This is a genomic window from Halomonas sp. KM-1 (assembly GCF_000246875.1).
Taxonomy (GTDB): domain Bacteria; phylum Pseudomonadota; class Gammaproteobacteria; order Pseudomonadales; family Halomonadaceae; genus Halomonas; species Halomonas aerodenitrificans.
The window spans coordinates 1-40,430 of the sequence record NZ_BAEU01000084.1; the positions used below are offsets into that span (position 1 = coordinate 1).

The 40,430-nt window shown below is 65.5% G+C and carries 43 protein-coding genes; 26 read left to right on the top strand and 17 right to left on the bottom strand.

Annotation, left to right across the window (positions count from 1 at the left end):
- Positions 1-121: 121 nt before the first annotated feature.
- Entirely contained in the window at positions 122-547 is a 426-nt protein-coding gene (locus B8115_RS09030) for an HIT domain-containing protein (RefSeq protein ID WP_010627461.1), read from the bottom strand.
- Positions 548-680: 133 nt separating this feature from the next.
- Here B8115_RS09030 and B8115_RS09035 point away from each other — a divergent pair, with 133 nt between their 5' ends.
- The 3 genes from B8115_RS09035 to B8115_RS09045 all read left to right on the top strand — a co-directional run bounded on the left by B8115_RS09035 (position 681) and on the right by B8115_RS09045 (position 1,486).
- On the top strand, positions 681-818 hold the full coding sequence (locus B8115_RS09035; protein WP_010627462.1) for an entericidin A/B family lipoprotein: 138 nt from the start codon (positions 681-683) through the stop codon (positions 816-818).
- Positions 819-915: 97 nt separating this feature from the next.
- Positions 916-1,047: an entericidin A/B family lipoprotein gene (locus tag B8115_RS09040; protein ID WP_010627463.1), complete on the top strand. Its 132-nt coding sequence runs from the start codon at positions 916-918 to the stop codon at positions 1,045-1,047.
- Between the two features lie 166 nt (positions 1,048-1,213).
- Positions 1,214-1,486: an I78 family peptidase inhibitor gene (locus B8115_RS09045; protein WP_010627464.1), complete on the top strand. Its 273-nt coding sequence runs from the start codon at positions 1,214-1,216 to the stop codon at positions 1,484-1,486.
- Between the two features lie 15 nt (positions 1,487-1,501).
- On the opposite strand, the gene B8115_RS09050 is transcribed toward B8115_RS09045, so the two are convergent.
- The 3 genes from B8115_RS09050 to B8115_RS09060 form a co-directional block, all read right to left on the bottom strand.
- Positions 1,502-2,020: an acyl-CoA thioesterase gene (locus B8115_RS09050; protein WP_010627465.1), complete on the bottom strand. Its 519-nt coding sequence runs from the start codon at positions 2,018-2,020 to the stop codon at positions 1,502-1,504.
- A 103-nt stretch (positions 2,021-2,123) separates the two neighbouring features.
- The gene (locus tag B8115_RS09055) at positions 2,124-3,434 is read right to left on the bottom strand and encodes a short-chain fatty acid transporter (protein ID WP_010627466.1); all 1,311 of its coding nucleotides are present in this window, start codon (positions 3,432-3,434) and stop codon (positions 2,124-2,126) included.
- A gap of 88 nt (positions 3,435-3,522) precedes the next feature.
- Entirely contained in the window at positions 3,523-4,914 is a 1,392-nt protein-coding gene (locus B8115_RS09060) for an MATE family efflux transporter (RefSeq protein ID WP_010627467.1), read from the bottom strand.
- A gap of 180 nt (positions 4,915-5,094) precedes the next feature.
- Between B8115_RS09060 and B8115_RS09065 the strand changes: the two genes are divergently transcribed.
- A complete protein-coding gene (locus tag B8115_RS09065) occupies positions 5,095-5,415 on the top strand; it encodes a hypothetical protein (RefSeq protein WP_010627468.1) in 321 nt (106 codons plus the stop codon).
- 15 nt (positions 5,416-5,430) lie between these two features.
- On the opposite strand, the gene B8115_RS09070 is transcribed toward B8115_RS09065, so the two are convergent.
- The 3 genes from B8115_RS09070 to B8115_RS09080 form a co-directional block, all read right to left on the bottom strand.
- Entirely contained in the window at positions 5,431-5,679 is a 249-nt protein-coding gene (locus tag B8115_RS09070; RefSeq protein ID WP_010627469.1) for a YfhL family 4Fe-4S dicluster ferredoxin, read from the bottom strand.
- A gap of 79 nt (positions 5,680-5,758) precedes the next feature.
- Positions 5,759-6,238, bottom strand: coding sequence for a pantetheine-phosphate adenylyltransferase (gene coaD, locus B8115_RS09075; protein WP_010627470.1), 480 nt, complete (start codon positions 6,236-6,238; stop codon positions 5,759-5,761).
- An 84-nt stretch (positions 6,239-6,322) separates the two neighbouring features.
- Entirely contained in the window at positions 6,323-8,200 is a 1,878-nt protein-coding gene (locus tag B8115_RS09080) for a beta-ketoacyl synthase (RefSeq protein ID WP_035590623.1), read from the bottom strand.
- Positions 8,201-8,552: 352 nt separating this feature from the next.
- Between B8115_RS09080 and B8115_RS09085 the strand changes: the two genes are divergently transcribed.
- From B8115_RS09085 to B8115_RS09140, 12 genes are all read left to right on the top strand, one after another.
- The gene (locus B8115_RS09085) at positions 8,553-9,263 is read left to right on the top strand and encodes a tRNA (guanosine(46)-N(7))-methyltransferase TrmB (protein WP_010627472.1); all 711 of its coding nucleotides are present in this window, start codon (positions 8,553-8,555) and stop codon (positions 9,261-9,263) included.
- Positions 9,260-9,592, top strand: coding sequence for a multidrug efflux SMR transporter (locus tag B8115_RS09090; RefSeq protein WP_193365778.1), 333 nt, complete (start codon positions 9,260-9,262; stop codon positions 9,590-9,592). Before B8115_RS09085 ends, B8115_RS09090 begins: the two co-directional genes overlap by 4 nt.
- A 33-nt stretch (positions 9,593-9,625) precedes the next feature.
- Entirely contained in the window at positions 9,626-11,089 is a 1,464-nt protein-coding gene (dacB, locus tag B8115_RS09095; RefSeq protein WP_026038006.1) for a D-alanyl-D-alanine carboxypeptidase/D-alanyl-D-alanine-endopeptidase, read from the top strand.
- A gap of 34 nt (positions 11,090-11,123) precedes the next feature.
- Positions 11,124-11,495, top strand: a complete 372-nt coding sequence (locus tag B8115_RS09100) for a diacylglycerol kinase (protein WP_010627475.1) — start codon at positions 11,124-11,126, stop codon at positions 11,493-11,495.
- 79 nt (positions 11,496-11,574) lie between these two features.
- Complete coding sequence (gene glnE / locus B8115_RS09105) at positions 11,575-14,559, top strand: bifunctional [glutamate--ammonia ligase]-adenylyl-L-tyrosine phosphorylase/[glutamate--ammonia-ligase] adenylyltransferase (protein WP_010627476.1); 2,985 nt, start codon at positions 11,575-11,577, stop codon at positions 14,557-14,559.
- A 57-nt stretch (positions 14,560-14,616) separates the two neighbouring features.
- Entirely contained in the window at positions 14,617-15,060 is a 444-nt protein-coding gene (aroQ, locus tag B8115_RS09110) for a type II 3-dehydroquinate dehydratase (protein WP_010627477.1), read from the top strand.
- A 213-nt stretch (positions 15,061-15,273) separates the two neighbouring features.
- Entirely contained in the window at positions 15,274-15,447 is a 174-nt protein-coding gene (locus B8115_RS09115) for a periplasmic nitrate reductase, NapE protein (protein ID WP_010627478.1), read from the top strand.
- Positions 15,448-15,454: 7 nt separating this feature from the next.
- On the top strand, positions 15,455-15,955 hold the full coding sequence (napF, locus tag B8115_RS09120) for a ferredoxin-type protein NapF (RefSeq protein ID WP_010627479.1): 501 nt from the start codon (positions 15,455-15,457) through the stop codon (positions 15,953-15,955).
- Complete coding sequence (locus B8115_RS09125; protein WP_010627480.1) at positions 15,945-16,256, top strand: chaperone NapD; 312 nt, start codon at positions 15,945-15,947, stop codon at positions 16,254-16,256. Before napF ends, B8115_RS09125 begins: the two co-directional genes overlap by 11 nt.
- Entirely contained in the window at positions 16,253-18,757 is a 2,505-nt protein-coding gene (gene napA / locus B8115_RS09130; RefSeq protein ID WP_010627481.1) for a nitrate reductase catalytic subunit NapA, read from the top strand. Before B8115_RS09125 ends, napA begins: the two co-directional genes overlap by 4 nt.
- A gap of 24 nt (positions 18,758-18,781) precedes the next feature.
- Entirely contained in the window at positions 18,782-19,273 is a 492-nt protein-coding gene (locus tag B8115_RS09135) for a nitrate reductase cytochrome c-type subunit (RefSeq protein ID WP_010627482.1), read from the top strand.
- The gene (locus B8115_RS09140; protein ID WP_010627483.1) at positions 19,270-19,938 is read left to right on the top strand and encodes a NapC/NirT family cytochrome c; all 669 of its coding nucleotides are present in this window, start codon (positions 19,270-19,272) and stop codon (positions 19,936-19,938) included. The genes B8115_RS09135 and B8115_RS09140 overlap by 4 nt, the downstream gene beginning before the upstream one ends.
- Before the next feature lie 47 nt (positions 19,939-19,985).
- Here the strand turns inward: B8115_RS09140 and B8115_RS09145 are convergent, their stop codons facing one another.
- From B8115_RS09145 to B8115_RS09160, 4 genes are all read right to left on the bottom strand, one after another.
- Positions 19,986-20,642 (bottom strand): HAD family hydrolase, encoded by a 657-nt coding sequence (locus B8115_RS09145; RefSeq protein WP_010627484.1) that lies wholly within the window; start codon positions 20,640-20,642, stop codon positions 19,986-19,988.
- Positions 20,643-20,705: 63 nt separating this feature from the next.
- Entirely contained in the window at positions 20,706-22,208 is a 1,503-nt protein-coding gene (locus B8115_RS09150; RefSeq protein WP_010627485.1) for a tripartite tricarboxylate transporter permease, read from the bottom strand.
- Between the two features lie 15 nt (positions 22,209-22,223).
- Complete coding sequence (locus B8115_RS09155; RefSeq protein WP_010627486.1) at positions 22,224-22,700, bottom strand: tripartite tricarboxylate transporter TctB family protein; 477 nt, start codon at positions 22,698-22,700, stop codon at positions 22,224-22,226.
- A gap of 51 nt (positions 22,701-22,751) precedes the next feature.
- On the bottom strand, positions 22,752-23,759 hold the full coding sequence (locus B8115_RS09160) for a tripartite tricarboxylate transporter substrate binding protein (RefSeq protein ID WP_010627487.1): 1,008 nt from the start codon (positions 23,757-23,759) through the stop codon (positions 22,752-22,754).
- A 400-nt stretch (positions 23,760-24,159) separates the two neighbouring features.
- On the opposite strand from B8115_RS09160, the gene B8115_RS09165 reads away from it, so the two are divergent.
- Positions 24,160-26,001: a bifunctional sugar phosphate isomerase/epimerase/4-hydroxyphenylpyruvate dioxygenase family protein gene (locus tag B8115_RS09165; RefSeq protein ID WP_010627488.1), complete on the top strand. Its 1,842-nt coding sequence runs from the start codon at positions 24,160-24,162 to the stop codon at positions 25,999-26,001.
- 84 nt (positions 26,002-26,085) lie between these two features.
- Positions 26,086-26,946, top strand: coding sequence for a shikimate dehydrogenase (locus B8115_RS09170; RefSeq protein WP_010627489.1), 861 nt, complete (start codon positions 26,086-26,088; stop codon positions 26,944-26,946).
- Between the two features lie 24 nt (positions 26,947-26,970).
- Here the strand turns inward: B8115_RS09170 and B8115_RS09175 are convergent, their stop codons facing one another.
- The 6 genes from B8115_RS09175 to B8115_RS09200 form a co-directional block, all read right to left on the bottom strand.
- On the bottom strand, positions 26,971-27,864 hold the full coding sequence (locus tag B8115_RS09175; protein WP_010627490.1) for a DMT family transporter: 894 nt from the start codon (positions 27,862-27,864) through the stop codon (positions 26,971-26,973).
- Positions 27,865-27,942: 78 nt separating this feature from the next.
- Entirely contained in the window at positions 27,943-28,770 is an 828-nt protein-coding gene (locus tag B8115_RS09180; protein ID WP_010627491.1) for a sugar phosphate isomerase/epimerase, read from the bottom strand.
- Complete coding sequence (locus B8115_RS09185) at positions 28,763-30,502, bottom strand: FAD-dependent oxidoreductase (RefSeq protein WP_010627492.1); 1,740 nt, start codon at positions 30,500-30,502, stop codon at positions 28,763-28,765. The genes B8115_RS09180 and B8115_RS09185 overlap by 8 nt, the downstream gene beginning before the upstream one ends.
- Positions 30,503-30,601: 99 nt before the next feature.
- Positions 30,602-31,558 (bottom strand): AEC family transporter, encoded by a 957-nt coding sequence (locus B8115_RS09190; protein ID WP_010627493.1) that lies wholly within the window; start codon positions 31,556-31,558, stop codon positions 30,602-30,604.
- Between the two features lie 78 nt (positions 31,559-31,636).
- Positions 31,637-32,416: an IclR family transcriptional regulator gene (locus B8115_RS09195; protein ID WP_010627494.1), complete on the bottom strand. Its 780-nt coding sequence runs from the start codon at positions 32,414-32,416 to the stop codon at positions 31,637-31,639.
- A 66-nt stretch (positions 32,417-32,482) separates the two neighbouring features.
- Positions 32,483-33,271 carry an IclR family transcriptional regulator C-terminal domain-containing protein gene (locus B8115_RS09200; RefSeq protein WP_010627495.1) on the bottom strand — a complete coding sequence of 263 codons (789 nt, stop codon included), beginning with the start codon at positions 33,269-33,271 and terminating at the stop codon, positions 32,483-32,485.
- A 152-nt stretch (positions 33,272-33,423) separates the two neighbouring features.
- On the opposite strand from B8115_RS09200, the gene B8115_RS09205 reads away from it, so the two are divergent.
- The 8 genes from B8115_RS09205 to B8115_RS09240 all read left to right on the top strand — a co-directional run.
- Entirely contained in the window at positions 33,424-34,782 is a 1,359-nt protein-coding gene (locus B8115_RS09205) for an adenylosuccinate lyase family protein (protein ID WP_010627496.1), read from the top strand.
- A gap of 171 nt (positions 34,783-34,953) precedes the next feature.
- On the top strand, positions 34,954-35,784 hold the full coding sequence (locus B8115_RS09210; protein WP_010627497.1) for a CoA transferase subunit A: 831 nt from the start codon (positions 34,954-34,956) through the stop codon (positions 35,782-35,784).
- A 20-nt stretch (positions 35,785-35,804) separates the two neighbouring features.
- Positions 35,805-36,572 carry a CoA-transferase subunit beta gene (locus B8115_RS09215; protein WP_202949070.1) on the top strand — a complete coding sequence of 256 codons (768 nt, stop codon included), beginning with the start codon at positions 35,805-35,807 and terminating at the stop codon, positions 36,570-36,572.
- An 18-nt stretch (positions 36,573-36,590) separates the two neighbouring features.
- Positions 36,591-37,793, top strand: coding sequence for a 3-oxoadipyl-CoA thiolase (gene pcaF / locus B8115_RS09220; RefSeq protein ID WP_010627499.1), 1,203 nt, complete (start codon positions 36,591-36,593; stop codon positions 37,791-37,793).
- A gap of 76 nt (positions 37,794-37,869) precedes the next feature.
- A complete protein-coding gene (locus B8115_RS09225) occupies positions 37,870-39,069 on the top strand; it encodes an alpha/beta fold hydrolase (protein WP_010627500.1) in 1,200 nt (399 codons plus the stop codon).
- A gap of 92 nt (positions 39,070-39,161) precedes the next feature.
- Positions 39,162-39,464, top strand: a complete 303-nt coding sequence (locus B8115_RS09230; protein ID WP_010627501.1) for a type II toxin-antitoxin system HigB family toxin — start codon at positions 39,162-39,164, stop codon at positions 39,462-39,464.
- Positions 39,465-39,467: 3 nt separating this feature from the next.
- The gene (locus B8115_RS09235; RefSeq protein WP_010627502.1) at positions 39,468-39,839 is read left to right on the top strand and encodes a type II toxin-antitoxin system HigA family antitoxin; all 372 of its coding nucleotides are present in this window, start codon (positions 39,468-39,470) and stop codon (positions 39,837-39,839) included.
- A 153-nt stretch (positions 39,840-39,992) separates the two neighbouring features.
- Positions 39,993-40,430, top strand: a 438-nt coding sequence (locus B8115_RS09240; protein WP_010627503.1) for an MFS transporter, incomplete at its 3' end; no start/stop codon positions are given.

Sequence of the window (40,430 nt, forward strand, 5' to 3'; positions counted from 1 at the left end):
CTCGCTCTCGGTGACCGGAATCACCCAGCCGACTTCTGCCCCCATGCTGGGCGAGCCCCCGGCCCGTAGTGCGCCGGCGCAGCCGCCGGCCGGAGGGCATCCTTTCGGCGGCTGAGCCGTCTTACAGGCGCGCTTTCAGCCCATCCAACTGGGCCAGCAGGTGATCGCGCATGCTGGCCAGTTCGTCCAGGTCGTAGGGCTGTGCCTCGCCCTGCCCCCACACCGGCCCCGGCCAGGCCGCGTCGGCCTGCCGGCGGGCCACCACGTGCACGTGCAGTTGGGCGACCACGTTGCCCAGGTTGGCCACGTTGATCTTGTCGGCCCCGGTCATCGCCTTGAGCATGCGGCCCATCTCGCTGGCCTCATGCCACAGCTGGCGCTGGTCCTCCTCGTCCAGGTCGAATACCTCGCTCACCCCCTCGCGCCGCGGGATCAGAATCAGCCAGGGAAAGCGGGTATCGTCCATCAGTCTGAGCTGACATAGCGGCAGCTCGGCGACCGGGTAGCTGTCCCTGACCAGGCGTTCATCCAGCTCCACTGACGACATATCGACTCTCCCTCACGATGGCGATAGCCCATCATGGCACAAGCGCGGGGGAGCGTCTGCCAGCCTCGGTGGGCGCTTCGCTGCGTTAGCGACTAAAGTGAAGGGGTCAGGCCAGACGAACAGGAGAACGACGATGAAACGGACGGTGGCGACTATGCTGGCATTGCTGCTCGGGCTGTCACTGCTCAGCGGGTGCAACACCATGCGCGGCATGGGCGAGGACATCGAGGCCGGCGGCGAGGCGATTCAGCGGCAGTCGAATTCATATTAGCGTTTTTCAAAATGGCAACCGGCTGTTACGCTGACAAAGGCCATTGCTTCACGGCAAGGAATGGAATTCCCGAAAGTTATTTCAAGGAGATACGACCATGAAGAGAGCGATTGCCTTGGGCTTTGCCCTGCTGATGACAGCCGGTGCCCTGGCGGGGTGCAACACCATGGAAGGCGCGGGCCAGGACGTCGAGCGTGGCGGACAGCACGTGCAAGACGCCGCCCAGTAAACCCTAGCGGTCCGGCTTGGCAGCATGCGGGCGACCTGGCAGTCTCCCCGTGCTGCCTGAATCAATAGACCCTTCCCCTCCCCTTTAGTGAGATCTTCGCATGGTTAGCCCATTGCGTTTTTGCCTGGCTTCTTTCAGTGCGTTGTTGTTGGCAGGATGTGCGCCTATGTCCAATTCGAATCCATCTCAAGCCCATGACCCTGCGCCCAAGCCGCCCGAGGTCAGTGAGGGAGAGGATGCCTGTGGCGCCCGTCACGTGCAGGATCGCGTCGGCCGGCGCTATGACGAAGCGCTGGGCGAGTCGATCCAGCGCGAGAGCGGTGCCGCCACGCTGCGGGTGATCCGCCCGGGCCACGCTTATACCATGGAGTACCGCGGCGACCGCATCAACGTCCATATCGACGACGGCGATACCATCACCGACATCGGCTGCGGCTGATACGGGCGCGGTCGGTCATACCTGGCCGTGCTCCGCCTGTGCGCGGCGCTCGGCCTCCTCGGCCTGCTTGCGCAATTTCTTGCGCAGGGCGGCTTTCTCGAAGCGTAGCTTCTGCAACGGCGTTGCCAGCTTCAGCGGTGGTACCGGCGCCGGTTTGCCGTCGGCGTCTACTGCCACCATGGTCAGGTAGCAGCTGTTGGTGTGGCGGATCACCTTGTCACGAATGTTCTCGGCCACCACCTTGATGCCGATCTCCATCGATGAGCGGCCCACGTGATTGACGCAGGCCAGGAAGGTGACCAGTTCACCAACGTGGATCGGCTGCTTGAACAGCACCTGGTCGACCGAGAGCGTCACCACATAGTGGCCGGAGTAGCGGCTGGCGCAGGCGTAGGCCACCTCGTCGAGCTTCTTGAGGATGGCGCCGCCGTGCACCTTGCCGCTGAAGTTGGCCATGTCGGGCGTCATCAGCACGGTCATGCTCAACTCGTGCTGGCCGGGAAGTTCCAGGGGAAGACTGTCGGCGCCTGCCATGTGCATACCTCTCTCGGTCATCTTTTCGCGATTGCCATGTTACATGAGAACAGCAGCGCCGCCGGCGAGCCGGGGCGCTGCTGCGATTGGCGCCGAACCTGGACTAGAACCAGGTCAGGCCCACCGAGATGATCACCCCGGTGATCACCAGCTGAATCAGACAATAGCCCATGATGTCCTTGGCTTTCAGCCCGGCGATGGCAAGTACCGGCAGGGCCCAGAACGGTTGCAGCAGGTTGGTCCAGGCATCGCCCCAGGCCACGGCCATGGAGACGCGCGCGACATCGACGCCGAGCGCTTCGGCAGCCGGCAGCATGACCGGTGCCTGCACGGCCCACTGGCCGCCGCCGGAGGGCACGAACAGGTTGACGATACCGGCACTGATGAAGGACCAGAACGGCAGCGAAGTTTCGGTGGCGAACGAGATCAACCCCTGAGACATGGACTCCGCCAGTCCCGACTGCACCATGATCGCCATGATGCCGGCATAGAAGGGGAACTGAATGACGATGCCGGCCCCGCCCTTGATCGCCTCGTTGAGGCTCTCCAGCAGGCTGCGTGGCGTGCGGTGCAGCACGATGGCCAGCGACAGGAACAGGAAGTTGACGATGTTCAGGTTCAAGCCGCCGCCGCGGAACACGAAATGGTCGAGCAGGAAGATCACCCCGGGTATGCCGACCAGCCAGGCCAGGGTGACGCTGTTCTCGAGACGTTCGGCAGGGCGGGTGATGCGCACCCGGGCGGCCGGGGCATCGTCGAGCAGTTTGGGGTCGACGTAGACGCTCTCTTTTTCATCGGGGAGCATGGCCCGGTTGACCAGGGGAATGGCGACGAACAGGCACACCACGATGGCCAGGTTGAAGAAGGCGAAGATGGTCGAGCCGGTGCCGATCACGCCGATCTGCTCGGCGGTGAAGTGGCCCTCGGTGGCGATGGTCAGCGGAATGGAGCCGGCCAGGCCGCCGTGCCACACCACGAAGCCGGAGTAGGCGCTGGCCACCAGCAGGCGATAGTCGACCCGTATCAGGCGCGCCAGCTCCTTGGCGAACAGCGCACCTACCACCAGGCCGAAACCCCAGTTGATCCAGCTGGCCACCAGCGACACATAGGTCACCAGCAGAATGGCGCCGCCCGGCCCGTTGGCCAGCGCGGCGAGACGCTGCAGCAGCTTCTTGACCGGCGGCGAGCTGGCCAGCATGAAGCCGGTCACCAGGATCAGCAGCATCTGCATGGAGAAGGTCAGCAGGTTCCAGAAACCGTCGCCCCACATCCGCATCACGGCAAGCGGCGTCTGGCGTTCCACGCCGATGGCGGCGGCCGCGGCCACCACCGTCAGCAGCAGCACGAAGATGAAAGGGTCCGGCAGATAGCGGTCGACCAGCCTGACGGCGGGTCTCGAGAGGAATCTGAGCATGGCAGCGTCGCTTCTTCTGGTTGTCGGGTGTGCGTCTGAGAAAAATAGCGCAAACTCATCAGCTTGCCCTAATTAAATGGCGCTCGGCTCAACGGGAGCGGTTGGCCGTTGCCGGTGGCGCTGGCTCATTGGGCTGGTGGCACCACCGGGTACGTCGATGGTGCCAATAGTAGCCGACCAGCACTGCCGATCGCACCACGGAGAAGGTGAGGAACGCCAGCCACAGAGCGTGGTTGACGTATTCGAGCGGTGCGATCGTGCTGGCTACCCACCATACCGGCAGATAGCTCGCTAGAGCGATAAAGATACTGTTGCGCATCTCGCGAATCGCCGTAGCGCCGATGAAGACGCCGTCGAACAGATAGCTCCATACCGCGATCAGCGGCATGGCCACCATCCAGGGCAGGTAGATGCCAGCCGTTTCCCGCACTTCGGGCAGGCCGGTCAGCAGAGTGATGAGATACTGGCCGCCAAGGGCGAAGGCGAGTGCCGCGGCACCTGCCGTTACCAGCGAGAACCAGGCCGCGGCGCGTACGGCATGACCGAACTCGTCCCAGCGCCGGCGGCCGACGCTGCGCCCGATGGTGGCCTCGGCGGCGTGGGCGAAGCCATCCAGCGCATAGCTGGTGAGAATGATGAACTGCAGCAGCACGGCGTTGGCGGCCAGCACGGTGTCGCCCTGCACTGCGCCGCGGGAGGTGAAGAAGGCCATGACGAACAGCAGGCCCAGGGTGCGCAAGAAGAGATTGGCATTGACCTGGAACAGCTCGCCATAGGCGACAAGCCGCAGCAGACGCTCGCGCATGAAACGACCTTCCAGCCGCTTCAGCTGGCGAAGCACCAGCCAGATGCCGAAAACGAATGCAGTGTAGTCAGCGATCACCGTGGCCCAGGCCACGCCGTCGCTGGTCATGCCCAGCCCCACCACGAACAGCAGGTCCAGGGCGATGTTGACGCTGTTGGTCAGCATCAGGATCGCCAACGTCACCCGCGAGTTCTGCTGGCCCAGGAACCAGCCTAGTATGGCGTAATTAGCCAGCACCGCCGGGGCCGAGAGGATACGGATCTGGGCATATTCGGCGGCGATTTCGGTAGCTATCTCGCTGCCGTCGAGCAGCCACAGCCCCAGTGATATCAGCGGCTGAGAGAACAGGATCAGCAGTGTTCCGATCCCCATGGCCAGCAGCAGTGCCTGCCCCAGCAGGTTGCGCACTTCACTGTCGCTTTCGCGGCCCACTGCCTGGGAGGTCAGCCCGGTGGTGCCCATGCGCAGGAAGCCGAAGCCCCAGAACAGGAAGCTGAACAGGGTGGCCCCCAGCGTGACGCCGGCCAGATAGCGCGAGTCCGGCAGGTGGCCGACCACGGCGGTATCCACCAGGCCCAGCAGCGGCACGGTGATGTTGGATAGTATGATTGGCCACGCCAGCGTCCAGATGCGCCGTCTTGCCGCCGCGGGTGTTTCGCTATGCAGGGTCGTCATCGTACGTTTTCAAGAGAAACGAACCGAGCAGCATGGCGACAGAGGCGGCAGAACGCAACCGCGGTTGGCTACACTGGGAGCGGGCGTCGCCTGTAGCGGCGAGACGTGAGGATTAGTCCGTTCGCGGCAGCGAGGACGTACAGGCAAGTGGCACGGCGCAAAGGGGGAAAGATGATACGCATGACGAGAATCGTGACGGCGCTGGCGGTGGCATTGGCTCTGCTGCTTGGCAGCCTGCAGGTGCAAGCCCAGCAGCAGCGTATGGAGGCGCGGCCCAGCGGCGGGGCGATGATCGCCGACGCGCTGATTGCACGACCCTTGCTGCTGGTGGCGACCCTCGGCGGTACGGCGCTGTTCGTCGTTTCGCTGCCGTTCTCGGCGATGGGGGGCAACGTCGACCAGGCGGCCGAAACCCTGGTGAAAACCCCGGCCGAGGCGACCTTCCGCCGCTGCCTGGGCTGTACCTCGATCAACCCGCGACCTGCGCCGGCGGAGCGCTGAGCGAGCCGCGGCGAGTCAAGCCGCGGTGATCAGGCGGTACTTGGCCATCAGCTCGTCGCGGCTCTCGCGCCGCTCCGGGTCGAGGGGAATGCAGTCCACCGGACAGACCTGCTGGCACTGCGGCTCGTTATAGTGACCGACGCACTCGGTGCACAGGTTGGGGTCGATGACGTAGATCTCTTCCCCCGCCGAAATGGCATCGTTGGGGCATTCGGGTTCGCAGACGTCGCAGTTGATGCACTCGTCGGTGATCATCAGAGCCATTGGGGCTACCTCGCGATCGGGCGGGCCGTTTCGGCCGCGCGCCCAGGTAAGGTGGCTCGGGAAAAGCCGAGTATTACGGTCAGGTATTGTAATGCTTGCGCAGCGCTTCGGCGACCTTGGGATGCACCAATCGCGAGACGTCACCGCCAAGCTTGGCGATCTCGCGCACGATGGTGGAGGAGATGTAGGAGTTCTCCACCGCTGGAGTAAGGAACACGCTCTCCAGCTCCGGCGCCTGGGCCCGGTACATGTTGGCCAGCTGCAGCTCGTACTCGAAATCGGAGACCGCACGCAGGCCGCGCAGGATTATGTGTGCCTGCTGCTCGGCCATCATGTCGGTGAGCAGGCCCGAGAAGCCGATCACTTCGACGTTGTCGAGGTTGGCCGAAACCTCGCGGGCCAGGGCGATACGCGCATCGAGGTCGAGCGCCGGGTTCTTGCCGGGGCTGGCCGAGATGGCGACCACCACCTTGTCGAACAGCAGCGAGGCGCGCTCGATCAGGTCGTAGTGGCCGTGGGTGATGGGGTCGAAGGTGCCGGGATAGACCGCGATTTTCATGGCGCTCCGCTCACTTGCACAGCTAAGGGGGGCTCAGGGTAACCGCCAGCGGCCGAGCCGACAACGTCGGCGGGCCGCCTCGAATCACTCTTCCAGCTTGCCGAAGGGGTTGTCCACTGCAAGCGATACCGGGCGTGCGTAGCCGGGGATGACGATATGGGTATCGTTGACCTCGAGCTCGGGCCCTTCCAGCACACCCTCGCCGAAGCGATAGCGCACCTCGTACTCGCCGCGATCGGCTGCGGCCAGATAGGCCTGGCTGGCCTCGCGCACCGCTTCGCGCCGTTGGCGCCAGGCCGCGACGGCGGCCTCGCCATGGCGCTGCGCCAGCAGCCGCTCGGTCACCATAGGGGAGAGAACGACGCCGGTGGCGTTGTTGCCGCCGAACCCCTTGGCGTTGATGAAGGCGGCATCGGCCGTGAACCGCTGCGGCTCGCGGGAGAAGTGCAGCCGCTCGGCGTAGACGTCGTCGGCCACCGCATCGAGAGTGGGAATGCCCGGCAGCAGGCCGTGGGCGAAGCTGCCGAGTGCGCTGGCCAACTGGTCGCCGGCGGCGCTGCCCTGGGAGTGGCCGACGAAGGCCTTCACCGCCACCACCGGCCAGTTTTCGATACCGTTCGCCTGGGCGACCAGATCGAAGACGTGGGACTCGGTCACGCGGTTCTTGGGTGTGCTGGTGCCGTGGGCATGCAGAAAGGTGCGCTCGCGCAGGGCAGTGTCGCCCAGCATGTCGCGGACCAGCGCGGCCGCCTTGCCCAGAGTGATGTAGTTGCCGATGCCGGGTGCGGAGATGGAGCGCTTCCAGCCGTCGGCATTGACGTACACGCCCGGCACGCTGCCGAGGATCTCGGCGCCCAGCTCCAGCGCCAGGGCATCGTCGAGCAGCAGAATGAACTGGCTGGCTTCGGCGATGGTGAAGCCGCAGTTGCGGGCGAAGGGGCGGCAGGCGCGCTGATAGTCGGCATCGGTGAGCAGCTCCAGGGCGTCCAGCGCCTTGAGGCTTTCGTCGTCGGCCAGCGCGCCCATGGCGCGGAAGCCCTCGATGATCTCGGGCGTCACTGGGGCGTCGGAGGTGCCCACCATCACGGCACGACGATGGCCGTTGCGAATGTCCTCCACGCCCAGGCGCAGGTTGTAGAGGAAGCTGGCGCAGGCGCCCAGGGCCGCCCCGGTGCCGCCCACGCTGCCGAGCACGTAGGCGTTGAGGAAGTCAGCCGGCATCTGCCCGTAGCCCAGCGGCATCTGCTTGGAGGTGGCCCGGTTGCCCGACACGAAGCTCTTGAGCAGCCCGCCCCAGCCTTCATCGTCGAGCTGGCCGATGGAGTTGCCGGCATACACGGCGATGTCGTCGGGGTCGAGACGGTCGCGCAGCTCATCCCACGCCAGACCGCTGCTCGCCAGGCAGTCGCTGGCGGCAAAGATCGACATCGAAAGACCGCGCGGATGGTGCACGCTGCGGTAGTAGCGGCTGGGATCGAAGCCGCTGGGCAGCTGACCGGCGGCACGCACCAGAGCCGGCCGGGTTTCCGGCAGCAGCACGTCGAGTTCGCCGGCTGGCACCGTGACTTCCAGAGTGTGGCGGTCCAGCTCGCGCACCTGCCAGGTCGGCGGCAGCCGCTCGGGCAACTGACGGCGGCGGATACTGAAGGTCAGCTCCGAGCCCAGGCCCAGGCTGGCGCGGCGATTGGCCGGTAGCCCGTCGTCATTGAAGAGGGGATTCTCGATACGTCGGATCAGCGTATGGTCGAGCACCTGCGCGCGGCAGTTCTCGGCCAGGCGAGCGGCCTCGATAGGGTTTCCGGCGGTATCGTACCAGGTGCCTTCCCGGCAGGTGCCCAGCCCCATCATGGCGGCCAGGCCGAGCAGCAACGCCTGCTGCTCAACTTCGGGAAGGGCATCGATCACGGTGCGACGAAACGCTTGATGGCCAGAGGTACGACCGGCGGCGTTGACGCCACCCATGCCGACGATCACCGGTAAGTGAGACAAGCCGCTTTCCTCGTTGTGCTGTTCGTGCGAGTCGGTAATGTAAATATAGGACTGGCGATCATAGCACCCGCTTCGGGATGTCGTCATGGGCGTAGCGTGCAAGTTACGGCCAGCAAAGATAAAACAAACGTTTGAAATGTGACGGGAAACACGCTATCCTGATTCCGCTGTTTGAGTCATACGAGTGGGTATGTGGGCGCTTCCTTGTCGAAGCGCCTTTTTTTCGCCTTATCTCGTCCTTCTCTACCACCCTCTCTCGCCCCCCTCGCGCGCGCCGACATGGCTGCTAGAATGGCCGTTCGTCCGCTACCGATCGATCTGCCTAATGCATGCCACCTCCCGCCCCATCGCGACCAACCAGAGCGGCCCCCATCGGGATGTCGAGAAGCGCGTCGACCGCGCCCTGCGCCATCCGCTGCGCAAGCCCGTGGCCGAGCACACGCGGGAGGCGTTCGAGCAGGCCCGTGCGTGGTACGAGCGTGAAGCCGGGGATGAACAGCGTCCGCTGATACTCGACGCCGGCTGTGGCGTGGGGGTTTCCACCCGCGAGCTGGCCCGGCAGTTCGACGACCATCTGGTGATCGGCGTGGATCGCAGCGCCGAGCGGCTTTCCCGCGAGCACGGCGAGGTGGGCGACAATGCGCTGCTGGTACGTGCCGACCTGGTCGACTTCTGGCGCCTGGCACTGGCCGCCGGCTGGCAGCCGACGCGGCACTATCTGCTCTACCCCAACCCCTACCCCAAGTCGGTGCATCTCAAGCAGCGCTGGCATGGGCACCCTGTGCTGCCGACGATCCTGGCGCTCGGTGGCCGGCTGGAGCTGCGCTCCAACTGGCGGCTCTACGTCGAGGAGTTCGCCCTGGCGCTGGCGCAGGCGACCGGCACGGCCGCTGCGGTGGAGTCGTTCGACCCCGGCTCCCGGTACCTCACTCCTTTTGAACGAAAATACCACGCCAGCGGTCAGTCACTCTGGCGTCTGGTTGCCGAGCTGCCCCATGCCCCCGAGCTGGTACCCGGCGATACGGAGAGACGCTGATGGCATTCGTCTATCTGGCCCTGGCCATCGTCGCCGAGGTCGTGGCGACCAGTGCGCTCAAGGCGACCCACGGCTTCACACGGCTCGGCCCCAGCCTGGTGGTGGTGGTCGGCTACGCGATTGCCTTCTACATGCTGTCGCTGGTGCTGCGCACCATTCCGGTGGGCATCGCCTATGCGATCTGGGCCGGTCTGGGTATCGTGCTGGTGGCCCTGGTCGGTATCGTGGTGTATGGGCAGCGTCCCGATCTGCCGGCGGTGCTCGGTATCGGTCTGATCGTTGCCGGTGTGGTGGTGATTCAGCTGTTTTCCCGTATGTCCGCCCACTGAGAAATGTCACATGGGCTTTAGATGGATGGTTCGATGATGTCGAGAACTGTTGCCAGGCTTGGCTGCCTGCTTCTGTTGTGCGGTTCGATGTTGCCGGTGGCGGCGCTCGGCTCGGGCTTTGCCGAGCTCGGCAAGATGACCGAGAGCGGCTTTCGTATCAGCGCCGAAGCGCGGTTGCTGGGTGACGGTGGGCGTGACGGCGTGCTGCTCGGCGCCATCGAGCCGCAGCGCCAGCTGTCGCCGGCCTCGGTGTCCAAGGCCTACCTGGCGGCCGCCGCGCTCGACCGCTGGGGGCCGCAGCACCGCTTTGCCACCCGGCTGGTCAGCACCGCTGAACTCAATGCCGACGGCGTGCTGCGCGGCGACCTGATACTTGACGGCGGCGGCGACCCGGGGCTCTCCAGCGAGGACCTGTGGCGGCTGACTCAACGGCTGCATCAGGCCGGCGTGCGCGAGATCGAAGGGCGCCTGGTGGTCAGCCAGTGGCGCTTCGGCCCGGTGGAGTGCATCACCACCGACCGCTGCGAGGGGCAATCGCGCACCGCCAACAGCTACAGCGCGCTGCTCTCCTCGGCCGGGGTCAACCACGGCAACTGGTGCGTCAACGTCGCGCCGGGAGCGGCGGCGGGCGAGCCCGCCCACATCACCAGCTGCGACAGTCAGGGGCTGATCCTGGAAGTCGACAACCGGATCGAGACGCGCCCGCCCGACAGCGGCACCGAGTTCAGCGCCGAGCGCGTGACCCGCGAAGAGGGCGACGTGATGCTGCTGCGCGGCCAGATTTCGCTCAACGCCTCGCCCCGGGACGTCTACCGCGCCAGCGGCGACCCCGCCCGGCAGACCGCCCGCACGCTGATGGCCATGCTCGAGCAGGCCGGTATCGGCGTGGGCGGGGGCTACGTGACCAGCATCGAGCAGCCTGCCGCCTCTGCGCGGACGCTGGCGCAGGTGGAGAGCAGGGCGTTGCAGGAGCTGCTGCTGCATGTGATGAACTACTCCAACAACTTCATGGCCGACGTGCTGGCGCTCAACCTGGTGGCTACTCCTAGAGCGGACCTGCTCCAGGCCGGCGAGGCGATTCAGCAGTACGTGGACGGACTGCCCGATCACGGTCCGGTGATCATGCTCAGCGGTAGCGGCCTGACCACGGAGAATCGCACCTCGGCCCACGGCAGCAACGTGCTGCTGGAAAGCATGTTCCACCGTTCTTCGCTGTTCCCCAGCTTCGTCGCCAGCTTCCAGTCGCCGGCCAACGGCGTGTCGCGCTTCATTCGCCGTGGCTCGCCGCTATTCCAGGACCACATCATGCTCAAGACCGGCACCCTCAACCAGCCCTACGCCGTGCGCGCCGTGAGCGGCTATTTCCGCACCCGCTCGGGGCGCTGGGGCGTGTTCACGGTGATGGTCAACGGCACTTCGTCCACGCCCTGGCTCAACTGGGCTCAGGTACTGGACCCGCTCTCCGAAGACCTGGCGCGCATGATCGAGGCGCACTGAGGCCGACCCAACCCGCAATTCAGGATGCGAGACGATGAAACCAGCACGAACCGGATGGCGCCACCTCATCGATGCCACGGGCTACTCGATCAAGGGGCTCGGGTTCGCCTTTCGCCACGAGACGGCCTTCCGCCAGGAGCTGGCCCTCTGTGTGTTACTGCTGCCGCTGGCCTGGTGGATCGGCGCGGGACCAGTGGAGTGGATCCTGCTGGTGGGCAGCTGCCTACTGGTGCTCATCGTGGAGCTGATCAACAGCGCCATCGAGAGCGTGGTCGACCGCATCGGCACCGAGCATCATGAGCTGTCCGGCCGGGCCAAGGACATCGGCTCGGCGGCGGTAATGATCGCGCTGATTGCCGCCGCTCTGACCTGGGGCCTGCTCGGCTGGCAGAAGTTCTTCGGCTGAAGGCCGTCGTTGGGGGTGCCGCCGCGTCGGCGCCTTCGATATGCTGGGGGCAATTCCGCTGCGACAAGGCGAGTTGCCCATGGCTCTTCCCGCTGACTTCCTGCCCGTCGATGATATTCCGACCGCGCTCAGGCCCGCCCTGGAAAAGGCGTGGCAGCGCCTGAGCGAGAGCCTGGCGCGTGCCGACAACGTGGCCGAGATGACCGGCCAGGAGCCGCCCTCGGAGAACTGGCTGGCGTTGGGGGCGGAGCGCCGCCGCCAGCTGGCCCACGTCATCGTCATTTCCGACTTCGCCCTCGACACCCTGGTGCGCTACCCCGAATGGCTGCTGCACCTGGATGCCGGCGGCGAGCTGGACGATTCGCCAACGGCCGAAACGCTCACGGCCTGGCTCGGCGAACGGCTGGAGAGCGCCGAGGACGAGGCCGGCCTGCATGCCGTGCTGCGGCGCTTCCGCCGGGCGCGCATGCTGGGCATCGTGTGGCGTGACCTGGTACGCCCGGCCGGCACCGACATGTGGGCCACCGCCGCCGCGGTGTCTCAGCTGGCCGAGGTGTCGCTGGAAGGCGCCCTGGGCTGGCTCGAACGTCACTTCGAGCCGCGCTGGGGGCGCCCGGCGGCGCGCAGCGACGGCAGCGAGCAGCGGCTGGTGGTGCTGGGTATGGGCAAGTTCGGCGCCGGCGAGCTCAACCTCTCTTCCGATATCGATCTCATCTTCGCCTACCCCGAGCAGGGCGACACCGAGGGCGGGCGCACCTCCCTCGCGCATCAGGAGTACTTCACCAAGCTGGGTCAGAAGCTGATCGCCGCGCTGGATGCGGTCACCGCCGACGGCTTCGTCTTTCGCGTCGACATGCGCCTGCGTCCGCTGGGCGAAGGCGGTCCGCTCGTCGGCAACTTCAGCTCGCTGGCCGCCTACTATCAGGACCAGGGGCGGGAGTGGGAGCGCTATGCCATGCTCAAGGCGCGACCGGTGGCCGGCGACCTGGAGGCCGGCGGCGAGCTGCTCGGCAACCTGCGCCCCTTCGTCTATCGCAAGTACCTCGACTTCGGCGCCATCGAGTCGCTGCGCGAGATGAAGGGTCTGATCAATCGCGAGGTGAAGCGGCGCGGCATGCAGGCCAACATCAAGCTCGGCCCCGGCGGCATTCGCGAAGTGGAGTTCGTGGTGCAGGCCTTCCAGCTGATCCGCGGTGGGCGCGACACCGAGCTGCAGGTCACCTCGCTGCGCACGGCGCTCTCGCGTCTGCCGGCGCTGGGGCTGCTGCCGCAAGGCGTGGTCGACGAGCTCGAGCCCGACTACGTCTTCCTGCGCGATCTGGAACATGCGCTGCAGGCGCTGGAAGACCGTCAGACCCAGAGCCTGCCGGACGACGATCTCGACCGTGAGCGCGTCGCCCTGGCGCTGGACATGGAAGACTGGCCGGCGCTGCTGGCGCGCCTGGAGGAGGTGCGCGGCCGGGTGCGAGGCCATTTCGATGCGGTGATCGCCGACCCCGAGGAAGAGGTCGAGGAGAACGGCGAGGCGACAGACGAAGGCGGCCTGTCGCTGGACGACTGGCGGGCGCTGTGGTGCGGAGAGCTCGAGCCCCAGGAGGCCGAGTCGATGCTCGCCGAAGCGGGCTTCGAGGAGGCCGAGACGGCTCTGCGTCGTCTCGTCGGGCTGCGTCAGTCGCGCCAGGTGCAGGCCATGCAGCGCATCGGCTACGACCGCCTCGAATCCCTGATGCCGCTGCTGCTCGATGCAGTGGCGGCAAGCGATGCGCCCGACACCGCCCTGGAGCGAGTGCTGCCGCTGATCGAATCGGTGCTGCGGCGTACCGCCTACCTGGCGCTGCTGCGCGAGAATCCCGAGGCGCTGAGCCACCTGATGGGGCTGTGCGGCGCCAGCCCGTGGATCGCCGAGCAGATGGCTCGCTACCCGATCCTGCTGGACGAGCTGCTGACCCCGGCCACCCTCTACACCCCCGCCGACAAGGAGCGCCTGGCCGATGAGCTGCGCCAGGCCCTGGGGCGCATTCCCGAGGACGACGAAGAGGCCCAGCTCGAGGCGCTGCGCGTGTTCAAGCACGCCCACGTGCTGCGTGTCGCCGCCTCCGACATCGCCGGCACCCGCCATCTGATGAAGGTCAGCGACTATCTCACCTACATCGCCGAGGTGCTGCTGGAAACGGTGCTGGCCATGGCCTGGCGCCATCTGGTGCGCAAGCACGGCTACCCGCTGCGCCGCGACGGCTCCCGCGCCGGCGCCGAGCCCGAGTTCCTGATCGTCGGCTACGGCAAGCTTGGCGGTATCGAACTGGGCTACGGCTCCGACCTCGACCTGGTGTTCATTCACGACGGCGACTCCCGCGGCGAGACCGACGGTACCCGACCCATCGACGCCTCGGTGTTCTTCACCCGCCTGGGCCAGCGCATCATCCACCTGCTCACCGCGGTGACCCCCGCCGGCACCCTCTACGAGGTCGACATGCGCCTGCGCCCCTCGGGCAACGCCGGGCTTTTGACCACCACCCTCGACGCCTTTGCCGAGTACCAGCGCCGCGAGGCCTGGACCTGGGAGCACCAGGCGCTGGTACGGGCGCGGGTAGTGGCGGGGCACTCACGCCTGGCCGCAGGCTTCGATGCCGTGCGCAGCGAGATTCTCGGCCGCGAGCGCGACCGTGAGGCGCTGCGCGAGGAGGTGGTCAAGATGCGCCACAAGATGCGCGAGCACCTGGGCGGCAAGAGCGAGGCGGGTCAGTTCGATCTCAAGCACGACCCCGGTGGCATGGTCGACATCGAGTTCCTGTGCCAGTTTGCGGTGCTCGCCATGGGCCACGAGACCCCGGAGCTGCTGCGCTGGAGCGACAACATGCGCATCCTCGAGACCCTGGAGAGCAGCGGACGCCTGCCAGCCGAGGAGTGCCAGCGCCTGCGCGACGCCTACCTGGCCCTGCGCAGCACCGCCCACCGGGCGTCGCTGACCCGCGAGGCCGCCCGCGGGCGCGAGGCCGACTTCGAGGCGCACCGCCAAACCGTCATCGAGGCCTGGCAGCGGCTGCTGGAGCCGCCGACGCCTTGACCCTCGGCAGGTGAGACCCAGGTATTTTCCTTCGTACACAGCAGAGAAGAAGAGCCCATGAACAAGGTCCTGATACTGCACGGCCCCAACCTCAACCTGCTCGGCAGCCGTCAGCCGGAAGTCTATGGGTATGAAACCCTCGACGACATCAACAACGCGCTCTACGAAAAGGCCGCCATCAACGGCTGGGACATCAAGGCGCTGCAGAGCAACCACGAAGGGGGGCTGATCGACGCCATCCACGCCGCCCGCGAGGACGGCACCGCGGCGATCATCATCAACCCCGCCGCCTATACCCACACATCGGTGGCCATCCTCGACGCCCTCAACGCCTTCGACGGCAAGGTGATCGAGGTGCATCTCTCCAACGTGCACAAGCGCGAGAGCTTCCGCCATCACTCCTATGTCTCGCTGCGCGCCGACGGTGTGATCGCCGGTCTCGGCAGCCAGGGCTACCTGGCGGCGCTGGATGCCGTGATCAAGGCTGCCGCTCAGGCGTGAAGACTCATGCGTGAAGACCCAGACGTGAAGACCTAGATGTGAAGGGTCTGGCGTAATGCCGCTCGGCCATTGATCTGCCGCTGACGGAACGGGTCTGCCACATAGGCGGGCCCGTTCCGTATCTTTTTGTAACAAATACTTGGGATGCTGGAATATTAGCTACCCTGACATCAGGAGGCTCAATAATAACTAGTGAGTGACGAGGGGAGAGGCATGGAAGACCCGGATATCATGGCGCCCGAGGAGCGGAAGAAGAAAGAGTTCAAGCTGTTCCTCTTCATCGCCATTCTGCTGTTTCCAATCCTGGCGATAGCCGTTGTCGGCAGCTTCGGCTTCTCGGTATGGATCTACCAGACCTTCACGGGCCCGCCCGGGCCGCCGAGCTGAGGGTCGCATGTACAAGGCGAACAATCACAATACACGTCGCCAGTTCTTTCGCTCCCTCGGCGGTCATGGCCCGATCCAGCGGCCACCCTGGACCGATCCTGACTTCACCGAACGCTGCGTGCGCTGTGCGGCCTGTATCGAGGCCTGCCCCGAGGGTGTGCTGTTCCATGGCGGCGGCGGCTACCCCGAGATCCGCTTCGACCAAGCGGGCTGCTCGCTGTGTCGCGCCTGCGTCGAGGTCTGCGAGGCAGGCGTGTTCGACACCCAACGCCCCGCCTTCCCCTGGCGCGCCCGGATCGAGGGCCACTGCCTGGCGCTGGCCGACATTCACTGCCAGAGCTGCCAGGACGCCTGCGAGTGGCAGGCTATCGTCTTTTCCCCCCAGTTGGGGCGCCCGCCCAAGCCGCGCCTGAACCACGAGGCCTGTATCGGCTGCGGTGCCTGCCAGGCCCTGTGCCCCAACCACGCCATCACAATGACAAGCGAGGAGATGGCCCATGCCGAATGAAACCCTCCACATCGCCAGTCTGCTGGTGCATGTCCGCCCCGAGTACGGCCGGGAAGTGGCGCAATGGCTGGCTGCCCAGCCCGAGAGCGAGGTCAGCGCCGAGGACCCCGCCGGCAAGCTGGTGGTGGTAGTGGAGAGCTTGCGCGAGGCGCGGATTCTCGAGCTGATCGATGCGATCCAGATACGGCCGGGCGTGCTGGGAGCGGCGCTGGTGTATCACCAAGTGCTCGATCCCGTGTCTGCCGATGAACCCGCCGACCCCGTCCCATCCCAAGCCGCTGCAGAAGGAATGCCGACATGAAGATGACGCGTCGTGAATTCGCCAAGGCCAACGCAGTGGCCGTGGCGGCGGCCACCGCCGGTATGGCCATTCCGGCCGGCGCCACCAACCTCATCACCAACGCCGACTTGACGCGACTGAACTGGAACAAGGCGCCCTGCCGCTTCTGTGGGGTGGGCTGCAGCGTCATGGTGGCCACCCAGGGCAACCGTATCGTGGCTACTCACGGCGACATGCATTCGGAGGTCAATCGCGGACTCAACTGCGTCAAGGGCTACTTCCTGTCCAAGATTCTCTACGGGCAAGACCGCCTGCAGCAGCCGCTGCTGCGCAAGCGCAACGGCGTTTATGACAAGCGCGGCGACTTCGAGCCGGTCTCCTGGGACGAAGCCCTCGACCTGATGGCCGACAAGTTCAAGAGCGCCATCCGCGAGCACGGCCCCGAGAGCGTGGCGATGTTCGGCTCCGGCCAGTGGACCATCTGGGAAGGCTATGCCGCCAGCAAGCTGTTCAAGGCCGGGCTGCGTTCCAACAACATCGACCCCAACGCGCGGCACTGCATGGCCTCGGCGGTGTTCGCCTTCATGCGCGCCTTCGGCTCCGACGAGCCCATGGGTGTCTACGACGACATCGAGCACGCCAACGCCTTCGTGCTGTGGGGCTCCAACATGGCGGAGATGCACCCGATCCTGTGGACCCGGGTCACCGACCGGCGGCTCTCCTATCCCGAGACCCAAGTGGCGGTGCTCTCCACCTTCCAGCACCGCAGCTTCGACCTGGCCGACATCCCCATGGTGATGAAGCCGAATGCCGACGTGGTGATCCTCAACTACATCGCCAACCACATCATCCAGACCGATCGTGTCGACCGTGACTTCGTCGAGAGCCACACCAACTTCGTGCGTGCGGTGGACGACATCGGTTACGGCCTGCGCGACGAGCATCCGCTGCAGCAGGCGGCGGCCAATGCCGATAACCCCAACCGCTGGACGGAGATGAGCTTCGACGAATTCGCCGACCACGTCGCCGACTTCACCCTGGAACGGGCGGCACGGGAATCCGGGGTCTCCGAGAGCCGCCTGGAGCGGCTGGCCGAGCTTTACGCCGACCCCGACATCAAGGTCATGTCGTTCTGGACCATGGGGGTCAACCAGCACACCCGCGGCGTGTGGGTGAACAACCTCATCTACAACCTGCACCTGCTCACCGGCAAGATCTCCGAGCCCGGCAACAGCCCCTTCTCGCTGACCGGCCAGCCCTCTGCCTGCGGCACCGCCCGTGAAGTGGGCACCTTCGCCCATCGCCTGCCGGCGGACCGGGTGGTCACCAACCCCGAGCATCGCCGCGATGCGGAGCAGATCTGGAAGCTGCCCGAGGGCACCATTCCTGAACGCGTGGGCTTTCATGCCGTGGAGCAGAGCCGCAAGCTCAAGGACGGCGCAATCAAGGTCTACTGGACCCAGGTCAACAACAACATGCAGGCCGGGCCCAACACCCAGCAGGAGATCCTGCCGGGCTGGCGCAACGAGGAGGCCTTCGTCATCGTCTCTGACATCTACCCCACGGCCTCGGCCCAGGCCGCCGACCTGATCCTGCCGGCTGCCTCCTGGGTCGAGAAGGAGGGCGCCTTCGGCAACTCCGAGCGGCGTACCCAGTTCTTCCATCAGCTGATCGATGCCCCTGGGGAGGCGCGCTCCGATCTGTGGCAACTGGTGGAGTTCTCCAAGCGAATCGACGTTGCCGACGTATGGCCGAGCGAGCTGCTCGACAAGGCCCCCGAGTACCGCGACAAGACGCTGTTCGAGCTGCTCTACGCCAACGGCCAGGTCGACAGCTACCCGCTCTCGGACATGGAGGAGGGCTACGCCAACCAGGAGGCCGAGGCGTTCGGCTTCTACATCCAGAAGGGGCTGTTCGAGGAGTACGCCCGCTTCGGCCGCGGCAAGGGCAAGGATCTCGACGCCTTCGACAACTACCACCAGAACCGCGGCAAGCGCTGGCCGGTGGTGGATGGCCAGGAGACCCTGTGGCGCTATCGCGAAGGCTACGACCCCTACGTGGAAGAGGGCCGGGGCGTGCAATTCTACGCCAAGCCCGACGACCGCGCGCTGATCTTTGCCGTGCCCGACGAGCCGCCGCCCGAGTCGCCGGACGAGGAGTACCCCTACTGGCTCTCCACCGGGCGGGTGCTCGAACACTGGCATACCGGCTCCATGACCCGCCGCGTGCCGGAGCTGCATCGGGCGGTGCCGGCGGCGCTGCTCTACATGCACCCGGAGGATGCCCGCGAGGAGGGCATGCGGCGCGGCAGCGAGGTGAAGGTGATCAGTCGTCGTGGCGAGGTGCGCCTGCGGGTCGAGACCCGCGGCCGGGTCACGCCACCGCGGGGCCTGGTCTACGTGCCCTTCTTCGATGCCAACCGGCTGATCAACAACGTGGTGCTGGATGCCACGGACCCGATCTCCAAGCAGACGGACTTCAAGAAGTGCGCGGTTCGTCTCGAACTGGTCAGCCTGGCCTGAGACCGAGACAGAAGGAGAAATGCGATGAAATGGCTCACTATGCTCAGTCTCTCGCTGGCGCTGGTCGTTGCCGGCCTGGTTATCGCCGAAGAGCGCCGGGACGACTCGGCGCCAGACGGCCTGCGACCGGGCGGTACCCTCGGCCAGTCCCTGCCGGCACCGCCGTTGGCCGGCGAGCCTCGGGACGCCGGGCGCGAAGTGCTCAACTACCCGGAGCAGCCGCCGGTCATCCCCCACGGTATCCGTGACTATCAGGTCGATACCCGGGCCAACCGCTGTCTCACCTGCCACAGCCGCGAGCATGCGGTTCAGGCCGGTGCGCCCATGGTCAGCATCAGCCACTTCCGCGACCGCCACCAGCAGGTGCTGGCGGCGGTGTCGCCCGACCGCTACTTCTGCACCCAGTGTCATGTGCCGCAGACCGATGCCAGCCCCATCGTTCCCAACACCTTCCTCAACGTCGACGAGGTGCTGGGAGAAATGCTCCAGCAGCAGCGTGAGGGAGGTGGCCAATGAAGCGCTGGTTGATCACCTATTGGCGTATCCTGATGCGCCCCAGCATGCACTTCAGCCTGGGGTTCCTGACGCTTGGCGGCTTCATCGCCGGGATCTTCTTCTGGGGTGGGTTCAACACCGCGGTGGAGGCGACCAATACCCAGCAGTTCTGCATCTCCTGCCATGAGATGGAGCGCAATCCCTACCGTGAAATGCAGGGCAGGATCCACGACGTCAACCGCTCCGGGGTCGGCGCCCAGTGTGCCGACTGCCACGTGCCCCACGGCTGGACGCACAAGATGGGGCGTAAGATGGAGGCTTCCAAGGAGGTGTGGGGCTGGATCTTCGGCACCATTCGCACCGAAGAGCGGTTCGAGGACAAGCGGCGCGAGCTGGCGGAAAGGGAGTGGGCCAGGCTGGAGGCCAACGACTCGCTGGAGTGCCGCAACTGCCACGACTTCGAGTCCATGGACTTCACCCAGCAGAGCTCACGGGCCGCGCTTGCTCACTCCACCACCCTCGCCGACGGTGAAGCAACCTGCATTACCTGCCACAAGGGCATTGCCCACGAGCTGCCCGACATGAGCGAGTTCTATCAGAGTACCGCCACGGGGCTGCCCGGCATCGAGTCCTGGGTCGCTCACTTGAAGCGGGATGCGCCGGTGCCGGGCTACCCGGCCGATTGAGCGAGGGTAAGTATGCCTCGCCTCGCGTGGGCGAGGCACACGCACCTTCACAGCCGCTCCAGGGCTGCCTCCAGGCCATGCAGGTCGCAAATAGTGACGGTGTCATCGGGGAAGGGCGAGGCTTCGGGGTCGGCGGTGACGCCGACGAAACGAGTGCCGTTGGAGCGGGCGGCGCGAAAGTCATTGTATGAGTCGCCGATCATGACCGTCTTCTGTGCCGCGAGCCTCCGGCGAGTCAGGAGGTTGCGCAGCCCGGTGACCTTGTCGGGAGGTGCACCGATGACCTCGCGAAAATAGCGACTGAGCTCGCGTTTCGCGACGATCGCTTTCAGCTCGGCTTCGGGGGTGGCCGAGAGCAGGTAGAGCGGACGCACAGTAGCCCAGCGCGAGAGAAATTCCACGGCACCGGGAATCGCCGGAGCCTCGAGCAAGCGCTGCTCGACGCTGGCCTTGAACCGTGCGCAGAGCGCCTGAATGCGCGCTTCACTGGGTGGGCGTCCGAAGATCTGGCCCTCGATGTGACGAAATTTGACCTCGCGTGGCTGACCCCCCTTGCGCCCCAGGTAGGCACACACCGCCTGGTATTGCGGTTCGGGTGCCTCGGCATAGAGGTCGGCAAAGGCCTGGCGCTTGAGGGTGGCCGAATCCAGTACCACCCCATCGAAGTCGAAAACCAGCGCGTGGTGGCGGTTTGGGCCGGTCACACTCGCACCTCTCGTCACTCGTTTGTGGTCGCCGACGCGGCGGTGAGGCCGCGCCGGGGTACTTCAGCCTCTGCCGAAGCGCCGGGACAGCCAGCCCTTGAGCGGGGTGTTGCTCAATAGTACCAGGGTAATCACGCTGGTCAGCACCAGCGACAGTGGATTGCTGACCAGGGCCAGCAGGAAGTCGCCGCCGCGGTCGCCCACCGAGGACATGGCCTGACGATAGGACTCGTCGAGCAGTGGCCCCAATATGACGCCCAGAATGATGGGCCCCATCTGAAAGCCGAACACCTTGAGCCAGTAGCCGAGGATGCCGAAGCCGAGCATCCAGTAGACTTCCGTCATGTTGCTGTTGATGGAGTAGGTGCCGACCACGCAGAGCACCAGAATCAAGGGGATCAGCACGGCCTTGGGCACCTCGACGATCTTCGAGAAGATCTTGATGCCGGTGAGGCCGAAGATCAGCAGGAAGATGTTCGCCAGGGCCAGATTGCCTACGGTGAACCAGAAGATGTGCGGCGTTTCGATCATCAGCATCGGGCCGGGGTTGAGCCCGTGAATGACCAGCGCGCCGATGATCACGGCCGTGACCGCATCGCCCGGCATGCCCAGTGTCAGCATCGGCACGTAGGCGCCGCCCACTGCCGCATTGTTGGCGGTTTCCGGCGCCACCAGGCCTTCATAGGCGCCTTCGCCGAAGGGCCGAGTCGGATTCTTGACGCTGCGCTTGGCGTGATCGTAGGCAAACAGCGAAGCAATGTCGCCACCGGTGCCGGGCAGGGCGCCGACAATGACCCCTATCACCGAGGTGCGTATCGAAAGCGGCAGGAACTTCAGCACCATGTTCAGCGGCGGCACGATCTTGTCGACCTTCTGCTTGACCGGCACCTTGGCCAGGTTGTGCAACTGGTAGAGGGCTTCGGCCACGCCGAACAGGCCGATCATCACCACTACGTAGTGAATGCCGCCGAGCAGCTCCATCTGACCCAGGGTGAGGCGTGGCTGCGCGGTGACCATGTCCATGCCCACCAGGCCGATGATGGCCCCCAGCGCCACCGAGAAGATACCGCGTGACAGCGACTTGCCGGAGAGTGAGCTGACCAGCAGCAGGCCGAGCACGGCGATGAGGAAATAATCGCGGGGGGCGAACTGTAGTGCCAGCCCGGAGAGATAGGGCGCGGTGCCAGCCAGTACCAGCACGCCGATCAGGCCGCCGATCACCGACATCACGGTGCTCAGGCCGATGGCACGCCCCGCCTCGCCGCGCTGGGCCAGGGGGTAGCCGTCGAAAGCGGTGGTTACCGCCGATGGGGCACCGGGAATGTTGAGCAGGATGGCGGTACGCGATCCCCCATAGACGCCGCCGACGTAGATGCCGACCATCAATGCCAGGGCGTTGTCGATGTGCCAGGAAAAGGTGAAGGAGATCAGGATCGACACCGCCATGGTCACCGAGAGGCCGGGAATGGCGCCGATGTAGATACCGGCCAGCACGCCGAGGGCGGTCAGGCCGAGCAGGCCGGGGTTGAGCCAGGCCATGAGCAGGAAGGAGAGAGTGTCACTCATCGAAGGCCTCGAGGGTCAGGGGAGGTAGACGCGGAAGACCACGGTGAAAAGGACGTAGATGACGGCAATGGCAGCTGTCGTGATGATCAGCGAACTCACCACTCGGCCTTGGCGGAAATAGATGAACATCGCGGCCAGAAAGATGAAGGTACTGATGTAGAAGCTCGCCCAGACGATGGCGGCCAGGTAGATGATGGCAGCAATGGAAAAGACCACGATATGTGGGCGGAAGTGGTCGCTGAGAAATACCTGAAATTCCTGCAGGGCGCTTTTGATGCTCTCGTCGCGACGCTTGTAGCGGTGGCTGACGATCAGGGCCAGGGAAGAGACCAGCATGACCAGCGCCAGACCGACCGGAAAGGAGCCGGCCGAGTTGAGTCGAAGTCCGCCATCGATACGATAGGCTTCGATCAATACGCCGATGCTCAGCAGCAGCAGCAGCCAGTCGAAGACCTTCTCGCCGGCCTGTACGCGTTCGATTTTCTTGCTCATCACATACTCCAAGGGGGGCGACAGAGCCACCCCCCTGCGCCACGGGGCGTGTTACGGACGCGGAATACCCAGCGCTTCGGGCGTGGCTTCCAACGCATCGGCATCGGCTTCGTACATGGACCAGGCGGTGACGGATTGCCAGTTGCTCAGATACTCCTGCGCTTCTTCGCCGCGCAGGTTGAGCGGCTCGGCACCGAAGTTCTGCAGGAATTCCGTGAACTCCTCCTTGCCCACGGCCTGCTCATAGGCGTCTTCCAGAGTAGCCTTGATGTCGTCTGGGGTATCCTGATGCACGAAGACGCCCCAGAATGGCCCCCACGGCAGGAAACCCTCGATGTCGGGCAGCGCTTCGGTGATCGGCGGCACACCCGGCAGCGATTCGATCTCTTCGGCGGTGAGGATGGCCAGCCCCTTCAGCTTGCCGCCCCGAATCTGCTCACCGGCGGCGGCAAGACTCAGCGGCATGAAGTCGATGTGGCCGCCCAGCATGGCGGTGATGCCCGGGCCGTCGCCGCCAAAGGTGACGGTGCGTACGTCGAGTTCGTCCACGGCGTTGATCATGGCGTGAACCGTGCTCGGCAGGCCGCCGGCGCCGGTGCCGCCCATGCGCAGCTCGTTAGGATTCTCGTGGGCATATTCGAGCAGCTCGGCGAAACTATCGAAAGGGCTATCTTCGGGAGCGGCGATTACCACCAGCCCCTGGCCGATGATATTGACGGTATGCATGTCGTCGTAGGTGAAATCGGCCAGACCCATCAGCGGGTAGAGCTGCGGATTTTCTGCACCGAAGAGCATGTTGTAGCCGTCGGCGCGCTGGCGCATTACGTGGTTCATGCCGATCACGCCGGTACCGCCCGGTCGATTGGTCAGTACGATGGTAGTACCCAGGATCTCTTCGACATGGGGGGTCAGGCTGCGCACCACGTTGTCGGTGGCACCGCCGGCGCCCCATTGAATGGTGCCTTGGATGTTGCGCTGGGGATAATCGGCCAGGGCGCTGCTTGCCAGGGCAAGGGAGCCGAGAGAAACGGCCAGTGATGTAAACAGTGGCTTGAGCATGGAATCCTCCGGGGTGGTTGTTGTGCGTGCCGCTCGTCGGCGGCCTCCTGTCTCTGCAGAAGTGAACATGTGTTCGCTTTGCGAACGGTAGTGCTTTTAGCGAACACTAGAACTCCCTTCCAATAGTGTCAATGCTCGAAGGGTTTTATGCGACGAAGGTTTAATGCTCGCCGAGACCGATCATCGGAATGGCGCGCGCATCGCCAGGGGCGCCGAATCCCCATGGTAGCCGCAGTTGCTTGGCAAGGGCATGCTCTGTTCAGGCATGTTGCGAACTAAAGAACGCTATGCGAACATTGAAACCAAGTTCTATTTCCGCTCATCAAGAAGCGGGGCGGGTTTCGAGCCAACCACAAGGCTGCCCATTGCGACCAGACAATGGGGCCGAGAGAGGTAGAAGATGCGTGCCATTGCCACGGTCTGCCTGAGCGGCGACCTCAGGACCAAACTCGAAGCCATCGCTCGTGCGGGCTTCGAGGGGGTGGAAATCTTCGAAAATGACCTGCTCTCCTTCGATGGGTCCCCCGAGGAGGTGCGTCAGCTCTGCGAGCGTCTGGGGTTGGCCATCGTGGCCTTCCAGCCGTTCCGCGACTTCGAGGCCATGCCCGAGCCGCAGCGCAGCCGCAACCTGCAGCGGGCCGAGCGCAAGTTCGACCTGATGGAGCAGCTCGGCACCGACTTCATGCTCGTCTGCAGCAACGTTTCTCCTCAGGCCAGCGACGACATGGAGCGGGCCGTGGCCGACCTGCGTGAACTGGCCGAACGTGCGGCCAGGCGCAACCTCCGGATCGGCTTCGAGGCGCTGGCCTGGGGGCGTCATATCTCCGACTATCGCGATGCCTGGGAAGTGGTGCGCCGCGCCGATCACCCCAACCTCGGCGTGGTGCTCGACAGTTTCCACATTCTTTCCCGCGGGCACGATCTCTCCACGATCGCCAAGATACCCAAGGAAAAGATCTTCTTCGTCCAACTGGCCGATGCACCGCTGCTCGAGATGGATGTCCTCCAGTGGAGCCGACACTTCCGCTGTTTCCCCGGTCAGGGACGTCTGCCGCTCAAGGATTTCATGGCGGCGCTCGCAAAATCGGGATACGACGGTCCTCTGTCGCTGGAAATTTTCAGCGATGCCTTCCGCGCCGCGCCGGCTGACGTCACCGCGCTGGATGGGCTTCGTTCACTGATCTGGCTCGAGCATCTTGGTCAGCACGGGCTTGCCGACACCCTGCCTCAGGCGCCGCGCTACCACGGGGTTCACTTCATCGAGTTCACTCTCGATGAGGAGAGCGCCGCTCCTCTGGGCGAGTTCATCAATGCGCTGGGCTTTCGTCACGTGGGTCGCCACCGCTCCAAGAACGTTGAACTGTGGAAGCAGGGTGAGATCCATCTGGTGCTCAATTTCGAAACCGACAGCTTCGCCCACACCTTCCGCTTGCTGCACGGCACCTCGGTGTGCGCCGTGGGCTTTCGGGTCGACGACGTGTCGCGTGCGCTGGAGCGCGCCCGTGCCTTCAAGGCACCGCTGTTCCGCAGCCAGGTGGGCGAAGGCGAGATGGAGATCCCGGCGATCCGCGGGGTCGAAGGCAGCCTCATCTATCTGGTGGACGAGTCGGCGGCAGACGACCTGCAGTGGCGCACCGACTTCGAGTTGTTCGACCAGGAGAGTCGCAACGAGGCAGGGTTGGTGCGCATCGACCATCTCTCCTATGTACTGCCGGCCACCCAGTTGCTGAGCTGGCAGCTGTTCTACCGTACCGTGTTCGGCTTTGCCGCCGAAGCCGAGAACGAGATCGTCGATCCGCACGGCATGATGATCAGCCAGGCGGTGCTCAGCCCCGATCGCAGCATACGCCTGCCGCTCACCGTTTCTCAGGCGCAGGAGACCCAGCCGGGACGTTTCCTCAGCGAGTTTCGCGGCGGCGTGCAGCAGATCGCCTTCGAGAGTAACGACATCATCGCCACCGTGGATGAGCTTCTGGCTCGCGGGCTGCCCCTGCTACGGATACCGGGCAACTACTATGACGATCTCGAGGCACGCTTCGACATCGACCCGGCGCTGCTCGACGCCATGCGCTCGCGCAATATTCTGTTCGACCGCAGCGATGAGGGCGACTTTCTCCACGCCTATACCGAGACCTTCTCGGGACGCTTCTTCTTCGAGATCGTCGAGCGTCGTGGGCGCTACCAGAAATTCGGCGAGGCCAATGCCGGCATACGCCTCGCCGCTCAGGCGAAGTTCGGCTGAAACCGGCGGCACTGGAAGCCGATCCGAGATTGATTTTCGAGTTCTACGAGCGCAGCACGCTCGCCCCGTTCAGGAAACAGCGCTATGAAACTGGGACTGATAGGAAAGGCCATCATGAACTCCAGCTCGCCGGACTTGCACGTGCGGCTTGGCGGGCTGACGGAGATTCCCACCACTTACGATCTGTTCGACGCCAACGAGCAGCCCATCGATTCGCTCGAGAGCCAAGTGCGTAAAGTGGTGGCCGCCGGGTACCGGGGCGTCAACGTCACCTATCCCTGGAAGGAGGAAGCGGTGCGCCTTGCCGGTCGTACCAGCGAGGGCGCACGCATGGTGGGTGCTGCCAATACCCTGGTCTTCGAGGCAGACGGTATCTTCGCTGAGAACACCGATTTCACCGGCTTCATCAGCGGCTACCGTGCCACGCTGGGCGAGCGTCAGCCTGGGCGTACGCTGGTACTGGGTACCGGTGGTGTGGGCAAGGCGGTGGCTTTTGGCCTGGGGCGCCTCGGCGCCTCGGAGGTGATCCTGATGGATCTGGATCCGGCCAAGTCGAAACGGCTGGCCGAGGAGCTGCAGGCCCAGGGCTTCGCTGCTTCCACCATCACGCCCGAGCAGTTGGCCGAGACGGTGCCGGCCTGCGACGGCCTGGTCAACTGTACTCCCATCGGTCATGAAAAGAGTCCCGGCTGTCCGCTGCCCAAAGAGCTGATCGCGGCTCATCACTGGATCTTCGATGCCGTCTATGTGCCGGCGGTGACCGAGTTCGTCGCCGCGGCCAAGGCCGTCGACGCGGCGGTGATGAGCGGCGTGGGCCTGTTCGTGTTCCAGGGTATCGATGCCTTCAAGCGGTTTTGCGAGGACGACGGCAAGCGCGCCGCGGTGGATGCACAGGCTACCACTCTCTATGCCCACTACCGTCGTGAGCTTCTGGGGGAGCCCTGAGGTGTCGACCGCAAGCGCCGGCGCTCAGCGCTTGCGGGTGGCCAGAAAGATCCCCGCGCCGATGATCAGCACGGCGCCCAAGTAGGTTTCCACCAGCGGTACGTCACCGAACACCAGGTAGCCCGACAGGGTGGCCCATACGATCTGCAGGTAGAGGAAGGGCGAGACCAGGGATGCCGGGGCGCAGCGCATGGCCATGATCAGGCCGAGCTGGCTGACGGCACCCAGGGCGCCGACCAGCAGGAACAGCGGCACATCGCCACCGGCGATGGGGGTCCAGAAGAAGGGTACCACCACCGAGCTGACCATGGCGCCGGCCAGCCCGGCATAGAACAGCGACGCCAGCGGATGGTCGTTGCGCCCGAAGCGTCGCGTGGCCAACTGATAGAGCGCGAAGCACAAGGCCATGCCGAAGGGCAGCAGGGCGGCGGGCTGGGCACGCCAGTCAACGGGGCCCACTGCAATCACTACACCGACGAAGCCGGCGGCGACCGCGGCCCCGCGAGCCAGCGTCACGCGCTCGCCCAGGAGCGGAATGGCGAGCAGGGTAACCAGCAGCGGCGAGCTGAAGTTGATGACGTAGACCTGCAGCAGCGGCAGCTCGCGGAAGGCCAGGAAGGCGAAGGTACTGGCGGCGAGCAGGAGCAGGCCGCGCACGAACTGCCCCGGAAGCGATTCGACGGACGCCATGATGGCCCGGCAGCGGGGCCAGCCCAGCATCAGCAAGTATCCCCCCAGCACCAGCATGTGGCCCGCATAGCGCGCCCACACCACCTGAACCGGCGAGTAGCTCTGAGTGAGCCACTTGACCCCGGTGTCGAGCAGGGTGAACAGCAGGCCCGCGCCCAGCATGAAGGCGATGCCCAGCAGCGGACGGTCTGCAGCCCCGGCGGCGGGTGTGGCGATGGTCGTCGACATGGCCTTGGGTATCTCTTTGAAGAAAACTTAATGGTAGCAGGCTAACAGACTGGCGCCGGTAAGGCGCCACTCGTTGGGTCAGCGCTGGTGAACGAGGGGGCGGGCCTTGTCGAGGGCCCGGCAGGCTCGCTCCAGCGGGGTGACGCCCTGACGGCGCAGCGACTCGGTGGGTATTTCGAGGCTCAGCGGCCGGCCGGCGGGCAGGGTTGCCAGCAGTGCCTCGAGATCGATGTCGCCGTCGCCGGGAAAGCAGCGCTGCTGCCTCGCCTCGTGAAGGATCTCTTCCATGCTGGCCGGGATCGGCCCAGCCACGTCGCATAGCTGCAGGTAGCGCAGCCAGTCCGGCGGCACGTGTGCGAGTTCCTCCAGGCGGCTGGCAGAGCGGTTGAAATGAAAGGCATCCACCAGCAGGCAGGCGTTGGCGTGCCCGGCCTGACGTGCCGCAGCCACGATACGATGTGCCTGGCGTAGGTTGCGCACACCCGTCCAGGGCATGAACTCCAGATGCGGATGCAGGCCCAGCGGGCGAGCCAGCTCACACAGCGCGGCGAAATTATCGATGGTGCGCATTTCGTCGTCGTCATTACCCGCCACCAGCACCTCGCTGGCGCCCAGCTCGGCACCGATCTCCAGCACCTCGCGAAAATCCCGGGTCACGTCGCTATCGGGCTTGAGCCGCAGGATCTCGATGTCGAGCACCTTCAACCCCGTCTCCCGCAGCCGCTGCCGAGTCTGACGCCGCAGGGAGGTATCGCTGACCAAAGGATAGTGATGCTCTTCCGGCGTGGCGGGAATCAGTCGCAGGCCCACAGCCGCATAGCCGGCTCGGGCCGCCACCTCCACCATGTCCGGCGGCGACAGCTCGAGTACGGTGAGGGCGGCCAGGGAAAATGTCGTGTCATGCATGGGCGGCATCGCCTTCGGTCATGCTATCGGCGTTGCGCTGCTTGCCGGCGACATGCAGGCCGGCGATATAACCGAAGGTCATGGCCGGGCCGAGATTGATACCGCCGGCCGGGTAGTGGCCGCCCATGATGCTGGCCATGTCGGCGCCTGCGGCATAGAGGCCCGCGATGGGGCTTCCATGTTCATCAAGCACTCGGGCATGTTCGTCGGTCTCGAGGCCGGCGAAGGTACCGAAGCAGCCGGGGACCACCTTCACCGCATAGAAGGGGCCCTGCTCCAGGGGGGCCACGCAGGGGTTGGGGCCATGGGCCGCATCGCCGTTCTTGCGGTTGTAGGGCGTGGAGCCGCGGCCGAACTCGGGATCTTCGCCGCGAGCGGCGTGGCGGTTGAACTCGGCCACGGTGGCCGCGAGGCCGTCTGGATCGATACCGCACGCTTGTGCCAGCTCGGTAAGCGTCCTGCCGTGCTGGAGATAGCCCTTGCGAATCCAGTGACGAAAGGGCACCGGCGCCGGGCGAGTGATGCCCAGCCCGTAGCGCCGCTGGAAGCGGTGGGTACAGATGAGCCAGGAACAGACTTCCTCACCTTCGGGTGCCTTGACCATGGCCTCCACGTAGTCGTAGTAGCCGTGGGCCTCGTTGACGAAGCGTCTGCCGTTTTTCAGTACGCCGATGATGCCCGGCTTGGCGCGGTCGATGATATGCGGGAAATGGCCGACACGGCCGTTGCCCCAGGGCACCAGGGAGACCGGCGCCCAGGCCACCGGCGAGTGGAGGCTGCTGTCCACCACACCGCCTACCGCCTCACCCAGGCGCAGGCCGTCGCCGCTGGCGGTGGGCGGCGGCAGCGGCCAGTGCTCCTGGCCGGTGGGGGTGCGCGGGAAGAGCTCGCGTCGACGTTCGACGTCCCAGGGGAAGCCGCCGGCGGCCAGCACCACGCCACGTCGGGCGTGCAGGGTCACCTCGCCCTGCGGACCCGCGATCACCACGCCGGTGACCCGCTCGCCTGCCTTGATCAGGCGTGTCACCGGCGATGAAACGCGAAACGTCACACCCAGGTCGTCGGCGGACTTGGCCAGTCGTCCGACCAGCGCTACGCCGTTGACCAGCTGCATGGCACGGCCGTAACGGGCCAGGTCAAGAAAGTGACGAGCCAAGCGCCGGGCGACATGTGCAAACGACTTCAAGGAACGCGTGCAGGTGAGGAACGCCGCCAGATCCGGACCGGCCTGGATCGGCATGCCCAGGAACGCGGTCTCGGGCATGGTCCTGCGCAGCTTTTTCAGCGTTCCAGGCGCAATCTTGCGGCCATCGAAAGGGGCGGCAATCACCGAGCGCCCGCCGGTGCCGGCGCCGGGCGTGTCGCCATGGATGTCGGCAATGGCGTTCCCGTCGGTGAACTGCAATGCGGTCTTCTCATGAAAGAACTCGACCATCCGCGGTGCGCCATCGAGAAAGGCGTCGATCTTTGCCGCGTCGTAGCGCTCGCCCAGCTCTGCGCGGAGATAGGTGCGCACCGTTTCCGCCTCTTCGACGATACCGGCGGCGCGGGCCAGGGGATTGAGCGGCGCCCACATCCAGCCGCCGGACCAGGCAGTGGCGCCGCCCAGGGTATCGGCTTTTTCCACCACCGCCACTTTCAGGCCGTGATGGGCCGCAGTGACGGCAGCGGCGAGGCCTGCGGCACCCGAGCCCACCACTACCAGGTCATAGTCGTATCGCGAATCGGTCATTCATATTCTCGCTGGAACTTGGTTCTATTGAATCTAGAACTATGTTCCAGTTTTTTCAATAGCAGACAAACATTTTTCCTGATGAGACGGTAGGCGGCATCAACGGGTGGGTAGCAGGCTGGCGAGGTCCATCAACCAAATGCCCATGCTCAGTGTCACGAAGGCGGCCAGGGTGGCGACCATCAGCGTGGCGGCGCTGACGCCGGCCAGGCCATAGCGCTGGCCCAGCAGTGGGAAGACGCTGATCATGGGGGCGCAGGCAAACAGCAGCGCACCGGCCAGCAGCATGGGGTCCGCCTCCGGTATCAACAGGAAGACGCCGAGCACCGCTAGCGGATGCAGGATCAGCTTGCCCGCCACGATTTGGCCTACGTCGTTCATCATGCCGCGCACCTGGAGGCCGAACAGGGTGCCGCCGATGACGAACAGCGCCGCGGGGCCGGAGGCGTTGGCCAGCATGTCGACGGCCTGGGCCAGCGGTCGGGGCAGGGCGGTGTCGGTCACCGCCAGCAGCAGGCCCAGTGCCAGCCCTACCAGAATGGGGTTGCGTATCAGGCGGAAGAGCGTCTTGCGCGCTACCGTGGCGATGCCGGCGCCGCGCTGGCGACCCACCTCGGCGAGAATCAGCGCCATCGGGATGATCAGCAGGTTTTCGATCAGCATGTTCAGCGCCAGAAAAACCGCCGCCGGAGAGGCGCCCAGTACCATGGCCGCCACCGGGAAACCGATGAAGCCGCTGTTGGAGGCGGACATGCCCAGGGCATGAATGGCCCCTTCGCTGAGCGGCTTGCGCTGCAGGCCGAGGGTCAACAGCAGGGCGAAGGCGAACACCGCCAGCGAACCGAGGCCATAGGCCAGCAGATAGTGAGGCTGCAGAACCTCGTCGAGGGGGTTCTGGGTCACGGCGCGGATCACCAGCGCCGGCAGGGCAAAGTAGAGCACGAAGGTGGCCACTCCCTGCATTTGCTCCCGGTTCACCAGCCGCGTGCCCATGGCCAGGTAGCCGGCACCGATCAGCAGGAAGATCGGCGTGGTGATGGCGAGTATTTCCAGCATGGGGCCTCCTTGCCGGCGGCGAGCATGAGCGAACCCCAGGTTATCCCCGGCTCCCACGAGCTCTATAGCTGAAGTGCGTCAGGTGAAGAGTTGTGAAGTTGGCGTGGCCTGGGAAAGCTCCTGGGCGGCGGTAACCAGCGCCTGCCCCAACTCCTTGACCCGCTCGGCGTCGAGCCGCACGCTGGGGCCGGCAATGCTGAGCACGCCCTGCGGATGCCCGTCCAGGGGATGACGCACCAGGGCCGCCATGGCCGCGGTGCCGGGGCCCATGCTGTCGTGGGTCCAGCTGTAGCCGCGCTCACGGGTCTCACGCAGGTGGTCGAGCAGCGCCTGCTTGGTGCGAGGCGCATTGGGCCCCAGTGGGTGGTCGGTCTCCATACCCTGGGTATCCACCAGCGCGAGGGCCTGCTCATCGCTCAGGGCTGCCAGCCAGGCGTGACCGCTGGCGGTGCAGAACAGCGGCGCCTCCTTGCCCATGTCAGGATCGTAGCGCAAGCCGCTGCGGGCCCCCTGAGCCTTGGCGATCCAGGTCAGCCGGTTGCCCTCGATCACCGAGAGCCGTACCAGTTCGCCGCTCTGCTCTGCCAGGCGGTCGAGAATGGGTTGTACGATGTCGCTGGCACCGGTGCTCGAGAGGTAGCGAAAACTCATGGCCACCAAGCGGGTAGTCAACTGATAGCGCTGGCTGGCGGCGTCCTGGCGCACATGGCCGAGGCGAATCAGCTCATGACAGATACGGTGAGCGGCGCTCTTGGGAATAGCCAGCCGCTCGGCGATGACCAGCAGTGGCAAACCGTTGGCATCTTCGGAAAGGGCTTCCAGCACGCCCAGGGTGCGTTCGATCAGGCTGCCCGCCATGGGAAGGTCTCGCTTGGCAAAAATATTATTCTAGAACGATGTTCAAGAAACGTCATCCGCAGCCATTCAGCTGACGGTTTCGCGAATCTCCCGCGCCTTTCTCTGCAGCAGCGGCAAGTATTCCCGCATCAGGGTGTCGAGATCGACCCGGGCGGCGTTGGTGCTGATGTTGATCGCGCCGAGCAGCTTGCCGTTGGCGTCGAAGGCTGGCACCGCCAGCGAGCGCAGCCCCGAGTCGAGCTCCTGGTCGGCAATGGCGTAGCCCTGCTGGCGCACCTTGAGAATGCACTTCTTCAGCAGCGCCTTGTCGGTCACGGTCTTGTCGGTGTAGCGCTCCAGCGTGACCCGCTCCAGGAAGGCATCCAGTTCGGCGTCGGGCAGCTGAGCCAGCAGCGCCCGACCCATGGAAGTGTGAGCCGCGGGCAGCCGGGTGCCTACCGAGAGGGTGATGGCCATCAGCCGATGGGGGGCCGAGGAGCGTGCCACGTAGGTAACGGCGTCGCCGTCGAGCACGCCCAGTGACGAGGATTCGCCGCTCTCTGCGGTGATGTCCTCCAGCACCTGCTGGATCACGCTACGATAGTTGTTGGCGGAGAGAAAGGCGTAGCCGAGCTGCAGCACCCGTGGGGCCAGCTCGAAGTAACGGCCCTGCTTCCTCACGTAGCCCAGCGCGTGCAGGGTGAGCAGGAAGCGGCGGGCGCGGGCGCGGTTCATGTCGGTACGCGCCGCCACTTCGCTCAGGGTCATGCGCGGGTGCGCCTCGTCGAAGGCCAGAACTACCTCGAGTCCGCTGGCCAGGGCGGTCACGAAGTCGCGGTCGTCTGGGCTGAGAACCTCTTCCTCTGTCGTCATCATCGTTCCGTTATCGTGAGTTGCTCCCGGGTTGCACCCAATCTAGCATAGTATTCGAATCACGAACACTTGTTCGACTATAGGCTGAGCGATTGGCAAGACCAAGCCGTGAGTCCGCGCCCTTATTACCGGAAACATGTTACCGGAGACATGATATGTCCGACGCCCTGCTTCAGCATCCCTTCATGAGCCAAGTTGCGCTGGGCGAATGCAACGCCGAGGCCATGGTGGCCGGCATGCTGGCCTTCGAGCTGGCCCTGGCCGTGGTGCAGGAGGCGCGTGACCTTCTGCCCGAAGGCACGGCGGCGCAGATGCGTAAGGCACTCGAAGGGCACGCCTTCGATACCACGGCCATTGGCGCCGGCGTGGCCAGTGGCGGCAACGCGGCGATCCCCTTCGTCAAGCAGGCGCGCGCAGCGCTGCCCGCCGAGCTGCGGCGCCATTTCCACCTCGGCGCCACCAGCCAGGACGTGATCGACTCGGCGCTGATGCTGATGCTCAAGCCGCGCCTGGCGGCGTTGGACGCGCTGCTGCGGCGCTGCCGTAGCGCTGCGCTGTCGTTGATGCAGGCTCACGAAACCACGGTGATGGTGGGGCGCACCCTGATGCAGCAGGCGCTGCCGCTTACCTTCGGCGTCAAGGTGGCGCACTGGGGCATCGGCCTGGAGCAGGCGCGCCGTCGTCTTGCCACCCTCGAGCTGCCGGTGCAGTTCGGCGGGGCGGTGGCCGTTCATTCTGGTTTGGACGGGCCTGGATCAAATGGAACCGATTCGGATGGGCTGGGCCTGGAGCTGATGGATGCCCTGGCGCAGCGCCTTGGGCTAAGCGCACCGGTGCTCCCCTGGCATACCGACCGCCAGCCGATCCATGCGCTGGCTACCGCGCTGGACGCCGTGGCCGGCGCCACCGAGAAGCTGGCGCTCGACGTCGCGCTGCTGACCCAGACCGAAGTGGGGGAAGTGAGCGAGCCTGGCGGCGAGGGCATGGGCGAGTCCTCTTCCATGCCGCACAAGCGCAACCCGGTGCGCTGTGCACTGATCCGCGGCGCGGCGCGGCAGGTTCACGGCCATGTCTCGGTGATCCTCAATGCCCAGGCCCAACCGCTGGAACGCGGCCTGGGCGAGTGGCACTCCGAGTGGACACCACTGCTCGATAGCGCGCTGCTGGTGGAGGGGGCGCTGGAGCAGGCCGCCGTACTGCTCGAGGGGCTCGAGGTGCACCCCGAGGCCATGCGCCGCAACCTGGCGGCGACCGGTGGCGGCATCATGGCCGAGCCGGTGTCGCGCCTGCTGGCGCCCACACTGGGTCAGGAGGCGGCCAAGCGCATCAGCGCCGAGGCCGCTGAATCGGCCCGCCTGCAGGGCGTGGCCTATGCCGATGCGCTGCTGGCTCATCCTGAGCTGCAGGGGCAGGTGGAGGCGCAAGCGCTGCATCAGGCCACCGATCCCGCCTTATACCTTGGTAGCAGTCGCGCTCAGGTGCGCCGTGCCGCTGCCTGGCTCCAGCGCGAATAACGACCTGAAAACCCATCGGTTTCATTGCACCCGACGAGGGGAGGCCTGGCCTCCCCTCGTTTTTTTCATTCCTGGCGAGTTTGACGACCGCGAGACTTGGGAGTAATTTGTTCGTATCACAAAACAAAGTTCGCTATTCGAACTTTTAACGAGAGCGCCCAGGAGAACACCATGGCCGAATTCCTGAGCCTCCGTGACGCGGTGGCACGCTACGTCGAAGACGGCGCCACCGTGGCCATGGAGGGCTTCACCCACCTGATTCCTTTCGCTGCCGGTCACGAAATCATCCGCCAGAAGAAGCGTGACCTGACCCTGATCCGCATGACGCCGGATCTGGTCTACGACCAGATGATCGGCGCCGGCTGCGCCAAGAAAGTGATCTTCTCCTGGGGCGGCAACCCCGGCGTGGGCTCGCTGCACCGCCTGCGCGATGCGGTGGAGAAAGGCTGGCCGCACAAGGTCGAGATCCTCGAACACAGCCACGCCGCCATGGCCTGTGCCTTCGAAGCGGGGGCCGCCGGGCTGCCGCTGGCCGTGCTGCGCGGCTACGTGGGCAGCGAGCTGCCCAGCGTCAACGACCAGATCAAGTTCATCGAATGCCCCTTCACCGGCGAGCGTCTGGCCGCAGTGCCGGCGGTGCGCCCTGACGTCTCCATCGTGCACGCGCAGAAGGCCGACCGCGCCGGCAACGTGCTGGTGGAAGGCATCGTCGGCGTGCAGAAAGAAGCGGTGCTGGCGGCGAAGCAGAGCATCGTTACCGTGGAGGAGATCGTCGACGACCTGCGCACCGAGGCCGACTATCACCCCAACGCCTGCATCATTCCGGGCTGGGCCATCAGCGCCATCGCCGTGGCCGAGAAGGGCTCGCTGCCCTCCTATGCCCACGGCTACTACCCGCGCAACAACGCCTTCTACAAGGAGTGGGACGGCATCGCCCGCGACCGCGACACCTTCACCCGGTGGATCGAAGAGAACGTCATGAATGCAGGGGGGAACGCCTGATGAGTACCGTCGATAAGGGCCTGGCCTACACCTCGTCAGAGATGATGACCGTCACCGCGGCTCGCGCGCTGGAGAACGGCATGACCTGCTTCGTCGGCATCGGCCTGCCCTCCGAGGCGGCCAACCTGGCGCGCCTGACTCACGCCCCCGACGTGGTGCTGATCTACGAATCCGGCACCCTGCAGACCAAGCCCGACGTGCTGCCGCTCTCCATCGGCGACGGCGAGCTGGCCGAGACGGCGCTCACCACCGTTGCGGTGCCGGAGATGTTTCGCTACTGGCTGCAGGGCGGCAAGATCGACGTGGGCTTCCTCGGTACCGCCCAGATCGACCGCTACTGCAACCTCAATACCACCCTGATCGGCGACTACCGCGAGCCTAAGGTACGCCTGCCGGGCGGCGGCGGTGCGCCGGAGATCGCCACCAACGCCGGCGAGGTGTTCATCACCCTGAAGCACTCCAAGCGCGCCTTCGTCGACCGGGTCGATTTCGTCACCACCCTGGGCTTCGGCCGCGACGGCAAGGGTCGCGACGGCGTGCCCAACATCGGCAAGGGACCGACCCGGGTCATCACCGACCTGTGCGTGATGAAGCCCGACCCCGACACCAAGGAGCTGGTGGTGGTCTCGCTGCACCCGGGCGTGAGCCGCGAGGATGTGATCGAAGCCACCGGCTGGGAGATCCGCTTCGCCGAGACGCTGGAGAGCACGCCGGAGCCTTCGGCCCGCGAGCTCGACGTCCTGCGTGAGCTCAAGGATCGTACCGCCCGCGCCCATAGTGGCCAGTAGGCCGGACAGGAGAGAACGATGACCGACGTATTCCTTTGCCATCCGCGGCGCAGCGCCATCGGCCGCTTCGGCGGCACCCTGGCCAGCGTGCGCCCCGACGACTTCGCCGCCACCATCTTCAAGGCGGTGCTGGCCGAGGCACCGGATCTCGACCCGGCCGCCATCGAAGAGGTCTTCATGGGCTGCGCCAACCAGGCCGGTGAAGACAACCGCAACGTGGCGCGCATGTCCGCCCTGCTGGCGGGCCTGCCCACCTCGGTGCCCGGCACCACCATGAACCGCCTGTGCGGCTCCGGCATGGACGCGGTGGGTACCGCCTTCCGTGCCGTCAAGGCCGGCGAGATGGAGCTGGCCCTGGCCGGCGGCGTGGAGTCCATGTCCCGCGCGCCCTACGTGCTGGGCAAGGCCGACAGTGCCTTCTCCCGCGGTCAGAAGATCGAGGACACCACCATCGGCTGGCGCTTCGTCAATCCGCTGATGAAGAAGGCCTACGGCATCGACTCCATGCCGGAGACCGCCGAGAACGTGGCCGAGCAGTTCAACATCTCCCGCGAGGACCAGGACGCCTTCGCCCTGCGCTCCCAGCAGAAGGCCGCCGCCGCGCAGAAGGCTGGCCGCTTCGCCATCGAGATCACGCCCATCGAGATCCCCCGGCGCAAGCAGGAGCCGCTGGTGTTCGACACCGACGAGCACCCGCGTGAGACCACCCTGGAGAAGCTGGCCGGGCTGCCGACACCGTTCCGCGAAGGCGGCAGCATCACTGCAGGCAACGCCTCCGGTGTCAATGACGGCGCCGCCGCCATGCTGGTGGCAAGCCAGGCCGCGGTAGAGCAACATGGCCTCAAGCCCATGGCCCGGATCATCGGCATGGCCACGGCCGGCGTCGAACCGCGCATCATGGGCTACGGCCCGGTGCCGGCGGTACGCAAGCTGCTCGAGCGCACCGGCGTGACCATGGACGAGATCGACATCTTCGAGTTCAACGAGGCCTTCGCCGCCCAGGCCCTGGCCTGCACGCGGGACCTGGGGCTCGCCGACGACGACCCGCGGGTCAACCCCAACGGCGGCGCCATTGCACTCGGCCACCCGCTGGGCATGTCCGGCGCGCGCCTGCTGCTCACCGCCGCCCACGAGCTGCAGCGCACCGGCAAGCGCTACGCGCTGTGCACCATGTGCGTGGGCGTGGGGCAGGGTATCGCTACCCTGATCGAAAGGGTCTAAGCGAGACTGAGATTGGAACCGAGGCCGGTGGTGATGAACCGCCGGCTTTTCCCGTTGCACTGCAGGGAGAAGGAACATGGCATTTCTGAACGTCGACGGCCGCAGCGTCGCCTATCGCCTGCTCGGCCCCGAGGCGCTGCCGCTGGTGGTGCTGGCGCATCCGCTGGGCATGAGCCAGGCGGTATGGGACGACCTGTTGCCGGCGCTGCTGCCGCGCTACCGCGTGCTGACCTGGGACCTGCCCGGCCACGGTGCCAGCCAGGCCTGGCCGGCCGAAGGCGGCGAGATCACCCCGGCGGCGTTGGCCCGGGAGGCGCTGGCGCTGGTCGAACATGCCGGTGCCTCGCGCTTCCACTTCGTCGGCACTTCCATCGGCGGCGTGGTCGGTCAGCAGCTGATCAGTGAGCATGCCGAGCGGCTCTACTCCGTCACCCTGACCAACACCGGCGCGGTGATCGGCAACCAGGAGCTGTGGAGCACCCGCGCCGGGCGCGTGCGCAGCGAAGGGCTCGCGGCCATGGCCGGCGATATCGTGCCGCGCTGGTTCGCGCCGGCCTGCTTCGAGGCCGAACCGGCACTCCAGGCCGGCTGGTGCACCCAGATGGGCCGCGGCGATGATGAATCCTACGCCCGCCTGTGCGAAATGCTTGGCCGCACCGACTTCCGCGGCAAGCTGAAAGGCCCGCTCGCCGAGCATCCGGACATCGGCGTGCACCTGCTCGGCGGCAGCGACGACGTGGCCACTCCGCCGGAGACCTTGCAGGCCCTGGCCGCCGAGTGCGGTGGCGCGCCGCTGGAGATCCTCGAAGGTATTGCCCACGTGCCCTCGGTGGAAGCCCCCGCTGCCATGGCCAAGCGTCTGCTGCTGTGGCTGGCCAGCGAGCGTGAGGACGTCGGCGAGCGCGGCGTGAGCTATGCCGAAGGGCTCGAGACCCGCAAGCAGGTGCTCGGCGAGGAGCACGTCGCCCGCGCCAGCCGGAACGCCAACAGCCTCGACGCCCCCTTCCAGCAGATGATCACCCGGCTGGCCTGGGGCGAGCTGTGGAGCAACGACGACCTCACCCGCCGCGAACGCAGCCTGATCACCACCGGCATCCTCGCCGCCCTGGGCCGCGAGGAGCTGGTACTGCACCTCAAGACCGCCAAGCGCATCGGCCTCTCCGAAGCGGAGCTGCGCCAGGTACTGATGCACGTGGCGATCTACGCCGGCGTACCGGCAGCCAACCATGCGTTTGCGTTGGCGAAAGAGCTGGGCTGGGGTGAGGAGCTGGGCTGATTCGCCGTATCACAGTGGTCTGGTGATACGGCGGAGAAGCCTGGGAACCTCTCGCCTTGCGCATGGTCCCATATTGGGACATCATTGGCGCTATGAGGATCATCGCCATCAAGTATCTGCGTGACTTTTGGCGGCAACACCCCGATGCCAAGGCGTCATTGGAAGCCTGGGTCGATGAGGTGAAGCATGCCGAATGGAAAGATGCGCATGACATCAAGGCCAAATACCGCAGCGCCAGTCCTGTGGGCAACAAGCGTGTGGTGTTCAACATCAAGGGTAACGACTATCGACTGATCGTCGCCGTTGCCTACCGATTTGGCGCGGTCTACATCAAGTTCATCGGCACGCACGCGGAGTATGACAAGGTCGATGCCGAAACCGTAGAGATGGAGTAACCCATGGATATTCGCCCCATTCGTACCGAGGACGATTATCAGGCCGCCCTGCGGGAAGTTTCTGGCTATTTCGATAATGAGCCGGAGCCCGGCACCGAGGAGGGCGACCGCTTCGAGATCCTCCTGACGCTGATCGAGGCCTTTGAAGCCAAGCACTTCCCCGTGGACCTGCCGGATCCCATTGAGGCCATCAAGTTTCGCATGGAACAGCAGGGGCTCACGCCCAAGGATCTCGAGCCCGCTCTTGGTCGTCGTAATCGCGTCTATGAGATCCTGAATGGCAAGCGGAACCTGACCCTCGCCATGGTCTGGAAACTACACGACATGTTCGGTATCCCTGCCGAGAGCCTGATCAAGCCACCTCACCATGCCTGATATTCCTTTGGGTATCGGCCACCTTTCGGCGTAGAGAGCAGCCCTAGACTTTCGTTAGAGTGCTAATAAACTGTGCCGCATGGCATGATCCGAACCGGCCTTTGGCCGGTTTCGGCTTTATGGACGTAGCAGAAGGGATCAGGAGAGCAGGGCATGACTCAGGACACCACCACCCCGCCGCCGAGCGAGCTGCGTCAGGCCCTGCTGGCCTACGGCCTGCTGTGGTGCCTGGGGCTCTATCTGCGCCTTACGGTACTGGTGGTGCCGCCGCTGATCCCCCAGCTCAAGGCGGTGCTGGGCTTTACCAGCAGCGAGGTGGCGATCGCCACCAGCCTGCCGCTGGTCACCCTGGCCTTCGGCGCCCTGCTGGCCGGCTGGCTGCTGGCGCGGGTCGGTACGCTGCCCAGCATGCTGCTGGGGCTCGCCGTCATGGCGCTGGGCAGTGCGCTGCGCAGCCTGCCCGAGGGCTTTACCGCCTTCATGCTGGCCACCGTGCTGATGGGGGTGGGGATCGCCTTCATGCAAACGGCGATGCCGGTACTCGCCAAGCTGTGGGCGCCCGGTCGCATCGGCCGCGCCTCGGCGGTTTAC

Bases quoted from the DNA above. Each gene is read 5' to 3' on its own strand.
- B8115_RS09030 (WP_010627461.1), bottom strand. From the start codon at position 547: ATGTCGTCAGTGGAGCTGGATGAACGCCTGGTCAGGGACAGCTACCCG.
- B8115_RS09035 (WP_010627462.1), top strand. From the start codon at position 681: ATGAAACGGACGGTGGCGACTATGCTGGCATTGCTGCTCGGGCTGTCA.
- B8115_RS09040 (WP_010627463.1), top strand. From the start codon at position 916: ATGAAGAGAGCGATTGCCTTGGGCTTTGCCCTGCTGATGACAGCCGGT.
- B8115_RS09045 (WP_010627464.1), top strand. From the start codon at position 1,214: ATGTCCAATTCGAATCCATCTCAAGCCCATGACCCTGCGCCCAAGCCG.
- B8115_RS09050 (WP_010627465.1), bottom strand. From the start codon at position 2,020: ATGGCAGGCGCCGACAGTCTTCCCCTGGAACTTCCCGGCCAGCACGAG.
- B8115_RS09055 (WP_010627466.1), bottom strand. From the start codon at position 3,434: ATGCTCAGATTCCTCTCGAGACCCGCCGTCAGGCTGGTCGACCGCTAT.
- B8115_RS09060 (WP_010627467.1), bottom strand. From the start codon at position 4,914: ATGACGACCCTGCATAGCGAAACACCCGCGGCGGCAAGACGGCGCATC.
- B8115_RS09065 (WP_010627468.1), top strand. From the start codon at position 5,095: ATGACGAGAATCGTGACGGCGCTGGCGGTGGCATTGGCTCTGCTGCTT.
- B8115_RS09070 (WP_010627469.1), bottom strand. From the start codon at position 5,679: ATGGCTCTGATGATCACCGACGAGTGCATCAACTGCGACGTCTGCGAA.
- coaD (WP_010627470.1), bottom strand. From the start codon at position 6,238: ATGAAAATCGCGGTCTATCCCGGCACCTTCGACCCCATCACCCACGGC.
- B8115_RS09080 (WP_035590623.1), bottom strand. From the start codon at position 8,200: ATGGGTGGCGTCAACGCCGCCGGTCGTACCTCTGGCCATCAAGCGTTT.
- B8115_RS09085 (WP_010627472.1), top strand. From the start codon at position 8,553: ATGCATGCCACCTCCCGCCCCATCGCGACCAACCAGAGCGGCCCCCAT.
- dacB (WP_026038006.1), top strand. From the start codon at position 9,626: ATGATGTCGAGAACTGTTGCCAGGCTTGGCTGCCTGCTTCTGTTGTGC.
- B8115_RS09100 (WP_010627475.1), top strand. From the start codon at position 11,124: ATGAAACCAGCACGAACCGGATGGCGCCACCTCATCGATGCCACGGGC.
- glnE (WP_010627476.1), top strand. From the start codon at position 11,575: ATGGCTCTTCCCGCTGACTTCCTGCCCGTCGATGATATTCCGACCGCG.
- aroQ (WP_010627477.1), top strand. From the start codon at position 14,617: ATGAACAAGGTCCTGATACTGCACGGCCCCAACCTCAACCTGCTCGGC.
- B8115_RS09115 (WP_010627478.1), top strand. From the start codon at position 15,274: ATGGAAGACCCGGATATCATGGCGCCCGAGGAGCGGAAGAAGAAAGAG.
- napF (WP_010627479.1), top strand. From the start codon at position 15,455: ATGTACAAGGCGAACAATCACAATACACGTCGCCAGTTCTTTCGCTCC.
- B8115_RS09125 (WP_010627480.1), top strand. From the start codon at position 15,945: ATGCCGAATGAAACCCTCCACATCGCCAGTCTGCTGGTGCATGTCCGC.
- napA (WP_010627481.1), top strand. From the start codon at position 16,253: ATGAAGATGACGCGTCGTGAATTCGCCAAGGCCAACGCAGTGGCCGTG.
- B8115_RS09135 (WP_010627482.1), top strand. From the start codon at position 18,782: ATGAAATGGCTCACTATGCTCAGTCTCTCGCTGGCGCTGGTCGTTGCC.
- B8115_RS09140 (WP_010627483.1), top strand. From the start codon at position 19,270: ATGAAGCGCTGGTTGATCACCTATTGGCGTATCCTGATGCGCCCCAGC.
- B8115_RS09150 (WP_010627485.1), bottom strand. From the start codon at position 22,208: ATGAGTGACACTCTCTCCTTCCTGCTCATGGCCTGGCTCAACCCCGGC.
- B8115_RS09155 (WP_010627486.1), bottom strand. From the start codon at position 22,700: ATGAGCAAGAAAATCGAACGCGTACAGGCCGGCGAGAAGGTCTTCGAC.
- B8115_RS09160 (WP_010627487.1), bottom strand. From the start codon at position 23,759: ATGCTCAAGCCACTGTTTACATCACTGGCCGTTTCTCTCGGCTCCCTT.
- B8115_RS09165 (WP_010627488.1), top strand. From the start codon at position 24,160: ATGCGTGCCATTGCCACGGTCTGCCTGAGCGGCGACCTCAGGACCAAA.
- B8115_RS09170 (WP_010627489.1), top strand. From the start codon at position 26,086: ATGAAACTGGGACTGATAGGAAAGGCCATCATGAACTCCAGCTCGCCG.
- B8115_RS09175 (WP_010627490.1), bottom strand. From the start codon at position 27,864: ATGTCGACGACCATCGCCACACCCGCCGCCGGGGCTGCAGACCGTCCG.
- B8115_RS09180 (WP_010627491.1), bottom strand. From the start codon at position 28,770: ATGCATGACACGACATTTTCCCTGGCCGCCCTCACCGTACTCGAGCTG.
- B8115_RS09185 (WP_010627492.1), bottom strand. From the start codon at position 30,502: ATGACCGATTCGCGATACGACTATGACCTGGTAGTGGTGGGCTCGGGT.
- B8115_RS09190 (WP_010627493.1), bottom strand. From the start codon at position 31,558: ATGCTGGAAATACTCGCCATCACCACGCCGATCTTCCTGCTGATCGGT.
- B8115_RS09195 (WP_010627494.1), bottom strand. From the start codon at position 32,416: ATGGCGGGCAGCCTGATCGAACGCACCCTGGGCGTGCTGGAAGCCCTT.
- B8115_RS09200 (WP_010627495.1), bottom strand. From the start codon at position 33,271: ATGATGACGACAGAGGAAGAGGTTCTCAGCCCAGACGACCGCGACTTC.
- B8115_RS09205 (WP_010627496.1), top strand. From the start codon at position 33,424: ATGTCCGACGCCCTGCTTCAGCATCCCTTCATGAGCCAAGTTGCGCTG.
- B8115_RS09210 (WP_010627497.1), top strand. From the start codon at position 34,954: ATGGCCGAATTCCTGAGCCTCCGTGACGCGGTGGCACGCTACGTCGAA.
- pcaF (WP_010627499.1), top strand. From the start codon at position 36,591: ATGACCGACGTATTCCTTTGCCATCCGCGGCGCAGCGCCATCGGCCGC.
- B8115_RS09225 (WP_010627500.1), top strand. From the start codon at position 37,870: ATGGCATTTCTGAACGTCGACGGCCGCAGCGTCGCCTATCGCCTGCTC.
- B8115_RS09230 (WP_010627501.1), top strand. From the start codon at position 39,162: ATGAGGATCATCGCCATCAAGTATCTGCGTGACTTTTGGCGGCAACAC.
- B8115_RS09235 (WP_010627502.1), top strand. From the start codon at position 39,468: ATGGATATTCGCCCCATTCGTACCGAGGACGATTATCAGGCCGCCCTG.